Annotated in this window: 53 protein-coding genes and 3 pseudogenes (2 of these 56 only partly in view); 21 read left to right on the forward strand and 35 right to left on the reverse strand. The window is 63.8% G+C overall.

Annotation, left to right across the window (positions count from 1 at the left end):
* From gatB to ABIE52_RS10145, 4 genes are all read right to left on the reverse strand, one after another.
* A protein-coding gene (gene gatB, locus ABIE52_RS10130; protein ID WP_007729370.1) for an Asp-tRNA(Asn)/Glu-tRNA(Gln) amidotransferase subunit GatB crosses the window boundary here: on the reverse strand, positions 1-1,193 show its 5' portion. It extends 319 nt beyond the left edge of the window; 1,193 of the gene's 1,512 nt are visible here — the first part of the coding sequence; its start codon is at positions 1,191-1,193; its stop codon lies beyond the left edge, outside the window.
* Between the two features lie 25 nt (positions 1,194-1,218).
* Positions 1,219-2,250 (reverse strand): ATP-dependent 6-phosphofructokinase, encoded by a 1,032-nt coding sequence (locus tag ABIE52_RS10135; RefSeq protein ID WP_019747919.1) that lies wholly within the window; start codon positions 2,248-2,250, stop codon positions 1,219-1,221.
* A gap of 115 nt (positions 2,251-2,365) precedes the next feature.
* Positions 2,366-3,028 (reverse strand): response regulator, encoded by a 663-nt coding sequence (locus ABIE52_RS10140; RefSeq protein ID WP_007729374.1) that lies wholly within the window; start codon positions 3,026-3,028, stop codon positions 2,366-2,368.
* A 9-nt stretch (positions 3,029-3,037) separates the two neighbouring features.
* Positions 3,038-4,312, reverse strand: coding sequence for a sensor histidine kinase (locus tag ABIE52_RS10145; RefSeq protein ID WP_070162231.1), 1,275 nt, complete (start codon positions 4,310-4,312; stop codon positions 3,038-3,040).
* Positions 4,313-4,476: 164 nt separating this feature from the next.
* Here ABIE52_RS10145 and ABIE52_RS10150 point away from each other — a divergent pair, with 164 nt between their 5' ends.
* Together ABIE52_RS10150 and ABIE52_RS10155 are read left to right on the forward strand one after the other, a co-directional pair.
* Positions 4,477-5,151 carry a hypothetical protein gene (locus ABIE52_RS10150; protein ID WP_070162265.1) on the forward strand — a complete coding sequence of 225 codons (675 nt, stop codon included), beginning with the start codon at positions 4,477-4,479 and terminating at the stop codon, positions 5,149-5,151.
* Positions 5,148-6,548, forward strand: a complete 1,401-nt coding sequence (locus tag ABIE52_RS10155; RefSeq protein ID WP_050655134.1) for an alpha/beta-hydrolase family protein — start codon at positions 5,148-5,150, stop codon at positions 6,546-6,548. Before ABIE52_RS10150 ends, ABIE52_RS10155 begins: the two co-directional genes overlap by 4 nt.
* Before the next feature lie 57 nt (positions 6,549-6,605).
* On the opposite strand, the gene gatA is transcribed toward ABIE52_RS10155, so the two are convergent.
* Positions 6,606-8,084 (reverse strand): Asp-tRNA(Asn)/Glu-tRNA(Gln) amidotransferase subunit GatA, encoded by a 1,479-nt coding sequence (gene gatA, locus ABIE52_RS10160; RefSeq protein ID WP_030535403.1) that lies wholly within the window; start codon positions 8,082-8,084, stop codon positions 6,606-6,608.
* Positions 8,081-8,380, reverse strand: a complete 300-nt coding sequence (gene gatC / locus ABIE52_RS10165) for an Asp-tRNA(Asn)/Glu-tRNA(Gln) amidotransferase subunit GatC (protein WP_003944747.1) — start codon at positions 8,378-8,380, stop codon at positions 8,081-8,083. The genes gatA and gatC overlap by 4 nt, the downstream gene beginning before the upstream one ends.
* Before the next feature lie 280 nt (positions 8,381-8,660).
* Between gatC and ABIE52_RS10170 the strand changes: the two genes are divergently transcribed.
* Positions 8,661-9,311, forward strand: coding sequence for an ACT domain-containing protein (locus ABIE52_RS10170; protein ID WP_003944719.1), 651 nt, complete (start codon positions 8,661-8,663; stop codon positions 9,309-9,311).
* Positions 9,312-9,324: 13 nt separating this feature from the next.
* Here ABIE52_RS10170 and ABIE52_RS10175 read toward each other — a convergent pair whose 3' ends face one another.
* From ABIE52_RS10175 to ABIE52_RS10215, 9 genes are all read right to left on the reverse strand, one after another.
* A complete protein-coding gene (locus tag ABIE52_RS10175; protein ID WP_003944764.1) occupies positions 9,325-9,813 on the reverse strand; it encodes a GNAT family N-acetyltransferase in 489 nt (162 codons plus the stop codon).
* Between the two features lie 47 nt (positions 9,814-9,860).
* Complete coding sequence (gene ligA, locus ABIE52_RS10180; RefSeq protein ID WP_007729389.1) at positions 9,861-11,942, reverse strand: NAD-dependent DNA ligase LigA; 2,082 nt, start codon at positions 11,940-11,942, stop codon at positions 9,861-9,863.
* Positions 11,943-12,023: 81 nt separating this feature from the next.
* Positions 12,024-13,046: a uroporphyrinogen decarboxylase/cobalamine-independent methonine synthase family protein gene (locus tag ABIE52_RS10185; protein ID WP_118602671.1), complete on the reverse strand. Its 1,023-nt coding sequence runs from the start codon at positions 13,044-13,046 to the stop codon at positions 12,024-12,026.
* Positions 13,043-14,155, reverse strand: coding sequence for a tRNA 2-thiouridine(34) synthase MnmA (gene mnmA / locus ABIE52_RS10190; protein ID WP_042447455.1), 1,113 nt, complete (start codon positions 14,153-14,155; stop codon positions 13,043-13,045). Before mnmA ends, ABIE52_RS10185 begins: the two co-directional genes overlap by 4 nt.
* Positions 14,155-15,384 carry a cysteine desulfurase family protein gene (locus ABIE52_RS10195; protein ID WP_058038603.1) on the reverse strand — a complete coding sequence of 410 codons (1,230 nt, stop codon included), beginning with the start codon at positions 15,382-15,384 and terminating at the stop codon, positions 14,155-14,157. The genes mnmA and ABIE52_RS10195 overlap by 1 nt, the downstream gene beginning before the upstream one ends.
* 52 nt (positions 15,385-15,436) lie before the next feature.
* Positions 15,437-16,336 (reverse strand): lysophospholipid acyltransferase family protein, encoded by a 900-nt coding sequence (locus ABIE52_RS10200; protein WP_192712522.1) that lies wholly within the window; start codon positions 16,334-16,336, stop codon positions 15,437-15,439.
* Entirely contained in the window at positions 16,336-17,172 is an 837-nt protein-coding gene (locus ABIE52_RS10205) for a GNAT family N-acetyltransferase (protein WP_064075199.1), read from the reverse strand. Before ABIE52_RS10205 ends, ABIE52_RS10200 begins: the two co-directional genes overlap by 1 nt.
* Positions 17,173-17,307: 135 nt before the next feature.
* Positions 17,308-18,264, reverse strand: a complete 957-nt coding sequence (locus tag ABIE52_RS10210; protein WP_003944698.1) for an electron transfer flavoprotein subunit alpha/FixB family protein — start codon at positions 18,262-18,264, stop codon at positions 17,308-17,310.
* Positions 18,265-18,312: 48 nt separating this feature from the next.
* A complete protein-coding gene (locus tag ABIE52_RS10215) occupies positions 18,313-19,113 on the reverse strand; it encodes an electron transfer flavoprotein subunit beta/FixA family protein (RefSeq protein ID WP_003944754.1) in 801 nt (266 codons plus the stop codon).
* Positions 19,114-19,384: 271 nt separating this feature from the next.
* Here ABIE52_RS10215 and ABIE52_RS10220 point away from each other — a divergent pair, with 271 nt between their 5' ends.
* Genes ABIE52_RS10220 through ABIE52_RS10230 form a run of 3 tightly spaced genes read left to right on the forward strand, consistent with a single transcriptional unit; the run spans position 19,385 to position 22,961 of the window.
* A complete protein-coding gene (locus ABIE52_RS10220) occupies positions 19,385-20,164 on the forward strand; it encodes a class I SAM-dependent methyltransferase (RefSeq protein WP_042451468.1) in 780 nt (259 codons plus the stop codon).
* 29 nt (positions 20,165-20,193) lie between these two features.
* Positions 20,194-21,720, forward strand: a complete 1,527-nt coding sequence (locus ABIE52_RS10225) for a 1,4-alpha-glucan branching protein domain-containing protein (protein WP_065455790.1) — start codon at positions 20,194-20,196, stop codon at positions 21,718-21,720.
* On the forward strand, positions 21,717-22,961 hold the full coding sequence (locus ABIE52_RS10230) for a glycosyltransferase family 4 protein (RefSeq protein WP_003944732.1): 1,245 nt from the start codon (positions 21,717-21,719) through the stop codon (positions 22,959-22,961). The genes ABIE52_RS10225 and ABIE52_RS10230 overlap by 4 nt, the downstream gene beginning before the upstream one ends.
* Positions 22,962-22,971: 10 nt before the next feature.
* Here ABIE52_RS10230 and ABIE52_RS10235 read toward each other — a convergent pair whose 3' ends face one another.
* Both ABIE52_RS10235 and ABIE52_RS10240 read right to left on the reverse strand, forming a co-directional pair.
* Positions 22,972-23,607 (reverse strand): maleylpyruvate isomerase family mycothiol-dependent enzyme, encoded by a 636-nt coding sequence (locus ABIE52_RS10235; protein ID WP_065455553.1) that lies wholly within the window; start codon positions 23,605-23,607, stop codon positions 22,972-22,974.
* Positions 23,608-23,704: 97 nt separating this feature from the next.
* Positions 23,705-24,470, reverse strand: a pseudogene (locus tag ABIE52_RS10240) (acyltransferase).
* 137 nt (positions 24,471-24,607) lie between these two features.
* Here ABIE52_RS10240 and ABIE52_RS10245 point away from each other — a divergent pair.
* Entirely contained in the window at positions 24,608-25,915 is a 1,308-nt protein-coding gene (locus tag ABIE52_RS10245; protein ID WP_192712523.1) for an outer membrane protein assembly factor BamB family protein, read from the forward strand.
* 1 nt (position 25,916) lies between these two features.
* On the opposite strand, the gene ABIE52_RS10250 is transcribed toward ABIE52_RS10245, so the two are convergent.
* Genes ABIE52_RS10250 through ABIE52_RS10270 form a run of 5 tightly spaced genes read right to left on the reverse strand, consistent with a single transcriptional unit; the run spans position 25,917 to position 30,632 of the window.
* Positions 25,917-27,074 carry a THUMP-like domain-containing protein gene (locus tag ABIE52_RS10250; protein ID WP_007729420.1) on the reverse strand — a complete coding sequence of 386 codons (1,158 nt, stop codon included), beginning with the start codon at positions 27,072-27,074 and terminating at the stop codon, positions 25,917-25,919.
* 1 nt (position 27,075) lies between these two features.
* Entirely contained in the window at positions 27,076-28,092 is a 1,017-nt protein-coding gene (locus ABIE52_RS10255) for a class I SAM-dependent methyltransferase (RefSeq protein ID WP_003944733.1), read from the reverse strand.
* 53 nt (positions 28,093-28,145) lie between these two features.
* On the reverse strand, positions 28,146-28,925 hold the full coding sequence (locus ABIE52_RS10260; protein WP_003944701.1) for an enoyl-CoA hydratase/isomerase family protein: 780 nt from the start codon (positions 28,923-28,925) through the stop codon (positions 28,146-28,148).
* A 10-nt stretch (positions 28,926-28,935) separates the two neighbouring features.
* Entirely contained in the window at positions 28,936-29,754 is an 819-nt protein-coding gene (locus tag ABIE52_RS10265; RefSeq protein ID WP_065352360.1) for an NUDIX hydrolase, read from the reverse strand.
* Between the two features lie 56 nt (positions 29,755-29,810).
* Entirely contained in the window at positions 29,811-30,632 is an 822-nt protein-coding gene (locus ABIE52_RS10270) for an ABC transporter ATP-binding protein (RefSeq protein ID WP_003944728.1), read from the reverse strand.
* 51 nt (positions 30,633-30,683) lie between these two features.
* Here ABIE52_RS10270 and glgX point away from each other — a divergent pair.
* Positions 30,684-32,726, forward strand: a pseudogene (gene glgX / locus ABIE52_RS10275) (glycogen debranching protein GlgX); the annotation flags it as partial.
* On the opposite strand, the gene yczE reads toward glgX, so the two are convergent.
* The 4 genes from yczE to ctaD form a co-directional block, all read right to left on the reverse strand.
* Positions 32,639-33,433 (reverse strand): membrane protein YczE, encoded by a 795-nt coding sequence (gene yczE / locus ABIE52_RS10280; protein WP_354541482.1) that lies wholly within the window; start codon positions 33,431-33,433, stop codon positions 32,639-32,641. The pseudogene glgX and the gene yczE overlap by 88 nt on opposite strands.
* Before the next feature lie 37 nt (positions 33,434-33,470).
* Positions 33,471-34,256: a peptidyl-tRNA hydrolase gene (locus tag ABIE52_RS10285; RefSeq protein ID WP_063836273.1), complete on the reverse strand. Its 786-nt coding sequence runs from the start codon at positions 34,254-34,256 to the stop codon at positions 33,471-33,473.
* Entirely contained in the window at positions 34,253-35,473 is a 1,221-nt protein-coding gene (gene serB / locus ABIE52_RS10290) for a phosphoserine phosphatase SerB (RefSeq protein WP_003944761.1), read from the reverse strand. Before serB ends, ABIE52_RS10285 begins: the two co-directional genes overlap by 4 nt.
* A gap of 116 nt (positions 35,474-35,589) precedes the next feature.
* On the reverse strand, positions 35,590-37,380 hold the full coding sequence (gene ctaD / locus ABIE52_RS10295) for an aa3-type cytochrome oxidase subunit I (RefSeq protein WP_020907234.1): 1,791 nt from the start codon (positions 37,378-37,380) through the stop codon (positions 35,590-35,592).
* A 350-nt stretch (positions 37,381-37,730) separates the two neighbouring features.
* On the opposite strand from ctaD, the gene ABIE52_RS10300 reads away from it, so the two are divergent.
* The 3 genes from ABIE52_RS10300 (at position 37,731) to ABIE52_RS10310 (ending at position 40,410) form a co-directional block, all read left to right on the forward strand.
* Positions 37,731-38,726: an ABC transporter substrate-binding protein gene (locus ABIE52_RS10300; RefSeq protein ID WP_019747891.1), complete on the forward strand. Its 996-nt coding sequence runs from the start codon at positions 37,731-37,733 to the stop codon at positions 38,724-38,726.
* Between the two features lie 49 nt (positions 38,727-38,775).
* Entirely contained in the window at positions 38,776-39,870 is a 1,095-nt protein-coding gene (locus tag ABIE52_RS10305; protein WP_063316598.1) for an iron-siderophore ABC transporter substrate-binding protein, read from the forward strand.
* Between the two features lie 66 nt (positions 39,871-39,936).
* Positions 39,937-40,410: an NUDIX hydrolase gene (locus tag ABIE52_RS10310; protein WP_063316599.1), complete on the forward strand. Its 474-nt coding sequence runs from the start codon at positions 39,937-39,939 to the stop codon at positions 40,408-40,410.
* Between the two features lie 73 nt (positions 40,411-40,483).
* On the opposite strand, the gene nrdF is transcribed toward ABIE52_RS10310, so the two are convergent.
* Positions 40,484-41,449, reverse strand: coding sequence for a class 1b ribonucleoside-diphosphate reductase subunit beta (nrdF, locus tag ABIE52_RS10315; RefSeq protein ID WP_003944744.1), 966 nt, complete (start codon positions 41,447-41,449; stop codon positions 40,484-40,486).
* Positions 41,450-41,619: 170 nt separating this feature from the next.
* On the opposite strand from nrdF, the gene ABIE52_RS10320 reads away from it, so the two are divergent.
* Positions 41,620-42,537: an SPFH domain-containing protein gene (locus tag ABIE52_RS10320; protein ID WP_003944699.1), complete on the forward strand. Its 918-nt coding sequence runs from the start codon at positions 41,620-41,622 to the stop codon at positions 42,535-42,537.
* 12 nt (positions 42,538-42,549) lie between these two features.
* Positions 42,550-42,762, forward strand: a complete 213-nt coding sequence (locus ABIE52_RS10325) for a type II toxin-antitoxin system antitoxin (protein WP_003944723.1) — start codon at positions 42,550-42,552, stop codon at positions 42,760-42,762.
* A gap of 61 nt (positions 42,763-42,823) precedes the next feature.
* On the opposite strand, the gene nrdE is transcribed toward ABIE52_RS10325, so the two are convergent.
* From nrdE to nrdH, 3 genes are all read right to left on the reverse strand, one after another.
* Positions 42,824-45,007 carry a class 1b ribonucleoside-diphosphate reductase subunit alpha gene (gene nrdE, locus ABIE52_RS10330; protein ID WP_003944756.1) on the reverse strand — a complete coding sequence of 728 codons (2,184 nt, stop codon included), beginning with the start codon at positions 45,005-45,007 and terminating at the stop codon, positions 42,824-42,826.
* The gene (gene nrdI, locus ABIE52_RS10335; protein ID WP_003944767.1) at positions 44,965-45,444 is read right to left on the reverse strand and encodes a class Ib ribonucleoside-diphosphate reductase assembly flavoprotein NrdI; all 480 of its coding nucleotides are present in this window, start codon (positions 45,442-45,444) and stop codon (positions 44,965-44,967) included. The genes nrdE and nrdI overlap by 43 nt, the downstream gene beginning before the upstream one ends.
* Positions 45,445-45,526: 82 nt before the next feature.
* Positions 45,527-45,757, reverse strand: a complete 231-nt coding sequence (gene nrdH / locus ABIE52_RS10340; RefSeq protein WP_003944717.1) for a glutaredoxin-like protein NrdH — start codon at positions 45,755-45,757, stop codon at positions 45,527-45,529.
* A gap of 291 nt (positions 45,758-46,048) precedes the next feature.
* On the opposite strand from nrdH, the gene ABIE52_RS10345 reads away from it, so the two are divergent.
* Positions 46,049-46,876, forward strand: a complete 828-nt coding sequence (locus ABIE52_RS10345; protein ID WP_030534956.1) for a siderophore-interacting protein — start codon at positions 46,049-46,051, stop codon at positions 46,874-46,876.
* 55 nt (positions 46,877-46,931) lie between these two features.
* On the opposite strand, the gene ABIE52_RS10350 is transcribed toward ABIE52_RS10345, so the two are convergent.
* The gene (locus tag ABIE52_RS10350; RefSeq protein WP_192712525.1) at positions 46,932-47,498 is read right to left on the reverse strand and encodes an NAD(P)H-dependent oxidoreductase; all 567 of its coding nucleotides are present in this window, start codon (positions 47,496-47,498) and stop codon (positions 46,932-46,934) included.
* A gap of 106 nt (positions 47,499-47,604) precedes the next feature.
* Between ABIE52_RS10350 and ABIE52_RS10355 the strand changes: the two genes are divergently transcribed.
* Together ABIE52_RS10355 and ABIE52_RS10360 are read left to right on the forward strand one after the other, a co-directional pair.
* A complete protein-coding gene (locus ABIE52_RS10355; protein WP_192712526.1) occupies positions 47,605-48,204 on the forward strand; it encodes a TetR/AcrR family transcriptional regulator in 600 nt (199 codons plus the stop codon).
* A gap of 35 nt (positions 48,205-48,239) precedes the next feature.
* Positions 48,240-49,020: pseudogene (locus ABIE52_RS10360) on the forward strand (META domain-containing protein).
* A gap of 19 nt (positions 49,021-49,039) precedes the next feature.
* Here ABIE52_RS10360 and ABIE52_RS10365 read toward each other — a convergent pair.
* Positions 49,040-49,594 (reverse strand): nucleosidase, encoded by a 555-nt coding sequence (locus ABIE52_RS10365; protein ID WP_192712528.1) that lies wholly within the window; start codon positions 49,592-49,594, stop codon positions 49,040-49,042.
* Between the two features lie 68 nt (positions 49,595-49,662).
* Here ABIE52_RS10365 and nadE point away from each other — a divergent pair, with 68 nt between their 5' ends.
* Entirely contained in the window at positions 49,663-50,487 is an 825-nt protein-coding gene (gene nadE, locus ABIE52_RS10370; protein WP_064075192.1) for an NAD(+) synthase, read from the forward strand.
* Positions 50,488-50,512: 25 nt separating this feature from the next.
* Here the strand turns inward: nadE and ABIE52_RS10375 are convergent, their stop codons facing one another.
* The 3 genes from ABIE52_RS10375 to moaA all read right to left on the reverse strand — a co-directional run bounded on the left by ABIE52_RS10375 (position 50,513) and on the right by moaA (position 52,891).
* Complete coding sequence (locus tag ABIE52_RS10375) at positions 50,513-51,268, reverse strand: hypothetical protein (RefSeq protein ID WP_007731317.1); 756 nt, start codon at positions 51,266-51,268, stop codon at positions 50,513-50,515.
* A gap of 314 nt (positions 51,269-51,582) precedes the next feature.
* Positions 51,583-51,840 carry a MoaD/ThiS family protein gene (locus tag ABIE52_RS10380; RefSeq protein WP_003944706.1) on the reverse strand — a complete coding sequence of 86 codons (258 nt, stop codon included), beginning with the start codon at positions 51,838-51,840 and terminating at the stop codon, positions 51,583-51,585.
* Positions 51,833-52,891, reverse strand: a complete 1,059-nt coding sequence (moaA, locus tag ABIE52_RS10385) for a GTP 3',8-cyclase MoaA (RefSeq protein ID WP_047271625.1) — start codon at positions 52,889-52,891, stop codon at positions 51,833-51,835. The genes ABIE52_RS10380 and moaA overlap by 8 nt, the downstream gene beginning before the upstream one ends.
* Positions 52,892-53,002: 111 nt before the next feature.
* Between moaA and ABIE52_RS10390 the strand changes: the two genes are divergently transcribed.
* From ABIE52_RS10390 to ABIE52_RS10405, 4 genes are all read left to right on the forward strand, one after another.
* Positions 53,003-54,205 carry a molybdopterin molybdotransferase MoeA gene (locus tag ABIE52_RS10390; protein ID WP_003944714.1) on the forward strand — a complete coding sequence of 401 codons (1,203 nt, stop codon included), beginning with the start codon at positions 53,003-53,005 and terminating at the stop codon, positions 54,203-54,205.
* Positions 54,206-54,233: 28 nt separating this feature from the next.
* Positions 54,234-55,220, forward strand: coding sequence for a bifunctional molybdenum cofactor biosynthesis protein MoaC/MoaB (gene moaCB, locus ABIE52_RS10395; protein WP_065455546.1), 987 nt, complete (start codon positions 54,234-54,236; stop codon positions 55,218-55,220).
* Positions 55,213-55,626, forward strand: coding sequence for a molybdenum cofactor biosynthesis protein MoaE (locus ABIE52_RS10400; protein WP_003944730.1), 414 nt, complete (start codon positions 55,213-55,215; stop codon positions 55,624-55,626). Before moaCB ends, ABIE52_RS10400 begins: the two co-directional genes overlap by 8 nt.
* A 228-nt stretch (positions 55,627-55,854) precedes the next feature.
* Positions 55,855-56,900: the 5' portion of a DEAD/DEAH box helicase gene (locus ABIE52_RS10405; RefSeq protein ID WP_042450056.1), read on the forward strand. It continues 394 nt past the right edge of the window; only the first 1,046 of its 1,440 coding nucleotides appear in the window; its start codon is at positions 55,855-55,857; its stop codon lies off the right edge, out of view.

A 56,900-nucleotide genomic window follows, 5' to 3' on the forward strand; every position in this document is an offset into this window, starting at 1 on the left:
ACCTGCGCCGGGGTGATCGGCAGAGCGCCGAGTTCGACGCCACGGGTGTTCGCCTGCTGTGACAGGTAGGACAGCCACCAGGAGCGCGCTGCCTCGGGCGAAGCACCGGCCTCGGTGGTCGCGATCACCAGATCGATGGCACCGGCGTTGACGAGGTCGCGCATGACCTCGTCGGAGATTCCCCAGTCCTTCTGGATCCGCGCACGGCGAATCCAGGGAAGCTCCGGCAAGGTACCGCGCAGTTCTTCGACCCACTCGGCGCTCGGAGCGACGGGCTCGAGATCCGGTTCCGGGAAGTAGCGGTAGTCCTCGGCCGTTTCCTTCCGGCGTCCCGCTGCGGTGGTGCCGTCGCCTTCCTGGAAATGGCGGGTCTCCTGGATGACCTCACCGCCGGCGTCGAGAACTGCTGCCTGACGGCGCATTTCGTAGCGAACTGCGACCTCGACGCTCTTGAGGGAGTTGACGTTCTTGGTCTCGGTGCGGGTCCCCAGTTCGGTGGAACCGATCGGCATGAGGGAGATGTTGGCGTCGCAGCGCATCGATCCCTGATCCATGCGGACGTCGGAGACGTCGAGGGACTTCAGCAGATCACGAAGCGCCGTGACGTACGCGCGAGCAACCTCGGGGGCGCGCTCACCGGCACCGTGGATGGTCTTGGTGACGATCTCCACCAAGGGAACGCCCGCACGGTTGTAGTCGAGCAGCGAATGGCTGGCACCGTGGATACGACCGGTAGCGCCACCCACGTGGAGGGACTTACCGGTGTCCTCCTCCATGTGGGCGCGCTCGATCTCGACGCGCCACGTCGTGCCGTCGTCGAGGATCACGTCGAGGTAACCCTCGGTTGCGATCGGCTCGTCGTACTGGGAGATCTGGTAGTTCTTCGGCTGATCCGGGTAGAAGTAGTTCTTGCGTGCGAATCGGCCCCACGGCGTGATGGAGCAGTTGAGCGCAAGGCCGATCCGGATCGCGGACTCGACAGCGGCTGCGTTCACCACCGGCAACGAACCGGGCATGCCCAGACAGACCGGGCACACCTGGGTATTTGGTTCGGCACCGAACTCGGTGGGGCACGGGCAGAACATCTTGGTCGCGGTGCCGAGTTCTACGTGCACCTCCATACCCATCACAGGCTCATACTTGGTCAGTACTTCGTCGTAATCGAGGATGTCGGGCGCATCGACAGCAGTCATGGTGATCAGTTTATGCGTCTGCGGCTCAGCCGAAGAATGCGGCTGCCTCCTCGTAGCGCTCCTTGGGCACCGTCTTGAGTTTGCGGGTCGCCTCGGCGAGCGGAACGAGGTCGATGGACGTTCCGTGCAACGCGACCATCTGACCGAAATCTCCGCGGTGAGCTGCGTCGGTGGCATGAACGCCGAAGCGAGTGGCGAGGATGCGGTCGTGCGGCGTCGGGGTGCCACCGCGCTGAATGTGCCCGAGGACGGTGGTGCGAACTTCCTTGCCGATCCGGCGCTCGATCTCGTTTCCGAGCTGCTGCGCGACACCGGTGAAGATCTTGTGGCCGAACTCGTCTATGCCACCTTCGCGCAGGGTCATCGACGCGGGATCGGGCATCGCACCTTCAGCCACGACGCAGATGAAGTGGGAGTCGCCACGCTGGAAGCGCTTCTTGACCATCGCGCACACCTCGTCGACGTCGAACGGCTGTTCCGGAACCAGAGTCAGGTGTGCCCCCGACGCCAGTCCGGCCTGCAGCGCGATCCAGCCCGCATGCCGGCCCATGACCTCGACGAGCATGACGCGCTGGTGCGATTCGGCCGTGGTGTGGAGCCTGTCGATGGCGTCGGTGGCGACAGCCAAGGCGGTGTCGAAACCGAAAGTCACGTCAGTGCAGTCGATGTCGTTGTCGATCGTCTTGGGCACACCGATCACGGGTACGCCACTCTCGGAAAGCCAACTGGCCGCGGTGAGAGTGCCTTCGCCGCCGATCGGGATCAGGACGTCGATCCCGTTGTCGTCGAGAGTCTGCTTGATCTGATCGAGGCCCGCACGGAGTTTGTCGGGGTTCACGCGAGCGGTGCCGAGGATCGTGCCGCCGCGGGTGAGGATGCGGTTGATGCGGTCATCGGAGTCGAGCGGGACCTTGCGGTCCTCGAGCAATCCTCGCCAGCCGTCCCGGAATCCGACCACGGTACTGCCGTAACGACCGGCCGACGTACGTACGACGGCGCGGATGACCGCGTTCAAGCCCGGGCAGTCGCCGCCGCCCGTGAGGATTCCGATTCGCATAGTGCAGCACCTCTCGTGACCGGATTGTGGATCTTGGTGTCCATCTTCCCCCAGTCACGGCATTGCCGCAGGATAGCGGCGTTGCCGAGCCGCAACGCCGCGCCGCACGGGACCCCTAACCCGGCGTGACGAGCCCGCTTTCGTACGCCAACACGACTGCCTGGGCGCGATCGCGCAGATCGAGCTTCGACAGCACCTTTCCGACATGGGTCTTGACGGTCTGCTCGGCGACGAACAGCCGCTCGGCGATCTCGACGTTGGACAATCCGCGGGCGATCAGTTCGAGGACCTCGCGCTCACGCGGGGTCAGGGCGTCCAGCGCTGCGGGCCGTGCGCGCGGGGCCGCCCGCCGGCTGGTCACATCGGCAATCAGACGCCGAGTCACCGTCGGCGCCAGCAAGGCCTGCCCTTCGGCAACGACGCGTACCGCCCGAATCAGCTCCTCAGCCGGTGCGTCCTTGAGCATGAAACCGCTCGCCCCGACGCTCAGTGCCTCGTAGACGTAGTCGTCGATGTCGAAAGTGGTGAGCATGAGGACTCGCACCGGCGGTTCCCATCCGGCGGACAGAATCTGGCGGGCAGCGTCGAGTCCGTTCATCTCGGGCATGCGAACATCCATCAAGACCACATCCGGACGCAATCGCGCGACCTCGGCGACGGCGATCTTGCCGTCCGGCGCATCGCCGATCACGCTGATGTCGGGCTGGGCGGAGAGTAGGGCTCCGAACCCTTGTCGAACCATCGCCTGGTCGTCTGCGATGAATACTGTGATGGGCACTCGGACAGCCTAGGCGGGCATCGACGGCAACTCGGCCCGGACCTCGAACCCTCCGTCCTGTCGCCGGTTTGCCAGCAGCATGCCGCCCACCGCCGAAGCCCGCTCTCGCATTCCGCGGATTCCGTTGCCACCAGTGGTTTCCGACGCCGAGTGCTGATTGCCACCCAATGGCGAAGGTCCGTTGTTCACGAGCGCGCTCACCGATTGCGGACCGAATGCCACGGCGACCTCGATGGGTCCGCCTGGCGAATGCCTGGCCGCGTTGGTGATCGACTCCTGAATGATCCGGTAGAGCGCAAGGCCCGTGGATTCCGAGACCGACGCTCGATCACCGTCGACTCGCCACGACACCGGCAAACCGGCACGAGTACTGCCGAGCAACAGTTCGTCCAACTGGTCGACGCCCGGTTGCGGAGCTGTCACCATGGGGTCCCCGTCGCTGCGCAGCACTCCGAGGAGACCACGAATCTCGTTGAGCGCTGCTCGCCCTGTCTCACTTATCGATTCGAATTCGGTTCGGATCTCCGGAGTGACTGCATCGAGTCTGTACGGCGCACTCTGAGCTTGCACGACCACCATCGACATGTGGTGGGCCACGATGTCGTGCAAGTCGCGGGCGATCCGCGCCTTCTCCTCGAGGATCGTGCGTCGAGTGCGTTCGAGTTCGCTGACTTCCTCCTGCTTGGCCAACTGGCGGCGTGAGAGAACCAACCAGCGGATCAACAGGCAGAAGACGACCAGGGCACTCAGTCCGACAGCCCAACCGGCGCCGTCGCTTCCAGGGGCGTTGCCGAGAAAGAGCAGCACCGTGGCGATCCAGGCGACACCGACAACCTGCATGGGCGCCCGCAGACTCACTGCGGCCAGCAACGACATCAGCACGATGATGTGGACGACCTGCCACGGGTAGTCGTAACCGGGAGTGTTGTCGAACACCAACGGGATGATCAGCGCCGAGACCGCCGACACCGCCCACCCCAACGGTGCGTTGATCCGGATCAGGACGAACGGAAATGCAGCCAACGCGGCGACGAAGGGCATGATCGGCGGCGAAACATGATGCGTCAGTTGCAGTGTCGGCCAGGCAATCGAATAGAGGATCAGAGTGATCGCTACGATGACTATGTTCCAGAACTGACCGCGGGCCACGAAACTGGTTGCCCGGCGCACTTTCTCCGAATGAACGACCACCCCGTCGAGGCCGGACAGCATCGACCCGGCGGTGGCGTATGTCGGCGCGGGCACATCCGGTGCACCCTTGTTCTTCCTACGGACCTTGATCACTCGTCAAGCCTATGAAGGCGAACCCCGAAAGTCCTCATACTGCAGAGTGAGATCCCCCTACCTCCGAGGTATCACAGGGGAGGGAATTCTCACCCGAATGCGCGTCGGAGAACCCCTCCACAGAGCGATGACCGCCAGGATTGTCCGTTCATAGCGTGAACGGCATGCGGATCACACGGGTGAAAGACATCTCTCGAAGCGCCGGCACCTTGGCTGCCCTGGCGCTGGCTGCAACGGCAGCGATCACGGCCACTGCCGGAGCGAGCGGAGCCCAGTCGCCGCGCACCGAGAATTCGAACGCATCCAGGGCGATCGCCACCGTGACTACTGCGGATGCCGCTGACGCTGCGACCACCATCCCGGCGGACTTTGCGGCATTCGCCGGTTACACCCCCGCCGTCGTCGACGGATACCTCGCCAATCCCCACGGCGACTGCTCGTCGCCGGTCCCACTTCCCGACGAATTCGACTCGGCCTGCAAAGCGCACGATCTCGGCTACGACCTACTCCGCTACGCGCATTCGCACGGAACGGAACTGGGGCCGTGGGCACGTCAGGTCCTCGACGGTCAGCTCGACCAGCGAATGCATGCCGCGTGTGAAGACCGCACGTCCTTTCTCTCACGAGGGTATTGCTTCGCGATGGCCGATGTAGCCGTCACGGCTGTGAACGGAAACTCCTGGCGCCAAAGCTATCTGACGCCGGTCGCGGAATCGGGATTCGGTTACGGCACGGCCGGTGTTCTGGCAGTCTCCGCCTTCGGCTTCACCCTGATGCGATCGCGGCGCCTCGACCCGTCGAACGAGTTCTCCTACTCCCCGAAAGCGATTGCAGCATGAGCGTTCTGAATGCGTCACGGACCCCCGTCCTCGCCCGAGTCGGGGCGCTCGCACTCCCCCGCGTGTCCACGAGCGTCGCCGTGGCAGCGATGTCCGCCATCTCGCTGGCTCCCGGACTCCTGCCGCGATCAGCCGTACTACAAGGGGTGTTCAGCGGTCTGCTCGTCGCGGCCGGACTACTGGCGATGTGGGCGTTCTCCGCGGTAGCCCGTCGGCTCGTCCCCGACCGGGTCAAGGCCCGATTCGACGAACGCCATTGGCGCATCACCGCGTTCGGGTTGTCGACTGCCGGCACCGCAGTTGCGATGTTCGCCGCCGCCGGTTGGCAGAACTCGTTGCGAGCGGCGATGGGCGCACCGTCTGCCGGACTTCTCCACTGGGCGGAGGCGGGTTGCATTGCAGCACTGACCGCACTTGGTCTCTGGGGCATCGGGATCGGAATTTCGAAGGCGCTGCGGTGGATGGGTTTCGCGCGGAGCGTCGGCGCACTGGTCATGGGTGTTCTCGGGGTGCAGTTGGTAGTCGGTCCCGTCGTGTGGAACGGCCTCGCCGATTCGTTCGACAAGTCCAACGCGTACATCGACACTGCTCTGACACAGCCACTTTCGGCCTCTGTGTCAGGCAGCCCCGAATCTCTCATCTCGTGGACGTCGATGGGGGCGGAAGGACGCAAATTCGTCGCAGCAGGCGAAGACTCGGTGCGTGTCTACGCCGGTTTGGATTCGGCACCCGACACTGCATCACGTGCCGCTCTCGCGGTGAGCGAACTCGATCGCGTCGGCGGCTTTGCCCGCAACAGCGTCGTAGTGGCCGTTCCGACCGGATCGGGGTGGATCGACACGCATGCAGTCGACGGTATCGAGCAACGGTTCGGCGGCGACGTCGCAATAGTCGGGCAGCAATACTCCGACGCACCCAGTTGGGCGACATTCCTGTTCAGTCGCGACGACGCCGAAGAATCGGCAACCGCTCTGTTCACCGCCGTCGGCAGCCACATTGCCGCTATGCCCGCCGAGGATCGACCGGACCTGTTCCTCTACGGACAGAGCCTCGGCGCCGTCGGCGGCAGCGCCGCACTGACCGAGGCTTTGTCCGAGGGCAGTCCCACCACCGCGTGCGACGTGTTGTGGGCAGGTCCCCCGGCCGGCGCGACACGAACGGACGGCGCAACCGTCCTAGCGAACACTTCCGACCCGGTGGTGTGGTGGTCGCCTGCCCTCGCGACACAGAAACCGGATCTGAGCCGTGCCGTGCAAGATGCACCGATCCCGCAGTGGATCCCGGGTGTCACGTTCTTGCAGACCACCGTCGACATGCTCGGTTCGCTCGGTGTCCCCGCCGGTCACGGCCATCGCTACGGAACCGATCAGGGGACGGCCCTGAGGACTTGCTCCTGAAACTGCTGTGCGCCTTTATTAACCGCGGGGGGTTAATAAAGGCGCACAGCAAACAGGTCAGACTGCAGTCGCGATCGGGCCGCGTGCAGCTTCGTAGGCCGCACCGACACGGTAGAGGCGCTCGTCAGCCATGGCGGGCGCCATGATCTGCAAGCCCACCGGCAGGTTGTCGTCCGCGGACAGACCCGATGGGACCGACATCGCGCAGTGTCCGGCCAGGTTGGTCGGCAGCGTGCACAGGTCGGAGAGGTACATGGCCAACGGATCGCCGACCTTCTCCCCCAACTTCCACGGCGTGAACGGGCTGGTCGGCGAGACCAGTACGTCCACCTTCTCGTAGGCCTTGTCGAAATCGCGCGCGATGAGCGTACGGACCTTGAGCGCCGAACCGTAGTAGGCGTCGTAGTATCCCGAGGACAGTGCGTAGGTACCGATCATGATGCGGCGCTTGACCTCCGGACCGAAACCAGCGGCGCGGGTTGCCGCCATGACCTGGTCGGCACTCATGTTGCCGTCGTCGACACGCAGTCCGTAGCGCATGGCGTCGAAGCGGGCCAGGTTGGACGAGACCTCACTGGGCAGCACCAGGTAGTACGACGCGAGCGCGTGCTCGAAGCTCGGGCACGAGACCTCGACAACCTCGGCACCGAGTGCCTTGAGCTGCTCGACGGCAGCATCGAAGGAAGCGATGACGCCGGGCTGGTAGCTGTCGGAGTGAAGTTCCTTGACCACACCGACTTTGACGCCGCGCAGGTCGCCGTTTGCACCTTCGCGTGCGGCGGCGACGACCGGACGCACGGGGGCGTCGATGGACGTGGAGTCACGCGGATCGTGTCCGGCGATGACCTCGTGCAGCAGAGCGGTGTCGAGCACGGTGCGACCACAGGGGCCGCCCTGATCGAGCGAGGACGCGCACGCGACGAGTCCGAAGCGCGAGACGGTTCCGTACGTCGGCTTGGTTCCGACCGTCGCGGTGACCGCAGCGGGCTGACGGATCGAACCGCCGGTGTCAGTGCCGATGGCCAGCGGGGCCTGACGGGACGCGAGCGCAGCCGCACTGCCGCCGCCCGAGCCACCGGGGATGCGGGTGACGTCCCACGGGTTACGCGTCGGGCCGAAGGCCGAGTTCTCGGTCGAAGAGCCCATCGCGAACTCGTCGAGGTTCGTCTTGCCGAGGATCGGGATGCCGGCAGCGCGCAGCTTGGACGTCAGAGTCGCGTCGTACGGCGCGACCCAGCCTTCGAGAATCTTCGACGCACAGGTGGTCGGCATGTCCGTCGTGGTGAAGATGTCCTTCAACGCGATCGGAACGCCGGCGAGTGCCGAAGCGGGTTCGTTTCCGCCTGCGAGCGAGTTGTCCACTGCTGCGGCGGCTTCGAGAGCCTGTTCGCCTGCAACGTGCAGGAAGGCGTGGTACTCGGTGTCGACGGCCGCGATGCGGTCGAGATGCGCCTGCGTGACCTCTACGGAGGACACCTCACGCGAGTGGATCTTGCCGGCCAGCTCAGCGGCGTCCAGCGTGGTCAGATCGGTCATTCGCCCTCTCCAAGGATCTGCGGAACCGCAAAGCGATCCTGTTCGACTGCGGGTGCTCCGGACAATGCCTGCTCGGGGGTCAACCCGGGCACGATCACGTCGGGGCGCGTCACGTTGGTGACGGCATTGGGATTCGCCATGGGCGGGACGTCGTCGGCCGCAACCTCGGTGACCACCTTGACGTGGTTGAGAATCGAATCCAACTGACCGGCGAACTCGTCGAGTTCGGCATCGGACAGGGCGAGTCTGGACAGCCGCGCGAGGTGCGCGACCTCGTCACGGGAGATGGCAGGCACCGCGGGGCCCCTTTCGGAAGAGGACGTGAACATTGCCGGTCCAGCCTAGTTGCTCGCCGCGACAGACCTGTAAGCACGCCTGCTGTATCGAACGACGAGCACGCTCACTGTGTCGATCGCCACGCCGGATGCCCGCGGTGTGTTTCGCTCGTGTGACAAGCATGTGCATCCGGCGTGACGCCGCCGCGGCGCCCACCATCGCAGGTTGGGCAAGTGCAAAGATGAGTCAGGCCCGGGTCGACGTGATCCGGGCGAGAACCGATCAGCGAAAGGCACGCACGTGTCGTACCTGCTTCGCGTCCAACTGCCCGATCGACCAGGCAGCCTCGGCGCGCTCGCCGTAGCTCTCGGATCCGTGGGCGCAGACATCCTCTCCCTCGACGTCGTGGAACGAGGTGACGGTTTTGCCATCGACGACCTCGTGGTCGACGTCGAACCGGGCGCGCTGCCCGACACCTTGATCACCGCTGCCGAGCATCTACCGGACGTGCTGGTCGATTCGATCCGCCCCTACGCCGGGATTCTCGACACTCACCGTGAGCTCGAACTCATAGATTCCGTTGCGACGGCCCGAAACGATCGACTACAGGTCCTCGTCGACGGCGCGCCGCGTGTACTGCGAGTCGGCTGGTGCGTCGTCGCGGACATCGGCAAGCACGGTGCGTACCGCGTCGTCGGTAGCGCCGGCGCGCCGGAAACCCACGCCACCGACATTCCGTGGATGCCACTGGACAAGCCCACCGCCCTCGACGGCGAGGCCGACTGGGTTCCGGACGTATGGCGCGACATGAACACCAGCCTCGCTGCCGCACCTCTCGGCTCGGGCAATCGAGTCCTCATGCTCGGTCGTCCCGGTGGGCCCGAATTCCGCCCTTCGGAGATAGCCCGCCTCGGCTACCTCGCAGGAATCGTGGCGACGGTACTGGGTTGACCAGGCTGGCTGATCAGGCCAGGCCGCGCACCATGACGGTCAGTTCCATACCGCGAATCGGCTCCCACGCCCGCTCGGGATCGGGGACGAAACCGTTGCGGTCGTAGATACGACGGGCATCGACCATCTCGGGCTGCGTCGAGATGACCACCGAGTGATCGCCGCGGTCGTAGGCTTCGGCGATCACTGCGCGAACCAATGCGGTTCCGGCGCCCGATCCCCGAGCTTGCGGCGAGACTGCGAGCATGCGGAACTCGAGTTCGCCCTTCTGCGCAACATCCGCGAAGGGCGTGCCGGGTTCTGCGATCGTCAACGAGCCCACGACTTCGTCACCGAGAACCGCAACCAGCACCCGGCCCTGCTCCACCCGAGTTGCGGTGTCTCGCAGGCGCTCCGCGTACGGCGATCCGCCGGCGACAAATCCGCCACCCACGTACGACTGCACAGTCAGCTCCCCGACGGTCTCGAACTCAGCCGGTAGAACTTCACGAATCTCGATCATGGCGTCACTATCGCACCCAGCACACCAATCTCAGAAATCGGACAAAGTCACTCTGGTTCGTCCAAATCGGTGGGAGCGACCGCATCCGGGCCATCTTCGAGCAACCGCCGGAAGCCGTCTTCGTCGAGCACCGGCACACCCAATTCGACCGCCTTGTCGTGCTTGGAACCGGGCGCTTCACCGACGACGACAAACGCAGTCTTCTTCGAGACCGACCCTGCCGCCTTACCGCCGCGCACCAGAATCGCTTCCTTCGCCTGATCACGCGAGTAGGTCTCGAGCGAACCGGTGACGACGATCGAGAGGCCCTCGAGATTGCGCGGAATCGAATCGTCGCGTTCGTCCTCCATGCGTACTCCGGCCGACGCCCACTTGTCGACGATCTGCTGATGCCAGTCGACGGAGAACCACTCCACGACGGCGGCGGCGATAGTCGATCCGACGCCGTCCACTGCAGCCAACTCGTCGACCGAGGCTTCCCGAATGCGTTGCAGCGAGCCGAATTCGCCGGCCAACGCCCTCGCGGCAGTGGGGCCGACGTGCCGAATCGACAGTGCCACAAGCACTCTCCACAGCGGCTTGTCCTTGGCCGAATCCAGGTTGGCCAGCAAGCGTTTTCCGTTGGCGGACAGGGATCCCGCATTGGTGCGGAAGATCGGAACTTCGATCAGTTTCTCGGCGTCGAGTGAGAAGAGATCGCCCTCGTCGCCGATGACCTTCGCCTCCAACAGCCCGGTCGCGGCCTCGTAACCGAGCACCTCGATGTCGAATGCACCGCGCCCCGAGACGTGGAACACGCGCTCGCGCAACTGCGCCGGGCAGTACTGCTGATTGGGGCATCGCACGTCGACGTCGCCCTCTTTCGCGGGTGCCAACAACGTGCCGCACTCGGGACAATGCGTCGGCATGACGAACTCGCGCTCGGTACCGTCACGAACGTCTGCCACGGGCCCGAGGACCTCGGGGATAACGTCTCCGGCCTTACGCAACACCACGGTGTCGCCGATCAGCACACCCTTGCGCTTGACCTCGGATCCGTTGTGCAGCGTGGCCAAGGACACAGTGGAACCCGCCACCGTGACGGGTTCCATGTACGCGAACGGCGTCACACGACCCGTACGTCCGACACTGACCCGGATGTCGAGGAGCTTGGTCGTGACCTCTTCCGGCGGGTACTTGTACGCGATAGCCCACCGTGGTGCGCGCGACGTGGTGCCCAGACGTCGATGTAACGACATCTCGTCTACCTTGACCACCAATCCGTCGATCTCGTGCTCGACGTCGTGGCGGTGTTCTCCCCAGTACTTCATCTTCTCGACCACGGCGTCGGCGCCGACCACCCGTGAGGTGTGCGTGGACACCGGCAGACCCCAGGCGGCGAGGGCCACGTAGGCGTCGTACTGCGAGGCCGGCTCGAAACCTTCCATGCGCCCGAACCCGTGGCAGATCATTCCGAGGCGGCGACGCGCGGTGACGGCAGGATTCTTCTGACGCAGGGAGCCCGCCGCGGAGTTGCGCGGATTGGCGAACGGCGCCTTCCCCTCCTCCACCAGGGAGGCATTGAGTGCTGCGAAGTCCTCGAGGCGGAAGAACACCTCGCCACGCACCTCGAGCAGGCTCGGAATCGGGTACTCGTCCGTGGCGGTAAGGCGCTCCGGGATGTCGTTGATCGTCAGAGCGTTGAGCGTGACCAGCTCGCCCGTACGACCGTCACCGCGGGTTGCGGCACGAACGAGTTTGCCGTTCTCGTAGACGAGATTGAGGGCGACACCATCGATTTTCACTTCACAGAGATAGTGCAGTTCCGGCCCGGTTTCCTGCTCGACCTTGGCGATCCATGCTCGGAGCTCCGACTCGTCGAAGACGTTGTCGAGGCTGAGCATCCGCTCGAGGTGGTCGACGGACGTGAAGTCCGTCGCGAATCCGCCACCGACGAGTTGCGTCGGAGAGTCGGGAGTTCGCAGATCCGGGTACTGCTCTTCGAGAGCATTGAGCTGCCCGAGCAATGTGTCGAATGCACCGTCCGAAATGACGGGCGCATCACGAACGTAGTAGCGGAACTGATGCTGGCGTACCTCTTCGGCCAGCTCCGTCCACTGCTCGCGCGCCTCGTTGGGCGCTGGCTGCATTGCATCCGCGGTTTCAGTCACAGCTAGAAGATTATCGGTTCACACCGACACACCACACGACTCCACATCGGAACGCACACACTAGAACGCCGACGGATCGTCCACCAATGCCTTGCCGACGTCTGTACACAGCCGAAGGGCGGCACGAGCCCAGTCGAGGTTCGCACCCGAAAGACCGCAACGCGGAGTGATCGCGACCTGGGTCTGCAGGAGTTCACGAGAGAAGCCGAGACGATCTACCAGTGTGACGGCGGGCATCGCACACTCTTTCCACGTCACCGGCTTTTCCGGCGGGGCGGACGGAACCAGACCGAGCGCCAATTCCTTGCCGGCGTCGAACAACTGGCCGATACCGTCGAGATCGCGTGAGCCGATGAGCGACATGTCGAAGCTCACGCCGAACGCCTGGCTTCGCCTCAGTAGATCCCACGGCATGTCTGTGCCGCAACTGTGGACGATTGTGGGCAGTCCGCAACCGCTGATCGTCGAGTCGAGTACGGCGAGTGCCTCGGGTTCCGGCAGTGCCGGAACGCTCTCCATCTTGGTGCGCCCAGGCAGCGAACCGGCCAGAACTGCCGCGATCTGCGGCTCGTCCAACTGGATCACCACTGCGGCGCCGGTGCGGCGAGTGACCTCTGCCGCATGACGCGCGAGACCCTCACCGAGTGATTCTGCGATGTCGCGGAGCGCACCGCGGTCGACGAGAACTCGCGAACCGTTTGCGACTTCGATCTCGGCGCCGAGTGTCAGCGGGCCGGCGACTTGAAGCTTGACGACGTGGTCTCCGCCGACCAAGCGCGCCGACTCCCAGGCTTCCTCGAGCGCATCGAGATCCTGATTCAGAAAGTCCTCGGCTCGCTTCGCGACATTGCCCCGCCGAGGCACGACTCGATAGGCACGGGTCGAGGCGTCGAGGTTGATGTCGACCAGAATTGCCCCCGCCCGGCCGACCATGTCAGCGCCGAGACCGCGGCTCGGCAACTCCACCAGATGCGGGAAACCACCCAGCTCACCGAGGATGGTTGCGGCACTTTCGCGGGCATCCGTGCCCGGCCAGGATCCGATTCCGGTGACGAGACCACCGATGGAAACCTGCTGCGTCACAGTGTGTTCGGCTCGGATTCGGTGCCCGAGATGGTGCCACTGCCGAGAACCTGGTCGCCCAGTTCTCGGTCGGGGCGATACAACACGACGGCCTGTCCCTTTGCGACGCCGGTCAGTGGTTCGCGCAACGAGATCGAGATACCGCCGCTCGAAGTACCGTCGTCGACGGCCTCCGCAACGGCCTGCGCCAGTCCACCGTGCGCACGAACCTGCACCATGCATTCGACGGGGCCCTCCGGCGCCTGGCCCGAGGTCCAGATCGCACGCTGCGCCGAGATGGCCCAGACGTCGAGATTCTTGGCCGAACCCACTCGGACCGTTCCGGTTTCGGGCTCGATCGCGGTCACGTACCGCGGACGGCCGTCACCCGCCGGACCTTCGACGCCGAGACCCTTGCGCTGTCCGATCGTGAAGCCGTGTACGCCGTCGTGTGCAGCGAGGACTTCACCCGAATCGGCGTCGACGACGCTTCCCGGACGAACGCCGATGCGCGCACCCAGGAATGCTCGTGTGTCGCCGGTCGGGATGAAGCAGATGTCGTGACTGTCAGGCTTGTTCGCCACAGCCAGACCGCGCTCGGCGGCTTCCTCGCGGATCTGTTCTTTCGGTGTGTCACCGATCGGGAACATCGCTCGCGAAAGCTGCTCAGCCGTCAGCACACCGAGGACATACGACTGGTCCTTGTCAGCGTCGACCGCCCGGCGCAGGACGCCGTCTTCGAGGCGCGCGTAGTGACCGGTCGCCACGGCGTCGAAGCCGAGAGCGACTGCACGGTCGGCGAGTGCGGTGAACTTGATCTTCTCGTTGCAGCGCAGGCACGGATTGGGGGTCTCACCCGCTGCGTACGACGCCACGAAGTCGTCGATCACGTCTTCCTTGAAGCGATCGGCGAAATCCCAGACGTAGAAGGGTATTCCGAGAACGTCGGCGGCGCGCCTGGCGTCGCCGGCATCTTCCTTCGAGCAGCATCCACGCGAACCCGTCCGCAATGCGCCCGGCGCCGTGGACAAAGCAAGATGAACGCCGACGACGTCGTGTCCGGCGGCGACAGCGCGGGCGGCGGCGACAGCGGAGTCGACACCTCCGCTCATGGCTGCGAGTACTCGCATCAGCGATCCCCTCCACGCGAACCGGCACCGGCAAGACCGGCGGCCCGAGCGCGCTCTACTACTTGTGGAAGCGCAGCGATGAGCGCGTCCACATCGGTGACACTCGACGTATGTCCGAGCGAAAATCTCAGTGAGCCACGCGCGACGGGCGATTCGACGCCCATCGCAATCAAGACGTGGCTGGCCCTGGCCACACCGGCGGTGCAGGCCGAACCGGTGGAACATTCAATACCGGCAGCGTCGAGCAGCATCAACAACGAATCGCCCTCGCAACCGGGGAAGGTGAAGTGCGCGTTACCGGGAAGCCGATCGGAACCGGTCGGGCCGTTGAGCACCGACTCGGGAAGGATCTCCAGGACCCCGCCGATCAAACGGTCACGCAGCTTCGCCAATTCCCTTGTGCTCGAATCGAAGTTCGCGACATTCGCGCGCAGCGCCGCAGCCATCCCGACAACTCCCGCGGTGTCCGGCGTCCCCGAACGCAGATCACGTTCGTGTCCGCCGCCGTGAAGGAGCGGCACACAGGGAACCTGGCGTCCGAGCAGAAGCGCGCCGACGCCGTGCGGACCACCGAACTTGTGCGCCGCGATGCTCAGCGCGGCCAATTTGCTCGCCGCGAAATCGACCGGCAATTGTGCAACTGCCTGAACCGCGTCGCTGTGCATCGGAATCTCGAACTCAGCCGAAATCTCCGCCAACTCCACGATCGGCATGATCGAGCCGACCTCGTTGTTGGCCCACATCACCGTCACGAGTGCTACCTCGTCGGCGTGGACGGAAAGCTCGTCACGCAAGGTCTGCGGGTCGACGACACCGTTCTCGTCGACCGGCAACCACGTCACGCGCGCGCCCTCGTGCTGCTCGAGCCACTCGACGGCGTCGAGCACAGCATGATGCTCGACGGAGCTGGCCAGGATGCGAGTGCGTCGCGGGTCTGCGTCACGGCGAGCCCAGTAGATGCCCTTGACCGCGAGATTATCGCTCTCGGTGCCTCCGGAGGTGAAGATGACCTCCGACGGCCGCGCACCCAGGCTGGCGGCGATCGATTCGCGCGATTCCTCGACGCGGCGCCGGGCCGCACGGCCGGAGCCGTGCAGCGAGGACGCGTTGCCCACGGTTTTGAAGGTATCGGTCATCGCCTCGATAGCGGCTGCCGACATCGGAGTCGTGGCGGCATGATCGAGGTACACCGGAAATCCGGCGTGGGCACTGTGTGCAGGCAGAGTCATGGCTTGACAAGGATAGCCCAGCACGAGAGTTCGACCAGCCTCGCTCAGCAGGCTAAGCGCTCATCGCCGGGGAAGGATCGATTTGTCCCATGGCTTGTGTCACGAGTTCCGGTGCGGGGTCGAAGATGTCGTGAGCTGCCAGATCGACGATGTCGACGCCGCGTACGGCGCTCTCGCATCGCTGCGCGAGATCGGCTCGACACTCCCCTGCCTCCTCGAGCGGAGCCAGCCTGACCTTCACCTCGACGTTCTTCTGACGCAGGATCCGACGGATGGACTGACCGATCGTTTCGGTGCCGACAAAGCAGGGTCCGGTGCACAGGGAACCGTCGGCGTTCTCGTAGCGGATCGCCATCGGCTGAACCGGGCATTCGGCGTCGACGGCTGCTTGGAACATCGCCGGACGAAAACCGCCGTACGCCCGCCCGCACCAGGTCGTCCCCTCGGGAAACACCATCACCCGGACACCTCGCTGCAGGCGTTCGCGAACGACGTCGACGGTTCCGGGGAGTTCACGCAGGCGAGCGCGGTCGATGGGGACGACGCGCATCCGGCGCGCGAGACCGCCGAGCACTGCCCAGTCGAGCAGGTCGGCGCGGGCGACGAAGTTGGCCGGAGCAACGGCGCTCGCGACGAGGACGTCGGTCCAGGACACGTGACCGGCGACAACCATGACCCCGTCAGGTTCCGCGCGCCCCAACCGCTGATCGTCGACCGTCAGCTTCATCCCCAGACAACGAAGCAACGCGCGCGAGTATCCGCGTTGCATCTCAGTACGCCAGGTGCGCGGGAGCAGCCAGCCGGCCGAAAGCACAGGCGCAGTCAACAGTGCGGCACCGACCATGACCCCGCGGGCCATCACGGTGATACTCGACACACCGGGTGCGTCCGCGGGTAGGCACCCGTCGCCGCAGGGGCTCGTCGGCACCCAGTACGGCACCGCCGCGGTCATCAGCCGATCCCCGACTCGTGTGCGGCGGCCGCCGATCGCAGCCGTTCGAGGTACCGCTTGTTGGCGGAGTGAAGGCCTTGCAGCGCAACAAAATCGGCCACACCGAACTCGGGATCGTGGGCGGGCTCCCCGCAGATCATCGCGCCCATCCGCAAGTAACCACGGAGCAACGGCGGCATCGTCACGCGTTCCGGTGCGGCGATCTCGTCGAGCGTCAGACCCCCGAGGACCACCGGGTTTCGTGGGATCACCCGCCGCGACCCCGGACTGGCGTGCTTGTTCATCACGAAGTCACGGACGCCGCGGACATCGGCGCCGGCGATTGAATCGGGGCTTGGCAAGACGGGCACGGAGACGCAGCCCATCACCCACTCGTATCCGGTCAATTCGAGATAGTGCAGGATGCCCGACCACATCAGGCTCAGGACGGATCCGGTGCGGTGCGCGGGATCGACGCACGCGCGACCCATTTCGACGATCCTGTTCGACACCGGATCGAGCGCGGAGATGTCGAATTCGGTTGCGGTGTAATACCCACCCGCCGCCGCGGCGGAATCCGGCGGCAGCATTCGGTAGCAGCCGACGTACTCCTCGGTGATGTTGTCACGAACGAGTAGATGATCACAGAATTCGTCGAAGGCGTCGGCGTCGAGTTCGAACACCCCGGCCGAAGCGGGGAGGGAGAAGCCTGGCTCGGAGGCGAACACTCGGTATCGAAGGCGCTGCGCAGCGACACGATGCTCGCGGTCGGAGGAGACGATCAGGGAATATCTCGGCTGGGCGACCTCACGGCCGAGATTGTCACTCGCGGAGCGAAGGACTGACGTAATTGTCATGCGCAAGGTTTATCGAGCGCGAACGGCGTCTCGGTATCGACGAAGTGACATGCCGATGCAGGCCGGGTGAATAAAGCACTGTGCGCCTTTATCAACCGCGGGGGGTTGATAAAGGCGCACAGCAGTTTGTGCTTTTCAGCCCTTGTGGGACTTCACAGCTTCGGTGAGCTGCGGTGCGACGTTGAACAGGTCGCCCACGATGCCGAAGTCGGCGATCTCGAAGATGGGTGCCTCTTCGTCCTTGTTGACCGCGACGATGGTCTTGGACGTCTGCATGCCGGCACGGTGCTGGATGGCACCGGAAATTCCGAGCGCGATGTACAGCTGCGGCGAGACCGTCTTACCGGTCTGACCGACCTGGAACTGTCCGGGGTAGTAACCCGAGTCCACAGCGGCACGCGAAGCACCGACTGCAGCGCCGAGGGAGTCGGCCAGCTCTTCTACGACGGAGAACTTGTCCGCGCTGCCGACACCACGTCCACCGGAGACGACAACCGACGCCTCGGTGAGCTCGGGGCGGTCGCCGCCGACGATGGGCTCACGCGAGGTGACCTTGACGGCACTCTCGTCCTGGGCCGGAACCTCGACGGTGATCTGCTCGCCTGCGCCGGCCTGCGGAGCAGCCTCGACTGCGCCCGGACGAACCGAGTAGACGGGAACGTCGCCGTTGGCCTTGGCCTCGACGGTGAACGCGCCACCGAAGATGGAGTGGACGCCGGTGCCGTCAGCCTTGATCTCGATGACGTCGGTCAGCAATCCGGAGCCCAGACGTGCAGCCAGACGACCGGCAACCTCTTTGCCCTCGGTGCCGGCTGCGGTGATGACTGCTGCCGGGCTGGTGGACTCGACCAGAGCGGCGAGAACGTCGACCTTGGGGGTGACGAGGTAGCCGTCGATGTCGTCGGACTCGGCGACGTAGATCTTCTCGGCGCCGGCTGCTGCCAGAGCGTCGGCGAGCTTTGCTGCGGTGCCCGCGGGGCCGGCGACAACTGCCGACGGCTCACCGAGTGCGCGTGCAGCGGTGATGAGTTCGGTGCTGACCTTCTTCAGCGCACCCTCTGCGTGCTCTACGAGCACAAGTACTTCTGCCATGACTTAACTCTCCCTGAGTTCTTCTGCTGGATGTCTAGAAGGGCGCGATCAGATGACCTTGTTGCTGACGAGGTACGCGGCAATCTTGGTGCCACCGTCTCCCTCGTCGACGATGCGCTCACCAGCGGTACGGGGGGGCTTGGGGGTGGAGGACGTCACGGTGGTGCCGGCGTTGGCAACTCCGACGGTCTCCGGGTCGACTCCGAGGTCGGCCAGCGTGTAGACGAGAACTTCCTTCTTCTTCGCGGCCATGATGCCCTTGAAGGACGGGAAGCGCGGCTCGTTGATCTTCTCGGTGACCGAGACGATCGCGGGCAGCGAAGCCTCGAGGCCGAAGACGCCCTCGTCGGTCTCGCGCTCACCGGTGATCTTGCCGTCGGCGACGACGACCTTGCGCAGCTGCGTGAGCTGCGGGATGCCCAGATACTCGGCGATGATGGCCGGAACAGCGCCGACGCGGCCGTCGGTGGCCTCGTTGCCGGCGATGATCAGGTCGGCAGGCTCGTCGTTCTCGAAGGTGATCTGTCCGAGAGCAGCAGCGAGCGTCCATGCGGTCTGGATCGCGTCGGAGCCGTGCAGTGCCGGGTCGTTGATGTGGACGGCCTTGTCGGCGCCCATCGAGAGAGCCTTGCGGATCGCGTCGGTGGCGCGGTCGGGACCTGCGGACAGCACCGTTACCTCACCGCCCTGAGCTTCCTTGATAAGGAGTGCTTCTTCGACGGAGCGCTCGTTGATCTCGTCGAGGACTGCGTCGGCGGCTTCACGGTCAAGCGTGTAGTCGCCGTCGGTCAGCTTGCGCTCGGACCATGTGTCGGGGACCTGCTTGATCAAAACAACGATATTCGTCATGGGTCTTCGTCGACCTCCTGTGTGTAATTCACCTGATAAATCGTCTGTGGTGCTCGCGCAGTCCGAGCGTCCGATAAGAGAGTCCGACAGGTCTCCCTACGGGCGAATTTCTCGGTTCACGTCGGCTGTGCGTTAGATTACCCCACGTTAAGTTACCGGTGGGTAACTTAACGTGGAACCTCGTCCACCATAACGGCACGAACAGGAATTGACAGCAGTGATCTGGACCACGGCGAACACGTTCTACTCGGATGGCACTAATCTCGCACGGGTGAGTGAAACGAGTGTCAGCAACCACGAGGACGCACCCCTGCCCTTGACGGGCGAACGAACCGTGCCAGGAATCCCCGAGGAGAACTACTGGTTCCGACGCCACGAAGTGGTGTACCGCGCACTTCTGGAGCGCTGCACGGACCGCCGAGTCCTCGAGGCCGGTTCCGGAGAAGGCTACGGCGCCAACATGATTGCGGACGTCGCAACAAAGGTTACCGGCCTCGACTACGACATCTCCGCGGTCGAGCACGTCCGTGCCCGCTACCCCCGCGTCGAGATGCTCCACGGCAACCTCGCCGAGCTTCCACTGGCGGACAACTCGGTTGACGTCGTCGTCAATTTCCAGGTGATCGAGCACCTGTGGGATCAGGGTCAGTTCCTGCGCGAATGCTTCCGAGTTCTCGCTCCCGGCGGTGAACTTCTCATCAGCACCCCCAACCGGATCACCTTCTCCCCCGGCCGCGACACGCCGCTCAACCCTTTCCACACTCGTGAGCTCAACGCCTCCGAAATGACCGAATTGCTCGAAGACGCCGGATTCCGCGTTCAGTTGATGACCGGCGTCCACCACGGTTCGCGCCTGAAGGAACTCGACGCCAAGCACGGCGGATCGTTCATCAATGCGCAGATCGACCGCGCGTTGGCCGGCGAGCCCTGGCCGGAAGATCTCACCCGCGACGTCGAGGGCATCACCGTCGACGACTTCAGCATCAGCGAACCCGACATCGACGACAGCCTCGACCTCGTCGCTATTGCCGTGAAGGAAACCGGCGAGTGAGTAACGCAACACCCGTCACCGAACCGGGGATGTTCGCCCTGGTTCTGCACTCCCATCTGCCGTGGCTCGCCAACCACGGCAGATGGCCAGTCGGCGAGGAATGGATCTACCAGTCCTGGGCTGCGTCGTACATTCCGCTCGCCGCCGCGCTACGACGCCTGGCCGACGAGGGCCGATCGCACCTGCTGACGCTGGGAATCACGCCCGTACTCGCGGCCCAGTTGGACGATCCCCACTGCCTCGCCGGGATGCATCACTGGCTCGGCAACTGGCAGATCCGCGCCCACGAGGCTGCCGGCATGCCGGACGCGGCGCACCGCGAACTCGGCGCGCGCGAACACCGGGCGTCAGCTGCCGCTCTCGCAGATTTCGAGACTCACTGGCAGCACGGCGCCTCACCGGTGTTCCGCGACCTCATCGATCGCGAGGCCTTCGAGCTTCTCGGCGGGCCGCTGGCCCACCCGTTCCAACCGCTGCTCGATCCTCGCTTGCGGGCGTTCTCCCTCCGCGAAGGTCTCGCCGATGCGCATGCCCGGTGGAATCACACTCCGACCGGGATCTGGGGACCCGAGTGCGGGTACACCCCGGGCATGGAGCGCGGGTACGCCGAAGCGGGCGTCACCCACTTCATGGTCGACGGCCCCGCCTTGCGCGGCGACACGTCCCTCGGCCGCCCGGTTCGAGAATCCGACGTAGTTGCATTCGGCCGCGACCTGCAGGTCAGCTACCGCGTCTGGTCCCCCAAGTCCGGATATCCGGGTCACGCCGCCTACCGCGACTTCCACACCTACGACCACGAGACGGGTCTCAAGCCGTCGCGAGTCACCGGACGGACCGTCGACTCCGCCGACAAGTTGCCGTACGACCCCGAACTCGCTGCGGCCGCCGTCGACAAGCATGTTGCCGACTTCGTCGAAACCGTTCGCGCGCGTCTGCGCAGTGAATCCACCCGCATCGGCCGCGACGCCCTCGTGGTCGCAGCTTTCGACACCGAACTGTTCGGGCACTGGTGGCACGAAGGTCCGCAGTGGCTCGAAAAACTCCTGCGCGCGCTTCCCGAGGCCGGAATTCGCGTCGGCACCCTCGCCGACGCCAAGGCATCGGGATACGTCGGCGAACCCGTTCAACTCGAGGATTCGTCCTGGGGATCGGGTAAGGACTGGCGTGTCTGGGCTGGCGATCAGGTGTCCGACCTGGTGCAACTGAACTCCGAAGTGGTGGAGACCGCGCTCGGCACCGTGGACAAGTCTCGCGGACGCAACAACGCACCCGGACGACCGGAACTGCGAAACCGGGTCAACGATCAGGTACTTCGCGAGACACTGATGACAGTTTCGAGCGATTGGGCATTCATGGTGAGCAAGGATTCGGCCGCGGGGTACGCCCGCGAACGCGCACACAAGCACGCCCACGCGACCAGGGAAATCTCCGAAGCGCTCGTTTCCGGCCGCGATGCCGTCGCCGAGCGACTCGCCGAAGGCTGGAATCGCGCCGACGGGTTGTTCCCGGGACTGGATGCTCGCCGTCTACCTGACACAGAACTGAGTCCGTCGTGAAAATTCTCATCGTCTCGTGGGAGTACCCACCGGTCGTCGTCGGCGGCCTCGGCCGACACGTCCACCATCTCGCCACCGAGTTGGCGGCTGCAGGCCACGAGGTCGTTGTTCTCTCGCGTCGCCCCTCCGGCACGGATGCGTCGACGCACCCGACGATCACGCACATTTCCGAGGGCGTCCTTGTCGTCGCAGTGGCCGAGGACCCCGCGCACTTCGTCTTCGGCGAGGACATGCTCGCGTGGACCCTCGCGATGGGTCACGCGATGGTCCGTGCCGGGATGGCGCTGCACAAGCCAGGAGTGGGCGAGGGCTGGCAGCCCGACGTCGTGCACGCGCACGACTGGCTGGTCGCACATCCGGCGATCGCCCTGGCCGAATTCTATGACGTCCCACTGGTTTCCACACTTCACGCCACCGAGGCGGGTCGCCACAGCGGCTGGATCTCCGGACGCATCAACCGCCAGGTCCACTCCGTCGAGTGGTGGCTGGCAAACGAATCCGACTCTCTCATAACTTGTTCGGCGTCCATGCAGGAAGAAGTGACCGAGCTCTACGGCCCGACGCTGCCGCCGATCACCGTCATCCGCAACGGAATCGACGTGACCACGTGGAACTTTCGCGAACGTGGACCGCGATCCGGACCGCCGAAACTCCTCTTTGTCGGCCGCCTGGAATACGAGAAGGGCGTGCAGGACGCCATCGCAGCACTCCCCCGAATCCGTCGTAGCCACCCCGGCACGACCCTCGCGATCGCGGGCGAAGGCACCCAGTTCACCTGGCTCTACCAACAGGCACGCACGCATCGCGTCGCGCGGGCGGTGGACTTTCTCGGCAACCTCGATCACACGGAACTGCTCAGCTGGCTGCACGGAGCGGACGCCATCGTCCTGCCGTCGCGCTACGAGCCGTTCGGAATCATCGCCCTCGAAGCGGCGGCGGCCGGCACTCCGCTGATCACGTCCACCGCAGGCGGACTGGGCGAAGCCGTCGTCGACGGGGTGACGGGGATGTCCTTCCAACCGGGCGACATCGCCGGGCTCACCTCGGCTGTCCGCGAGGTACTCGACGATCCCGCCGGGGCGCAGGAACGGGCAGTGGCCGCCCGCGCACGCCTGACATCGGACTTCGACTGGCATCAGGTCGCCGAGGAGACTGCTCACGTCTACGCGGGCGCGAAGCGTCGGGTGCGGCAGCCGTTGGCACGGCCACAGATTCCCGAGCGGCCGCTCCCTGGTCGCTGACGCGCTGACCTCAGCGGGTCGGGAGGGGCGCGGTGAAACGAGAACTCGCATCCCCGAGCAGATGGCCTGGTGGCATCATCCGGCCGCACAGCACGAGCAGGAGATCCTGCGCCGCCCCGTGAACCTCGGCGCCGGCACCGTACGTCCAGTCTCGGTCGTCGGCGCGCAGCCGAGCGCCGTCGAGGTCCGTCCCGAAATACTTCAGGGTTTTGGGCGAGAGTCCGCTGAGCACGCGAGTGAGCCGGTCTTCGGGCACCACGTAGTCGTCGCCGAGTGCCACGCGAATGTCCTGACCGTGGATCACGTCGTGCGAGAGCGCACCCTCGAAGCCGCCGCCTGGAGGCTTCCACGGGTGTGCAACGTTGTCGCGAAGCGAGGCAAGCAGTTGTCGCTCACCGACTTCGGACGCATCGGCGAGCGCTCGCCGGTTCGACATCTTGTTGAAGTTTCCGCGTGACTTGACCATTTCCACGACGAATCGCGGCGCCGAGTATCGGTAGGGCATGGTGATGTGCGCGATCACTTCGCGGACCCGCCACCCCTCGCACAGGGTCGGCGCGTTCCACTGCTCCGTGCTCAGGCCTTCGAGAAATCCCACCAGTTCGCGGCGCTGCGCCACGACCCATTCGGGTGTCTGTTCGCTCATGTCGGCACTCCTTTCACCGGCGCAGACTTTCGGCGCCGATACCGATACAGACCGGTTGCGGCGCCGAAAGTAATCGCTGGTTCTGCCAAAAAGTGAGCTACGACGTCGACGACGCGTCGGCAGCGTCCGCAGCAGCCTTCTTGCGTGCGATGTCCTCGAGCGCCGCGATGTACTTTGCACGATCGGCAGCGCCGGCTTCCCAATCGGACTTGCGGTTCTTGACCGCCTTCGCGGGCGAGCCGACCGCGATGCTGTAGTCCGGGATGTCTCCCTTGACGACGGCGTGCGCCCCGAGGACACAAACCGCGTCCGACGCGGGTATTTCGCAGCACGGTGACCTTCGCTGCCACCCACGTGTCCGGGCCGATACGGACGGGGCCCTTGACGATGCCCTGGTCCTTGATCGGTGTGTTGATGTCGTCCATGCGGTGGTCGAAGTCGCAGATGTAGCACCAGTCGGCTACGAGCGTCGACGCACCGATTTCGATGTCGAGGTACGTGTTGACGACGTTGTCCTTGCCGAAGACGACCTTGTCGCCGATGCGCAGCGAGCCTTCGTGGCAGCGGATCGCGTTGCCGTCACCGATGTGCACCCAGCGCCCGATCTCGAGGCGGGACAGGTCGGGGGTGGAATGGATTTCGACGTTCTTGCCGAGGAACACCATGCCGCGCAGGATCACGTGCGGGTTGGCCATCTTGAACTTGGCGAGACGGTAGTACCGCACCAGATACCAGGGTGTGTACGCCTTGTTCGCCAGAACCCATTTGAGGGAATCGACCGTCAAGAACTTGGCCTGATCGCTGTCGCCTCGGCGTGATCCCCGCCATCGAGTGCGCAACGGTGCGCCCCACATGCTCGTCATGAGTGTTCAGCCTACGTGGGGCCGACTCACCGACCCTCGGGGTGTGCCCCGTCACGTTGCCCCGGTCGGGATAGTCTCTGGTCCGGGCTTGTGCAGTTACCGAGGGCTCTTGATCAAGTGAAGGCAGGGAGATTGTGATGCGGCGGGTCCTACGGTCGTCCGTGATGGTGTCGACGGCGATCGCTGCGGCCCTGATCGCCGGTTGCGGCAGCGACGACGGACGGGTGGACCGGTACGCGTCGGCGGGTTGGCCGGCCATACATGCCGACGCCCGCAACAGCGACACGAGCCCGGTCACCGGATCACGCGATGTCGAGTTCGCATGGTCACGCCCTCTCGGCGGTCCGGTTGCCGCGTACGCCTCGGTGGCCGCGAACGGCCAGAGCTTCGTCACCGCCCGCACCGAGAACGGCTGCAATCTCTTCTCGTTCCAGATGGATACGGGTCGCAAGAAGTGGTGCGCTCGACTCAACGACGGAGTAGTCGCCTCGACGCCCATCGTCGACACTGCCACCAATGTCTACGTCGGCGAGAGCGGCGCGATGATGTCCTTCACCGAGACTGGTCAATTGCGTTGGCGCACGCTCGTTGTGGGCACTCCTCTCTCGTCACAGTTCACCGGCGACGGAAACCTGTTGTTCATCACCCAATTGGGTCAGATCAACGTGCTCAACCCGCAGACCGGCGCAAAAGTGGTTCCGTCGTTCGACCTGATCCCGCCGCCGTCGATCGACCAGGGCGCGAATGCAGAACTCATTCCCGACAACAAGGGTTTGAACGAGTGCTTCCTCGGCACGTCCGGCTGCCCGGTGGCCAATACCCCGGCAGTGGACCTGGGCACCGGCAAGTTCTACTTCACCTTCTACGGACCCAGTTCTCAGGCAGCCGATCTGGTCGCCATGAAGTACACGGGCGGCGACAATCCGTCCATCACCCGCGAGTGGTCCACCGACGCGCTTCCCGGTGGAACGGCGTCGAGCCCGGACCTGTCGAAGGACGGCAAGACCGTCTACGCCACCGACAACAACGGATCTCTCTGGGCAGTGAACGCCGAAACCGGTGACACCAGGTGGAGTTACGACATCGGCTTCAACTCGGCCGGTAGTGCCTCGACGTCCGACGACGGTTTGATCATTCCCGCCGGCGGCGACAAGGGCCACCTCCTTGCCGTGCGCGACGAGGGAGATCACGCCGAACTGGCCTGGGAACGTAAAGACCTTCTGCAACTGGGCGTTCCGGCGCAGACCGCCGGCAACACCGGATACACCGTCGTCCGCGAGGGTGAGAACGGACTGAGCCTGATCACCTTCGACACCGAAACCGGTGAGACGGTGGATCAGGACACGTTGCCGGGAGCAGTCGGCTTCACCGTCGGCACCTCGATCGGCCCCAAGGGCGAAGTGTTGACGCCCAGCGCAATCGGTGAGCTGTTCGTCTTCAAGTGAGCTAGCGGGATGCCTCACAGATGAAGGCCGACGCCGATCGCCCGATCCGTACGATCACGACGCTCAGCGCAAGCGAGCCCTTGAGCTTGAGCCGTGGACGCAGCACTGCCGGGTCCACGTCGACTCCTCGCACCAGGATTTCGGCCACACCGCAGTCCCGCTTGGACAGTGTCTGTTTGAGCAGTTTCTCGGAGTACTTGATCTGCTCGAGGATCCGGAATCCGCGAACTCCCTCAGGGACGCTGTCACCGGTCAGATAAGCGATGCGTGGATCGAGCTGCCAGAGGCCGTGTCTGGCCGCGTAGTGGCGCACGAGGCCCGCGCGCACTACCGCTCCGTCCGGGTCGATGATCCACTCCCCCGGCGCTTGCTCCGGAATCACGTCGTCCTCGGCGTCGGTGATCGCCCACCCGCTCCCGTCGGAGCGAAGCACCGAAGCTCGGCGCGTGACGCCGGACTCGGCCAGTCCCGTCGACCACAGGCAGGCTTCCTTTACGCCGCCGTCGAGCGAGACGACCTCGACTTCCCCGTCCCAGCCCAGATTGTCGAAATCGAGTCCGGGAGCACACTTCACCGCGAGATCACGGCCGGAGTACGCCTCTATGAGGTCCGGTAGAGGTGGCATCAACGCTGCCGGATCGTGAGTGCGGCGACCGCCCGATCGCCGTGCGGGGTCTGCCAGTACGACGGTGTCGCGTGTCGTCGGGCGGAGCGCGTCGGCCCGCAGCAACGCTGCGCTCGGCACATTGCGCTGCGCCATCGCCAGGCGAACGGAATCGATGTCGCTGCCGATCACGCGATGCGCAACTCCGGTCAAGGCATGCAGTTCGGCGCCGATGGAGCACGTCACGTCGTGGACGTCGCGCCCGATCAGACGCTGCGCGCGGTGCGCCGCCACAACACCGGGAGTGGCCTGCTGCATCGCGTCGTCCGTGAACAACCACTGATCACTGCCGGGCAGTTTCGTAACGGCCTTGCGTCGAAGCAGGACGGTGTCCACGAGCGCAGGCATGTGATCACCGAAACGAGTACGCGTCCGGCCGATGTCGGCCAGACGCGTACGCGTGGACAGTTCGAGCTGATCCACCTCGGCCAAGGCAGCTACGCCGGAATCACTTCCGAGATAGTCGACGTCGCCGAGGGTGAAGTCATAACCCAATTCAGTTGCCGGGCTTCACGCCGGTGATCATGACGTTGTAGAAGAATCCGCGAGGAACGACGTGGCGGAGCACCTTCTCGTCGACCCAGCTGAGCGTCTTCCAACCACCGAAAGCGAAACGCCCCCAGCCCCAACCGAGCTTCTCCGGCGGAACAGCCGCTTCGAAGGTACGGACAGGCCAGCCGAGAAGCGCCGCGGCGAATTCCTCGGTGGCAGCGTGGACCTGATCGGCGCCCGCAGACTTCGCCATGTTCTCGAGGTCGGTGGGGTCGAACGTGTGGATGTCGACGACAGCTTCGAGAGCTGCTGCACGAGAAGACTCGTCGAGTTCCTCTTGCGGACGACGCCAGTCTGCGAGGAACGGCAGCTTGGTCACGCGTGTGGTTGCTTCCCACGTCGCGCGGCCGAGCCAGCGGGCGTAGAAGTTGCCGACAGTGGTGGGCTCACCGGCGAAGACGAAACGTCCGCCGGGCTTGAGGACACGAAGGACCTCACGGAGCGACTTCTCGACGTCCGGAATGTGGTGCAGCACGGCGTGGCCGACCACCAGGTCGAAGGTGTTGTCCTCGTACGGAATGGTCTCGGCATCGGCAACACGGCCGTCGACCGGAAGGCCGAGGCTTTCGGCATTGCGCAGTGCGACCTTGACCATACCGGGCGAGAGGTCGGTGACCGAACCGGTCTTGGCGACTCCACCCTGCATCAGGTTCAGGAGGAAGAATCCGGTGCCGCAACCGAGTTCGAGCGCGCGCTCGTACGGGAGCGGCTGATCGCCCGCGACGGCGTCGAAACGACCACGTGCGTAGTCGATGCAGCGCTCGTCGTACGAGATGGACCACTTGTCGTCGTAGGTTTCGGCTTCCCAGTCGTGGTAGAGCACCTGGGCGAGCTTGGTGTCCTTACGAGCGGCCTCGACCTCTTCGGCCGTGGCGTGCGGCCGCGGCGCGGGGTCGACTACCGAGGTGTCGGTAGCGGCGGGCGGCGTGACGGTTGCGTCGTCATTCGGGCTGGCTGTCATGGCGGCTATCCTACTCGCTGGTAAGAGATGAACAAGTTCTAGTTTAGGGGAGCCTACTCGCCCGTGAACTCGGCCTTGCCCGGACCGTTCGCGATGAACGACTCCATGCCGATCGCCTGATCCTTGGTCGCGAACAATCCGGCGAACAGATGCTGCTCGATCTTGAGCCCGGATTCCAGGTCGGTGTTCAGACCCTCGTCGATGGCTGCCTTGGCAGCAGCCAACGCACGTGACGCTCCCCCGACGAACTGCGAGGCCCATGTCCGGGCCGCGGTGTACACGTCGTCGGGAGCGACGACCTCGTCGACCAAACCGATGGCCAACGCCTCGTCAGCCCCGACGAAACGGCCGGTGAAGACCAGATCCTTGGCCTTGGCCGGACCGATCAGACGAGCCAGACGCTGCGTTCCGCCGCCACCGGGAATGATTCCGAGCAGAATCTCCGGAACTCCGAGCTTGGCGTTGTCTCCGACGATCCGGCGATCGGCCGAGAGTGCAACTTCGAGTCCACCACCGAGTGCGTATCCGGTGATCGCGGCAACGGTCGGCTTCGGGATGGACGCCACGGCGCCGAGCCCGGCCTGCATGCCACCGATCGCGTCACGGATCTGGCCGTAATCCATCTCGGCCATTTCCTTGACGTCGGCACCGGCTGCGAAGACTTTCTCGCCGCCGTAGACGATGACGGCCTTGACTGCCTTGTCGACGGTCGCAGCGTGTGCGGCAGCAGCCAACTCGTCCTGAACCTGACGGTTCAGAGCGTTCATGGGCGGACGCGCCAGACGGATGGTGCCGATGCCTTCGGAAACCTCGAGAGTCACAAATTCAGCCATGGTCGAGAGGTTACTTTGCCGCCTTGACCGACCACGGATGCGGCCCGGCGACGTAGTAACCGTCCTGGTTCGGGAACTCGACGCGCAGCGTTTCCTCGTCGGTGATCAACGTAGGCAGGATGACGGGAATCACCGGCTCGGCTGCGAGTATCTCCGCCACCGAACTGAACTTGGCCAATTCGGTCAGCTGACTCCACGTCGGCGGCAACAGGATGCTGCCACCCTCCCGCCAGTGCGCCAGCGCGTCCTGCGGGCTCTGCCAACGAACCTCGGCGGCCTCGGAGGTGACGCCGTCCGCGATCTGTCCGGTCGGTGACGCTGCGACGAAGAAGCGCGTGTCGTAGCGGCGGGTCTCGCCCACCGGCGTGATCCAGTTCGCCCACGGCCGCAGCAGATCCGTTCGCAGGACCAGGTTCTCCTTCTTCAGGAAATCGCTGAACGACAGCTCGTGCTTTTCGAGAGCTACTCGGTCCTGTGCATAGCCGGCCGTGTCCGCGACGACCGTGTCAGCCGTGGGGCCGGCCAGCAGGACACCGCACTCCTCGAAAGTTTCCCGCACCGCAGCCAAGACGAGAGCCTTCGCCCGAGCAACATCCGTGCTGAACCGCTCGGCCCACCACTCGACCGACGGCCCGGCCCACTCGACCTCGGCCGTCGCATCGGACTTGTCGACGCCGCCTCCGGGGAAGACCGTCATGCCCCCGGCAAACGCCATCCCCTGTACTCGTTGAAGCAGGAAGATCTCGATACCGGATTCGGCATCGCGCACCAAGATGACGGTCGACGCATCCTTGGGCTCGGGGACAGCGTTTGCATTCTCGTTAGCCATGCTTCGCGAACCTACGCGATCTGTGATCTGGGCCGCATTTCAGGTCCCACTGAAGCTCACGCGCGATGAGCTCCGGACGGTCTCGCGCGGCGCGCGAAGTATCGGCCGTCCGCCTTGTCGAGGCTGATGGACTGGCTGAATGCCGCGCTCAGATTTTCGGCGGTGATGACGTCGTCCAGAAGCCCCTGGGAGACGACCTCCCCTTCCTTGAGAAGGAGTGCGTGGGTGAATCCCGGCGGGATTTCCTCGACGTGATGGGTGATCAGAACGGTAGCCGGGGCGTCCGGATCGGCAGCCAGTTCGGCGAGTCTAGCCACAAGTTCCTCACGTCCACCGAGATCGAGCCCGGCGGCGGGCTCGTCCAGGAGAAGAAGTTCGGGATCGGTCATCAAGGCTCGCGCGATGAGGACGCGCTTGCGCTCGCCTTCGGAAAGCGTCCCGTACGTCCGATCCGCCAGGTGCTCGGCGCCGAGGCTTTCGAGCATCTCCACAGCGCGCGAGGTGTCCATGGATTCGTACTCCTCGCGCCACCGACCGAGAACGGCATAGCCCGCCGACACGACGAGGTCGCTGACCTTCTCGTCGCCGGGCACGCGGTTCGCCAACGACGACGAGGACAAACCGATTCGCGGGCGCAACTCGTTGACGTCGACCTTGCCGAGAACTTCGCCAAGGAGGTGGGCAGAACCACTGGTCGGGAAAGTCTCACCGGCCGCGATACGCAGCAGCGAGGTCTTGCCGGCACCATTGGGTCCGAGCACCACCCATCGCTCGTCCAGCTCCACTTTCCAGGTGACGGGCCCCACGAGAGTGGACCCTCCCCGACGGATGAGTACGTTGTCGAAATCGATGAGCAGATCTGGATCAGGTAGCGGCACCCGAACATCTTCCCGCACATTCTCCGGCCGTTCACGGCAGGATCATCTTGCGTGTCGCCTCTCATCGAAACTCACACCCCGACGCCCGGGTCTCCGTTCCCACTCGGCGCCCACATCGTGGACTCCGGAACCCAGTTCGCGGTCCACGCCCCAGCTGCGTCGAGCGTCCACATCTGCCTGATCGACCAGGACGGAAACGAAGATCGCGTCGAACTTCGGCAACACACGTACGGAATCTGGCACGGAATCATCTCCGGGATCGGTGCGGGGCAGCGTTACGGAATTCGGGCGTCCGGCCCGTGGAATCCGCGCGCCGGGCTGAGACTTAATCCACACAAGCTGCTCGTCGATCCGTGGGCGCGCCGCATCGAGGGGGATCTCGGTGATCACCGTGCCCTCCTGTCGTACGCCGACGATCCCTTCGGCGACCCGTCGACGGTCGACTCGCTCGGCCACGTGCCGCTGTCCGTGGTGACTCCCGGCCTCGCGCCCGCCGGAGCCCGCCTCGAGACGCCGTGGGAGGAAAGCGTCATCTACGAACTGCATGTGGGCGCGTACACCGCCAGTCATCCAGGAGTACCCGCCGCCCACCGTGGAACGTACCTCGGCCTGACGGCACCGGCCGTGATCGATCACCTCGTCTCACTCGGCGTCACCGCCGTGGAACTGCTTCCCGTACAGGCATTTCTGACCGAACACAGCGTCCGCGAGCGAGGGATGCGCAACCACTGGGGATACTCGACGGCGTCGTACTTCGCCCCGCATCCCGGATACGCGGCAACTCCGGGCGGCGAAGTCACCGAGTTCCGGATCATGGTCGACGCACTACACGCGGCAGGCATCGAGGTCATCCTCGACGTCGTCTACAACCACACCTGCGAGCAGAGTGTCGACGGAATCAGTGTCAGCTGGCGAGGTTTGGACGGCCCCGGCTATTACCTTCTCGACGGCGACGGCCGCGACATCGACCTGACCGGGTGCGGCAACACGGTCGACGCCTGCTCCCCCATCGCCGTCCGCATGATCACCGACAGCCTCCGTTACTGGGCCACCGAAATGGGTGTCGACGGCTTCCGATTCGATCTTGCGAGCGCGTTGGGTAGGCCGCGCGGCGGAGGCTTCGACCAGCGGGCGTCCATCCTGTCCGCCATCTCCTCCGATCCGGTACTGACTCGGTGCAAGCTCATCGCCGAACCGTGGGATGCCACTGCAGACGGTTACCAGGTCGGAAACTTCGGACTCCAATGGTCGGAATGGAACGACAAGTACCGCAGCACCATTCGCCAGTTCTGGAACGGCGGCTCCAGCGTCCGGAAGGTCGCGTCGCGCCTCGCCGGTTCCGAGGACATCTTTGCCGGCAGCGGCCGTCGCCCCTGGGCGTCGATCAACTTCGTCACAGCGCACGACGGGTTCACCGCCGCCGATCTGGTCGCGTACAACCACAAGCACAACGAAGCCAACGGTGAAGACAATCGTGACGGCGCCGATCACAACGATTCGTTCAACCACGGAATCGAAGGCCCGAGCACCGATCCCGAGATTCAGGACGCCAGGGCACGTCATGTACGGGCGCTACTGGCCACGCTCGTGCTGTCGACAGGCACACCGATGCTCACCGCCGGAGACGAGTTCGGCCACAGTCTCGGCGGAAACAACAACGCGTATTGTGTTCCCACACTTGCCTCCCCAGCCGATTCGTGGGCCCTGGACTGGACGGCGGCCGATCAGTCGTTGGTGCAGTTCGTCTCCCGAGCGTTCGGATTACGCCGAGCAGCACCAGCGTTGCGTCAGCCCGAATTCTTCGAAGGCAGAAGAAGACTGGAGCACCCGGACCTCGTCTGGTTCGACGCTGCCGGCGTCGAGTTCGACGACACCGCATGGTACGACGAGAGTCACCGAACGCTGCAGGCCTGGATCGACGGAGCCGACGTTCGGTCTCACACTCGGACCGGGCGCCCGCTCGGTGACGACAGTTGGCTCCTGATCCTGCATTCCGGTGGACCGGTTCAGGTCACCGTCGGCACTCCGGAATGGTTCGACGACACATTGACTGCATCGTTCGATTCGACGTCACCGACCGGCGAACCCGCTTCCACGGCCGAAGTTCCCGTCGGCACGGAGATCTCATTGACCGGCCCCACGGTCTTGGCCTTACGTTCCGTGACACGTCCTCCGGTCACCGCTGCTGTCATGGAATCCGGCAGCACCTTGATCAGGAATTGAATGGTCGGTCCGATCCCGAAGGCGTACAACACGGTTCCGATGCCAACCGTTCCACCGAGGAGCCATCCGGTAGCGAGGACCGCGATTTCGATGCTGGTACGCACGAGCCTGACCGACAAGCCGGTGCGCGCCACCAGTCCTGTCATCAACCCGTCGCGGGGGCCCGGCCCCACGCCCGCGCCGATGTAGAGAACGCTGGCCAGTCCGTTGAGGAGGATTCCCGCGACCATGATTATGGCTCGAACTGGCATGGAATCAAAGACCGGCAAGAAGGCCAGTGAGGTATCCACCGAGATGGCAATTACAACGACATTGGCGACCGTTCCGAATCCCGGCCGCTGACGGATCGGAATCCAGAGCAGCAATACCACCGCACCGGTAATCGCAGTGATCACGCCGAAACTGAGCGAAACATGCTCGGCCACGCCCTGATGGAACACATCCCAGGGATCCAGACCAAGACCGGCTGTGATCATCATGGCCATCGAGAAGCCGTACAACCACAGACCAACGAACAGCGAGGCGAATCTCCGTATCAACACCCGACCATCTTGATGGCCACTGGACTGTTCATCCATAGCCAAGTTGCCGATACTGGACTGGTCGGTTGCGTCTCTACGGAACCGCGATGACTGTCATGGAGCCTGGTGCCACTTCCGTGAAACCAGCGTCACGAACCGCGACGGCCTCCGACTTCTTCAGCCGAACTACTGCTTCGGCCCACTGTTCCGGGCTCGCGTCGCGCACCGAGCAGCGAAAGTCGTTCTGCGCCCAGGCCCAGCACTGTTTCTCGGACATGGCCGCCGCCAACAACATCGAGGCATGCCCGACCTGTGCCGACGCCTTGCCAACCGTCATCTCGAGCGCCGAGTCGATCCACAGCACCGGAAGACCAGGCTCCGGCGGGCCAGGCTCGTCGTGCTCGAGATCGGTCCCACCGATCTGCAACTTCTTGATTCGCGGGTCCAGTTCTCCGACCGGCCCGGGAACCAGAGCCCGCGCCTGCGCGCCATCCACATCGACGGTGATTCCCGGTACCTCCTGCGCGGCGAGCCACTGCGCTCCTCGCGCTCGACGAGACACCTTCCTAATCCGGGCACCCACCCACGCCGAATAGTCCTCGTGCCAGGGGCCGGGTTCCCCGTCTTCGGTAAACCCGACGCGTTCGTCCAGACACAGAGCCACAGCCGCCGTTGCCGCAGCCTCGAGCAGTGCGGTGCGCTTGGGCGGGTCTGCCTTCGGAATGTGCAGAACGATCGGCATCGCCAACACCAGTGCCGGATCCGCGGGATCGTCTCGCCCTCCGTACCCAGCAGCCAGCACCGCGTGGCGCTCGCGCCAGCGCGAATCGGGGCCGGACATCACAGCTGGATCGGAACTGAATGCTGGATCGGAACTCATGGAATCGGTACGCGTCGCACGCCACCGTCGACGGCGTCCGCAGCCTCGACCTCGTCGCGGGTCACACCGAGAATGAACAGCACAGCATCGAGGAAGGGATGCGACAAAGCAGCGTCCGCGACCTCCCGCAACGCAGGCTTGGCGTTGAACGCCACGCCCAGGCCCGCGGCGTTGAGCATGTCGATGTCGTTGGCACCGTCACCGACGGCGACGGTCTGTTCCATCGGCACACCGACCTGATCGGCGAACTTGCGCAGCGCAACGGCCTTCGCGGCGCGGTCGACGATTTCACCGATCACACGTCCGGTCAGCTTGCCGTCGACGATTTCGAGGGTGTTGGCGTGCACGAAGTCCAGTTCGAGTTCGTGTGCGAGGCCTTCGATGACCTGCCGGAAGCCACCCGACACCACGCCGCAGTGGAATCCGAGACGGCGCAGGGTGCGAATCGTGGTTCGCGCACCCGGCGTCAGTTCGATGCTCTCTGCCACCTCGTCGATGACGGAGGCGTCGAGACCGGCGAGTGTCGCCACACGCTGGTGCAGTGATTCGGTGAAGTCGATCTCGCCGCGCATCGCAGCTTCAGTGACGGCGCGGACCTCGTCCTCGACGCCGGCCTTCGCGGCGAGCATCTCGATGACCTCGCCCTGGACGAGCGTCGAGTCCACGTCGAACACGATCAGACGCTTGGCCCGGCGAGCGAGACCTGCGCGCTCGACCGCGATGTCGACGTTTTCGAGAGCGGCGACCTCGGCGAGTCCGGTGCGCAGCTTCGCGTCGCCGTCCGCCGTATCGGCCGCGCTGACGCTGAGTTCGAGGCCGGTGACCGGATAGTCGGCGACACCACGGATGGAATCGATGTTTGCGCCCTGCTTCGCGAGTTCGCGTGCCACCGATCGCATTGCGCGAGCATTGACCGGGCTACCGAGAACAACGACCGCGTGGGTGGACACCGCGGGCCGTCCGGGATCGGCACCGATTTCGATGTCGACGTTCATTCCGACCGTCGCCATCGCCTGTTCGAGTTCTTCCTGAAGCGCTTCGGGATCGTTCGGGCAGGCAACCATGACACCGAGTGTCAGTCGACCTCGAATCACCACCTGCTCCACGTCGAGTAGACGCACATCGTGCCGCGACAGCGCCGCAAACAGTACCGAGGTGACGCCAGGGCGGTCCGGCCCGGTCACAGTCACCAGAACAGTGGTGTCAGAGGCACCCACCGAAAACTCCGATCGTTTCTTCGTTCGCGTCTTGATCGTCACTATTGTGCCAAGCGAAAGGCCCCACCCGTTACTCGGGCGGGGCCTTCGCTGATTACTTCAGTGTGTTACTTCGCTCAGGAGCGGCTGTCGGTTCCGGGGTCGCCTTCGTCCCCGACCGTGAGCGGCTCGTGACGAGCATCTTCGAGCACGGTGCTGGCGTTCTTCCCGCCGTGGCCGGGGCCGACGTGCGCTTCCGCGCGCATCCGCTCCACCATGTGCGGGTAGTGCAGCTCGAACGCCGGACGCTCGCTGCGGATGCGCGGCAACTCGGTGAAGTTGTGACGCGGCGGCGGGCAGGTGGTTGCCCACTCCAGCGAGTTTCCGTAACCCCACGGATCGTCGACGGTGACCACCTCGCCGTAGCGGTAGCTCTTGAAGACGTTCCAGATGAACGGAAGCGTCGAGGCACCGAGTACGAAGGCAAAGATCGTGGACACCGAGTTCAGAACCGTGAACCCGTCCGAGGGCAGGTAGTCGGCGTAACGACGCGGCATACCTTCGGCACCGAGCCAGTGCTGAACGAGGAACGTGCCGTGGAAACCGACGAACGTGGTCCAGAAGTGCCACTTGCCGAGACGCTCGTCCATCATGCGACCGGTCATCTTCGGGAACCAGAAGTAGATACCGGCGTACGTGGCGAACACGACCGTGCCGAAGACCACGTAGTGGAAGTGGGCGACGACGAAGTAGCTGTCGGTGACGTGGAAGTCGAGCGGCGGGCTCGCGAGGATGACACCCGACAGACCACCGAAAAGGAAGGTGATCAGGAAGCCGATCGAGAACAACATCGGCGATTCGAAGGTCAACTGCCCCTTCCACATCGTGCCGATCCAGTTGAAGATCTTCACACCTGTCGGCACAGCGATCAGGAACGTCATGAACGAGAAGTACGGCAGGAGAACAGCGCCGGTTGCGTACATGTGGTGGGCCCACACTGCGATCGACAGAGCGGCGATGGCCAACGTTGCGTACACCAGGCCGCTGTAGCCGAAGATCGGCTTACGGCTGAAGACCGGGAAGATCTCCGAGACGATGCCGAAGAACGGCAGCGCGATGATGTACACCTCGGGGTGACCGAAGAACCAGAACAGGTGCTGCCACAGGAGCACACCGCCCGTTGCCGGGTCGAAGATGTGCCCACCGAGATGGCGGTCGACGAACAAGCCCATGAATGCAGCGGTCAGCAGCGGGAACGCCAGCAGGATCAGGATGCTGGTGATGAAGATGTTCCAGGTGAAGATCGGCATGCGGAACATGGTCATACCGGGTGCGCGCAGGCAGATCACGGTGGTGACCATGTTGACGCCACCGAGGATGGTGCCGAGGCCGGCGACGGCCAGACCCAAGACCCACAGGTCGGCGCCGACGCCGGGGCTGTGCAGCGCGCTGGTCAGCGGCGTGTATGCCGTCCAACCGAAGTCTGCTGCGCCACCGGGCGTGACGAATCCGGCCGTCGTGATGATCGCACCGAACAGGTACAGCCAGTAGCTGAACGCGTTCAGGCGCGGGAACGCGACGTCGGGTGCACCGATCTGGAGCGGAAGAATGTAGTTCGCGAAGCCGAAGACGATCGGGGTCGCGTACAGCAGCAGCATGATCGTGCCGTGCATGGTGAACAGCTGGTTGAACTGTTCGTTGGAAAGGAACTGCATGCCGGGTACAGCAAGTTCGGCACGCATCATCAGTGCCATGAGGCCACCGATGAGGAAGAAGGCGATGGAAGTCGCCAAGTACATGATTCCGAGCACCTTGGGATCGGTGGTCGTGATCATCTTGAAAATGAATGAGCCCTTGGGTCCCTGCCGCGGCGGGTAAGGCCTGGCCGGCGCTATCGTGGGGACTGGCTGGGGCGCTACGGCAGTCACTGATCCTCCTGAATGTGCCTTTGGTCGCTCCGCAGACTCCGTCAAAGAGCCCTTGGTTGCGCCCGCAGGGTCCGTCGCCCGGGCTGCGGACAACGGCTTCTGGCTTGCGCTCATCGAATCGTAGACCGTGACTCCGAGGCACCGCGACCCGGTCCTACTCTGCGTCGTACTCGAGCATCCGTTTTTCACGGCACCGAACGAACGACCTGCGGTTTATGTTCCCCCGGGAGTCCGAACCCACTTCCGAATCGGCGTGTCGTGCGCGTCGAAGAATTCGGTCGGTGTCCGTTTTCGGCCAACCCCTCCACTGATAAGGTCACCCTCGCCTAACTCATCTCAGGAGCCAATCAGTGAAATTCTTTCCCCGCCGCGCCGCGCTGGTAGCCGTCGCAGCCTCGATCGCCTTGGTCGTTCCAGCCTGCTCGAGTAACGACGAGCCCGCTGCAACCACCACCTCGACCGAGTCGGGCGCATTCCCCCGCACGATCGAACACTTCCGTGGAAGCACCGAAATCCCGGCAGCACCCCAGCGGATCGTCGCGCTCGACAACAGCTTCACCGACGCCGTCCTTCTCCTCGAATCCCCGCTCGTCGGCTACGTCGACTACCGCGAGCCCGGTCTTCCCGACTACCTCGGATCCTCGCGGGAGGAATTCGCCGCGGACGCCGTCTCGGTCGGCACGGTCAGCAGTGCAAGCCTCGAGAAGATCGCCGCACTGCAGCCAGACCTCATCATCTCCGCCGAGGTCCGCGACGGGAAGAACTACGAGCAGCTCTCCGCAATCGCACCCACCGTCTTCACTCAGACGACCGGCCCGACGTGGAAGGACAACATCCGCCTGGTCGGTCAAGCGCTGGGCAAGGAGTCACTGGCCGAGGCGAAGATCACCGAGTACGAAACCCGCGCAGCCACCGTCGGCAAGGAAATCAACGAGAAGGCGAACAACCCGGTCATCTCGGTAGTCCGATTCGCCGGTGAACCGACGGCACGCCTCTACCGCACCACCTCGTTCAGCGGCATCGTCCTTCAGGACGCCGGATTGAAGCGCCCGGACAACCAGGGACCTGACCCCGCCGATGCCGGAAACATCATGATGAAGATCAGCCCCGAGCTGATCAACGAAGCCGACGCGGACGTCATCTTCATCAGCACCTGGCAAGACGCCGAGGGCAAGAGCGCCGAAGCTGCGAAGCCGTTCCTCGAGAGCCCGCTGTGGCAGACCCTTCGAGGACGCAAGGTCGACGTGGACGATTCACGTTGGATGTCGCCGGTCAGCATCCAGGGCGCCCACATGATCCTCGACGACCTCTCGGACACGTTCGAGGTGGACAAGCAGAACAGCTGAGTCGAACAGCTAACCTGAACGGCGCCCGCTCACACAGGAAGCCGTCGACTTGTCTGTTCTCTCACGCACGTCTGTTCTCTCACGCACGACCGCCCGCACGTCCGTTCGTCGTGTCTCGATCCTGGGGATCGCCGCCACGATGCTCGTCCTCGGTGGTTGCTCGTCCGACTCGTCGGACGATCCCGCGAGCACCATCGTCCGGACCACTACGTCGATCGCCGGTGCCGGCGTGATGGGTATCGAACGCGACACCGCCACCGCGTGCCCGACGCCGACGCAAGCCGACCCGGGAGCGGGCCCCGGGGTGAAGCGTCGAGTCGTACACACTGCGGGTGAAACCGAGGTTCCTTCCGATCCCCAACGGATCGTGGTCCTCGACAGCGTCTCGATGGACGCCGTGTGCGCCCTCGGCCTGTGGGAGCGGGTAGTGGGCGCCGCGACCGGTGTCGACTCACCTCAACCGTCGTACCTGGGTTTCGGCATCTCGGAGATTCCGAGTGTCGGCCCCGTGAGCACACCTGACGTCAACGCCGTGAAGGCCGCCGCGCCGGACTTGATCCTCGGGTCCAGTCCGGCGTCCGACGGCTTGTACGGGCAACTCGACGCCATCGCCCCCACCGTGTTCGCGGGCTCGGATCCTGTGTACTGGAAAGCGCAGTTCGCCCTCGCCGGCCAGGCACTGGGCCGTTCGTCCGCGGCTGCGACGGAGCTCGACCGCTACCAGCAGGACGTCGTGCAGCTCGGCGACGCATTGAATGCATCGCAGACGCAGGCATCAGTGGTTCGGTTCGGTTCGAAGGACCTGCAGATCGAGGGCCCCGCATCCTTCGCCGGACAGATCCTCAGCGACGTCGGCGTCCGGCGCCCACCGGCGCAGCGATTGACCGATGCGACCACGGCACCGATTCCGGCCGACGATCTCAGCGCCGCCGAAGGGGACTTGATCTACGTCCTCTTCGACGGGCCGAACGGTCGTAGCTACGGCACCGAGGTCATGAAGAGCGACCAGTGGCAGGACCTCGCCGCTGCCACCGACCGACGTGTGTTCGTAGCGGAAGACGACATCTGGAACGGAAACGGGATGACTGCCGCCCGTGCCGTATTGGCGGACTTGAAGGGAACCTTGAACGGATATGCGAGCTGACTGGAACGAACCACAACTCCGACATTCGAAGCGGTTCGCCCCAGCTGTGAAGTTCGGGTTCTGATCATGCCGATCCCCGAATTCATTGTTGCACTGCGCGAGAAGGTCGGTCATGCGCCGCTCTGGCTGTCCGGAGTGAGCGTCGTGATCCGCGACGACGACGGTCGGGTCCTGCTCACCCGCCGCGCCGACAACGGTCAGTGGGCCGTCGTGTCCGGCGTTCTCGAGCCTGGGGAGGAACCGTCGGCGGCGGCGGTGCGCGAGGCGAAGGAAGAAACCGGCGTCGACGCCGAATTGGTTCGGATCACGAGTGTCGATGTCACAGAGCCCATTACGTACCCCAACGGCGACGTGACTCAGTACCTCGACGTGTGTTTCCTGGCCAGGTGGACCGGCGGAGCTGCACACGTGGCGGACGACGAAAACCTCGAGGTCGCGTGGTTCGCGCCGAGCGAACTGCCTTCGGACATGACGGAAACCTCGCGCCTGCGCCTCGCAAAAGCGTTGCTGGACAAGCCGGAAGCGTGGTTTCAGCGCTAGCCCGCTCTCAATACACGGCCGAAGCCCGATTCCCGCGTGTGCAGGAGTCGGGCTTCGGTGTGTAGGTCGCTCTCTAGAAATCCCAGTCGTCGTCTTCGGTGTTGACGGCTTTGCCGATGACGTAGGAGCTACCCGAGCCGGAGAAGAAGTCGTGATTCTCGTCCGCATTCGGTGAAAGTGCCGACAGGATAGCCGGATTGACGTCCGTCTCGTCCTTCGGAAAAAGGCCTTCGTAGCCGAGATTGTTGAGCGCCTTGTTGGCGTTGTAGCGCAGGAACTTCTTGACATCCTCGGTCAGACCGACGCCGTCGTAGAGGTCCTGGGTGTAGTCGACCTCGTTCTCGTAGAGCTCGAAGAGCAACTCGAACGTGTAGTTCTTGAGCTCTTCACGCTCGGCCTCGGTGAGCTGTTCGAGGCCCTTCTGGTACTTGTAGCCGATGTAGTACCCGTGCACGGCCTCGTCGCGGATGATGAGGCGGATGAGGTCTGCGGTGTTGGTGAGCTTGGCTCGCGAGGACCAGTACATCGGCAGGTAGAAGCCGGAGTAGAAGAGGAAGCTCTCGAGGAGCGTCGATGCGACCTTGCGCTTGAGCGGCGACTCGCCGTTGTAGTAGTCGAGAACGATCTGCGCCTTGCGTTGCAGGTTGGGGTTCTCCTCCGACCAGCGGAACGCGTCGTCGATGTCGGGGGTGGAGCACAGCGTCGAGAAGATCGAGCTGTAGCTCTTCGCGTGCACCGATTCCATGAAGGCGATGTTGGTGTACACCGCTTCTTCGTGGGGAGTGATCGCGTCCGGGATGAGGCTGACGGCGCCGACCGTTCCCTGGATGGTGTCGAGCAGCGTCAGGCCCGTGAAGACGCGCATGGTGAGCTGCTGCTCCTGCGCGGTCAGCGTTCCCCAGGACGGGATGTCGTTGGAGACCGGCACCTTTTCGGGCAGCCAGAAGTTGCTGACGAGGCGATCCCATACCTCGGCGTCCTTCTCGTCCTGGACGCGATTCCAGTTGATGGCGGAAACGCGACTGACCAGCTTGACCATAATTCCTACCTAGCGAGAGAGATACTGCCGAATGTTGGCTTGCCTGAACACTACCCGTTGTGTCGGGTCCGCGATGCCAACACAACAACATGTGTCGCACGCGCCCCTCCACGAGTACAAAAAATGTGATATCAATTAAATATCACTTACCGATGGAAAGCGAGTCTCGCATGACCAGCACACCCACCGTGGCCGAGAAACCGACCGGTGTCGCCACCACAACGATCGCCGAACGCCCAGGCTGGGACCTGTCCGGCAGCTGGATGCTCCTCGGCGGCGTCCTTCTCTTCCTGGCCGGAATCGCGCTGTCCGTCGTTGGCGGAGTTCTGGGACTCTTCGCCCTGATTCCGGTCGGAGTGGTGCTGTTCATCGCGTCACTCCCCCTCCTGATGGGCCTGACCTTGGTGCAACCTAATCAAGCCCGAGTTCTGCAACTTCTCGGAAGCTCGTACAGCGGCACCTTGCGCACGCCGGGACTGCGATGGACAAACCCGCTGACGGTCCGTCGATCGATCTCGACGCGCATCCGAAACCATGAGACCGGTCAGGCGAAAGTGAACGACGCCGACGGCAATCCCATCGAGATCTCGGCGGTGGTCGTCTGGCAGGTGGCCGACACAGCGCTCGCCTCGTTCCAGGTGGACGATTACGAGGAGTTCGTCTCCGTACAGACCGAGGCGGCCGTCCGCCATATCGCCGGTAGCTACCCGTACGACGCCGAAGGCCGAGTCTCGTTGCGCGAGAACGCCGATATCATCACCACCACCTTGTCGGAGGAGGTTCACGCCCGCGTGCGTGCGGCGGGTGTCGAAGTTATCGAGACACGCATCAACAGGCTCTCGTATGCACCGGAGATCGCCAGCGCGATGCTTCGGCGCCAGCAAGCGGGTGCAGTGATCGCCGCCCGCAAGCAAATCGTCGAAGGTGCGGTGTCCATGGTCGACATGGCTCTCAAGCAGCTCGAGGAAAAGCACGTCGTCGAACTCGACGAGGAACGCAAGGCGACGATGATCAGCAACCTTCTGGTCGTGCTGTGCGGCGACCGCGACGCACAACCGGTGCTCAACACCGGTTCGCTCTACCAGTAAAGGAAAGGCCACATGGCCACGGATCCAGCTCCGCGATCCGAGCGTAAGAAGATCCTGCTTCGGTTGGACCCAGCGGTACACGACGCGCTTGCCCGCTGGGCCGCCGACGATCTCCGAAGTACCAACGCCCAGATCGAGTTTCTCCTTCGGCGCGCACTCACCGAACACGGTCGTATGCCGAAGAATGCCGGCAAGATGCACGGTCCCGGCCGTCCGCCGGCCTGATACCCCTGTGCGCCTTTTCGGTAGTAACCACTACCGAAAAGGCGCACGGGGGCGGAGCCCTCTACAGCATGCAGGAAACGCAGCCCTCGACCTCGGTGCCTTCGAGTGCCATCTGACGCAGACGGATGTAGTACAGCGTCTTGATGCCCTTACGCCACGCGTAGATCTGCGCCTTGTTGATGTCGCGAGTGGTTGCGGTGTCCTTGAAGAACAGCGTCAGCGACAGGCCCTGGTCGACGTGTTGCGTTGCGGCAGCATAGGTGTCGACGATCTTCTCGTACCCGATTTCGTAGGCATCCTGGTAGTACTCCAGGTTGTCGTTGGTCAGGTAGGGCGCCGGGTAGTAGACGCGGCCGATCTTGCCTTCCTTGCGGATCTCGATCTTCGACGCCACCGGGTGGATGGAGCTGGTGGAGTAGTTGATGTACGAGATCGAGCCGGTCGGCGGGACGGCCTGAAGGTTCTGGTTGTAGATACCGTGCTTCTGAACCGAAGCCTTCAGCTCACGCCAGTCGTCCTGAGTGGGGATGTGCAGCTTCGCATCGGCGAAGAGTCCGCGAACCTTGTCGGTTGCCGGCTCCCAAGCCTGATCGGTGTACTTGTCGAAGAATTCACCCGAGGCGTACTTCGACTCCGGGAAACCCTTGAAGTACGAGCCGCGCTCGATGGCGATCTTGTTCGACGCACGCAGTGCGTGGAACAGCACGGTGTAGAAGTAGATGTTCGTGAAGTCGATGCCTTCTTCGCTGCCGTAGAAGATCCGCTCACGAGCGAGGTATCCGTGCAGGTTCATCTGACCGAGGCCGATGGCGTGAGAGTCGTTGTTGCCCTGCTCGATCGACGGCACCGAGTAGATGTGCGTCTGGTCGGACACTGCCGTCAATCCGCGGATCGACACTTCGATGGTCTTGGCGAAGTCGGGCGAGTCCATGGTCTTCGCGATGTTCAGCGAACCCAGGTTGCAGGAGATGTCCTTGCCGACCTTCGAGTAGGACAGGTCGTCGTTGAACAGTGAAGGCGTCGAAACCTGCAGAATCTCCGAGCACAGGTTCGAGTGCGTGATCTTGCCCTCGATCGGGTTTGCCCGGTTCACCGTGTCCTCGAACATGATGTAGGGGTAGCCCGATTCGAACTGCAATTCGGCGACGGTCTGGAAGAACTCGCGAGCTTTGATCTTGGACTTGCGAATTCGCTTGTCGTCGACCATCTCGTAGTACTTCTCGGAGACGTTGATGTCGGAGAACGGAACTCCGTAGATGCGCTCGACGTCGTACGGCGAGAACAGGTACATGTCCTCGTTCTTCTTCGCCAGTTCGAACGTGATGTCCGGGATCACGACGCCGAGTGAGAGCGTCTTGATACGGATTTTCTCGTCGGCGTTCTCACGCTTGGTGTCGAGGAACCGGTAGATGTCGGGGTGGTGCGCATGCAGGTACACAGCACCGGCGCCCTGACGCGCACCCAACTGGTTGGCGTAGGAGAACGAGTCCTCGAGAAGCTTCATGATCGGGATGACACCCGAACTCTGGTTCTCGATCTTCTTGATCGGGGCGCCGTGCTCACGAACGTTGGTGAGCAGCAAGGCAACTCCGCCACCGCGCTTGGACAACTGCAGTGCCGAGTTGATGGAGCGACCGATGGACTCCATGTTGTCTTCGATACGAAGCAGGAAGCAGGACACGGGCTCACCGCGCTGCTTCTTGCCCGAGTTCAGGAACGTCGGGGTGGCGGGCTGGAAGCGTCCGGCGATGATCTCGTCGACGAGTTCGACGGCCAGGTCTTCGTTGCCTGCGGCCAGGGTGAGCGCAACCATGCAGACACGATCTTCGAAACGCTCGAGGTAGCGCTTACCGTCGAAGGTCTTGAGCGTGTAGGAGGTGTAGTACTTGAATGCACCCAGGAACGTCGGGAAGCGGAACTTCTTGGCGTACGCGTGATCGATCAGGAACTTCACGAAAGTACGTGAGTACTGATCGAGAACCTCGGGCTCGTAATAGTTTTCCTCGACGAGGTAGTCCAGCTTCTCGTCGAGGTTGTGGAAGAACACGGTGTTCTGGTTGACGTGCTGCAAGAAGTACTGACGGGCTGCAGCGACATCCATCTCGAACTGGATCTCACCGTTGGCGCCGTACAGGTTGAGCATGGCGTTGAGTGCGTGGTAGTCGAGACCGTTGGTGGAATCGCCGCCGCGCGCATCACGCTCTACGCTTCCTGCCGCGATCGTGTCAGTGATGGTTGGCGCCACTGCCCGTGCTCCTTCTCTGTTTCGAGATGATTCCAGAACTCCCCCAAGCCTTCTCGTACCCGGTCGACGTCCTCGGCAGTGCCCATGAGTTCGAACCGGTACAGAAAAGGAACGTGGCATTTCTGGGAAATGATGTTTCCTGCATAGCAAAAGGACTCACCGAAATTGGTGTTTCCCGCCGCGATCACTGCTCTGATCAACGACCTGTTGTGTGGATTGTTCAAAAAACGAATGACCGGCTTCGGTACATAACTGGTGTCGCGCCCTGTCACGGTGACCCCGCCACCATAGGTGGGCAGAATCAGCACATAGGGCTCGTCTACACGAAATGAGCCGTCACGGTCATGGATAGGTATACGTGTCGCAGGCAGGCCGAGACGTTGAACGAATCGGTGGGTGTTCTCCGACACGCTGGAAAAATAGACCAGCGAAGTCATCGGTTGTCACCATTTTCTTGTACGGTGCCCGGAACTACTCAGATGTGTCGGCGGAGGTGTCCACCGCCGACACTGCGGCGCTTCAAGCAGCGACGGTCAGGGTCTTGATGCGATCAGGACGGAAGCCCGACCAGTGATCTTCACCGGCAACCACGATGGGTGCCTGGAGGTACCCGAGAGCCATGACGTAGTCGCGGGCTTCGGCATCCTCGGTGATGTCGATGACGTTGTATTCGAGACCGGCCTTGTCCAGGGCGCGGTAGGTGGCATTGCACTGAACGCAAGCGGGCTTGGTGTAGACGGTGATGCTCATGAGAGTCCCTCTTTCGCTTAGCCAACAAAGGCCGATGTAGTGATGTTCAGCACCGATACGACCGATTGCCGGAGTCTCGCTCGAGGCGTTCCGCGTTGTGGTCTCTCAGTGCTCAAGACACTACACCTAGTGGCCGACAGAAACACATAACGCGAGATGTTGTGAGTCACATCGTTGGAATTCCCAGGTCGCCCCAGTTCAGCGCCTTCATTTCCCGGCGCGTCGGCGTGTCGCGCGTCACAGTTCCTTTTTGTGCTCGCCAGCCTCTGGGAGCCGCGCCACGGACCTACCATGAGCGTCGTGGAAACACCCCCGAAGGACGAGGCTCCACGCCACCAGGCAACCGTGACGAGAACACAGCAGGTGACACCGTTGATGCGCAGAATCACCTTCGGTGGGGAGGGCCTGAGCGACTTCGAGACGAGCGGGAGCCCCGACGAACGGGTGCTCGTCAGATTCCCCCTCGATCCCCCTCACGCCCGTAGTTACACGGTCCGGCGCTGGCAGCCGTCGAAGAACGAACTGGAGATCGACTTCGTTCTCCACGGCCACGGCGGCGCGGCACTCTGGGCCGCGACTGCGCAACCGGGCGAGACCGTTCACCTCTCGACGGCGAGCGGGTGGTTCACGCCGCCGGCAGGTTGCGACTGGCTGCTGATGGTCGCCGATCACGCCGCTCTGCCCGCGATCGGGCGAATTCTCGAAGAAGCACCCGACGGTCTACCGATCCACGTCATCGCGCAGGTACCCGCGCCGAGCGAACAGCAGACGTTCACGACGCGCGCCGACGCTCACTACCGATGGATCGAGGAATCGGACTCGCTGCTCGCCGAATTGGCCGACGCTGCCCTGCCCCCCGGCGAGGGCTACATCTGGTGTGCAGTCGAGGCCGCGGCCGCCAGACGCATCCGCACTCACCTGCGTCGAACATGGGAAATCCCGGCAACCCGCATGCACGTGATGGGTTACTGGCGGGAGGACAAGGAGAACTGGGAGCGTCGGTACGCCGCCGTCGCCGACCGTATCGATGCTGCGATGGGCGAAGCGATGATGGCCGGCAAGGATTTCGAGTCGGTTCGCGACGCGGTCGACGACGCGATGGAACGCGAAGGGCTCTAGCGCGCATACGAGTGAGGACCACACCTTCCGGCATGGCCCTCATTCGTGAAACGAATTACGCGTTGACGAGCTGCTTGCCGGCGCCGACGAGGTCGGAGACGACCTTGGAGACCTGAGCGAGCACCTCTGCGTTCTCACGCGGGTGCAGCTCACCGAACAGTGCGCCGGTTCCACCGATGCTCAGTGCAGTGTCCTCGACGACCTTGCCGCCGGCGATACGGACTGCCTTGGTGGTGTCTTCGTGTGCCCACTTGGCGCCGTTGCCGCTGGGCGAAGCGCTGATGACTGCGACAGCCTTGTCCTTGACTGCACCGACACCGTACGGACGCGAGATCCAGTCGATGGCGTTCTTCAGAACTGCGGGAATGGTGCCGTTGTACTCGGGGGTGACGAGCAGGAACGCGTCAGCGTCGCTCGCAGCGGCGCGCAGTGCGTCGACAGCGGGAATGGAAGCACCCTCGACGTCGATGTCTTCGTTGTAGAAGGGGACGTCGGCGAGGCCTTCGAAGACCGTCAGCGTTGCACCCTCGGGCGCGGCGGACACAGCCGTCTCGGCAAGCTGGCGGTTGACGGATCCGGCGCGCAGGCTGCCGACGAGAACGAGAACATTGGTCTGTGACATAGCGAGTTTCCTTCGAGAGTGGTGCGGTTGGTGGCTCCGGTTGAAAGTTATATCAACTAAACGGACCGCGGTCCACTTACATTCCCCGGCCCTGTAACCTGATCCCGTGAGCGCAATCCCCCTCCCCCAGATCGGCGCCGCGCCGGTCGAGCGCGGTGACGCAGCACGTAACCGCGTACTTCTGCTCGACGCCGCAGCCCTCCTCGTTGCCGAGCGAGGTGTCGACGCGGTGACGATGGATGCTGTCGCGTGCCGGGCCGGTGTGGGCAAGGGCACAGTTTTTCGGCGCTTCGGCAATCGATCGGGACTGATGCAGGCTTTGCTCGATCACACCGAGCGAGAACTGCAGCAGGCATTCATGTTCGGCCCCCCACCGTTGGGTCCGGGCGCGCCGCCGATCGAGCGCCTCATCGCGTTCGGACGAGCCCGGATTGCCATGGTGGAAGTACAGGGCGAAGTCCTCCGAGCAGCGGAAAACGCTCCTGAATACCGCTTCGGCGGTCCGGCCCGGGCTCTCGGCATCGCTCACGTCATCGGGCTTCTTCGAGGAGCCGACGTCGAGGGCGACCTCGAGCTGCTCGCTTCAGCACTGTTGGCACCGCTCGAAGCGTCGCTCGTCCTTCATCAGGTGCGCGATCTCGGGATGACCACCGAGCGTCTGGCCGCCGGCTGGGAAGACCTTGCCCGGCGCGTTACTCGATGTTGACTCCCCCGATTCGTCCCACCGCTTAATGTGAGCCCATGCGCATCGCTGCTGCCGTCATCGGCTTCCTGACCATCGCCGCGGTAAGCGGTTGCTCCGCTTCGTCCGACTCCCCCGAGGACAAGACGGATCCCTCCGGTCGTGTGTTCATCTCGACCTCCGTGGATGGAACACCAATTCCCGGCGGCGGCCCGCTGACTCTCGACTTCAGCCAGGCCGGTCGAGTGTCCGCGAGCGCCGGATGCAACACGGCAAACGGTTCGGTCGAGTTCACCGACGGCAAGCTGACCACCGGCACCATGGCGTCGACCATGATGGGCTGCCCTCCCGGCATCGCCGAGTCCGACTCCTGGACAACAACATTGCTGACCGCTGCGCCGGCGTGGAGCCTCGACGGCGACACCCTCGTCCTGACATCGAAGGACGCCACAGTCACCCTGCAGGACAAGAAAATTGTCACGCCGGATCGACCGCTGCCGGGCACGACGTGGACTGTCACGTCCCTCATCAGTCCCGATGCGATCAGTACGAGCCTGGCTCTGGAGACGTCAGCTCCCGAACTGACGATTGCCGCAGACGGTTCGGTCAGCGGGAGCACCGGATGCAATCGCATGACCGGAAGCGCCCAGACGTCCGACACCACAGTCACGTTCACGCCGATGGCAACCACGCGTATGGCTTGCCCCGAGGAGAACATGGACATCGAGCCGCCAGATCCTGGCGGTGCTCGACGGCGAAGTGAGTTACACCGTCGACGCCGACACGCTGACCCTGCGCAAGCCCGACGACACCGGATTGATACTGACTGCGCAGGCTTGACCAGACGCTGCAGGCTCGATCAGACGTTGTCGAGCAGCCAGCGCCCCAACTCGCGGGCGCTGGCATCGATCATCGCGGGCCAGTCCAAGGCCGAGTCGTCCGCGTGATCGCTGACGTGTTTGACGAGTCGGCAGGTAGCACCCGCAGCCTGCGCGGCGAATGCGATGGCAAATCCCTCCATGTCGACCAGATCGGCTCGCTGCGCAAGGGCGTCCCGGGTTGCAGCGTCGGCGATGAATGCGTCGCCGGTCGCCAACACCGAGTCGTCACCGCCGGCGAGCACCAAACGGTCCGCGACGTCGTGCCCCAGCGCTCGGATCGCGGTGCTGCTGATGTCGTGATTGATGACGACGCCGGGAACATAGAGGCCGCCGTGGTGCGCGTGCAGCGCACCGGCTGTCCCGATGTTGACGACCAGCGGCAGATCATCCCGCTCGTACCGCGCGAGAGCAGAGGCGACTGCTGTTGCAGCACTGACCTTTCCAATCCCCGTGACCAGCAGTTCGTATCCTTGCGGCACGTATGCCGCTTCCGACTTCGTCGCACTGACCACCAGAACGTTGTTCGCACTCATGTGCGCGACCGTACCGCCCCGGATACGGTGGCACTGCACGCACCTGCTCACATCGCTAGAGTCCATTCATGGCCACACTGCGTGAAAGCATCATCGAAGAACTCGGCACAAAGCCGACAATCGACGCCGCAGCGGAGGTTCGCGCGCGAGTCCAGTTCCTGAAGGACTACGTGCGCTCGACCCCCGCCAAAGGGTTCGTTCTGGGAATCAGCGGCGGTCAGGACAGCACGCTCGCCGGAGCCCTCGCCCAACGCGCGGTCACGGAACTTCGCGAAGAGGGCCTCGAGGCCGAGTTCGTCGCCGTTCGACTCCCCTACGGCGCGCAGGCCGACGAATCCGACGCTCAGATCGCGCTCGGCTTCATCAAGCCGGACCGCTCTCTCACGGTCAACGTCAAGCCTGGCGCCGACGCGACAGCCCGTGAGGCCTCCGAGGCGCTGGGAAACGGCGAACTGCGCGACTTCGTCCGCGGCAACATCAAGGCGCGCGAACGAATGGTCATCCAGTATGCGATTGCCGGTCAGCTCGGCTACCTCGTGATCGGTACCGACCACGCCGCAGAAGCGATTACCGGCTTCTTCACGAAATTCGGTGACGGCGGTGTCGACATCACGCCGCTCACCGGCTTGAGCAAACGCCAGGGCGCCGCATTGCTGCAGGAATTGGGCGCACCCGAGAGCACGTGGCGCAAGGTGCCGACCGCCGACCTCGAGGACGACCGACCCGCGCTACCCGACGAAGTTGCCCTCGGCGTCACGTACTCACAGATAGACGACTACCTCGAAGGAAAGGACGTTTCCTCCGAGGTAGCCGAGAAGCTCGAGAAGATGTTCACCAACACTCGTCACAAGCGCACGGTGCCGGTCACACCCCTCGATGACTGGTGGAAGTAACTCCTACCAGAGCTCTTACCAGCGACTAGCTACCGAACAGGCTGCCGAAGACGTCGCCCAGCGAACCCGTTCCCGAAGCCGGATCCTTCTTCGCGAAGTTGGTGGTGCATCCGTTGAACTGCACTGCATCGACCAGCGTCGACGTGGCGGCGGAACCGGTGCCCACACTGACGCCGTAGTGGTCGACTACCGCGTTCGGGTTCGCGGCGACGATGTCAGCCAAAGGCACTGACACGCGGTCCTTGGCGCCGTCGATGTTCTGAGTGCTCCACCACACGCCCTTCTGGAGATCCGCGTGAACGCCGCCGTCAGCCGTCGGCGTGGCGTCGGGTCCCGGGACCCACACCAGGGTGGTGAATCCGTTCTCGAACTTTCCGCCGGTCGTTCCGGTGAGGCGGAGCTGGAACGCCGCAGTCGGCGTGGCGGCGCGCTCGGCAAAGCCGATCGCCTTGTCGACTGCGTCGGACAACTTGATACCGCCGGCCGAATGGTAGGAAACCGAACGATCGCCGGTACCGTCGACGGCCAGCTTCAGTGAACCGTCCTTGTCGAGAACGTTGTCGGCCGAGTACGACGCGGTCTGATCCTTCTCGTCGGTGAACGGGATGCCCCACCCGTTCGGCGTCGCTTCGGTGGACAGGGTCGAGCACGAGGCTTCCGGCGCAGACGAGCCGAGAGAACCGGTGGACGGAAGCGCAGTAGCAATTGCCGGAGCGGTGAGTGCAGCTGCCCCGAGGAGCGCTACGACGACTCCGACACGGCGCGTGGAATTAATCGACATTGAAATACCTTTCACATATCCCGAGTGGAATTGCGCCAAATTAACACATGTCGACAATTACCAACAGCGAAGGTATTTCTTTTGTCATCCAAACAGATGACAATTCACCTTGGCAATTCGAAGTGCATTCGCTCCCCCAAAAGTAGGAGAAACTAAACAAAAACGACCAATGCTGGGCAATTGACCAACAATGGAGAAAACGGAGATAGATGCCACTTGAGCTGGAGTGATCAAGATATGAATATTTGGACCGGCAAACCGAAAAAGGATAATACGTCGGCAGCCCACAAATAGCTACGCCGGCAATTCTCGGACTAGCCTCCAGCGAAAGGCGGAAGAATATCGACAGCGCTACCGGAGGCTCGAGAGACGTCGCGGGTCAACTCGTCACCGACGAGGAAAGCCGAGACCGACAGCACTCGCTCCATCTCCGGTCCGTATCGCCCGACCAGCACCGCCACCAACTCGGCAAGTGTGTTGTCAGGCGAGATGGCGACTACCTCGCTACGGCAACCGGATACATCCGCTGCAGCAGCAAAGTAACGAACCGAGATCGAATGCGGATCAGCCACCAATCGCTCCCATACTTCTTTCCGGCGGAACGAAGTCCGCGGCGTCGATGCCGTGCCCAGCCCACTTGTTCCACATCGCACCGCGCCACAAATCCGCTAGTTCGTCGTCACTTGCTCCGGCCCTGAGCGCGGCACGCAGATCAACTTCACGGTCACTGAACAGACATGACCGAATTGTTCCCTCTGCGGTCATTCGCGTCCGATCGCATTCACTGCAGAACGAGCGGGTCACGGAAGCGATGATCCCTACCGTCATCGTGGTCCCGTCGACACGCCATTCTTCGGCAGGAGCCGACGGATCTTCACGGCCGATTGCTTCCAATTCGAAACGGCTTCCCAAAACGGACAATAATTCAGCCGCGGTCACCATGTTCTCGCGTGCCCATGCATGGTCTGCGTCCAGAGGCATTTGCTCGATAAAGCGCAATTCGACGCCGGCTTCGAGGCACCACTGCAAAAGATCCGCCGCGCCGTGGAGCGTTTCACGCATCAGCACCGCATTGATCTTCAGTGGCGCGAGCCCGGCCGCAGCTGCCGCTCGAATTCCCGCGAGAACGGACGGCAACCTGTCTCGACGCGTCAATTCAGCGAAATGGGCGCGATCAACCGAATCCAGGGAAACATTCACGCGAGTCAAACCAGCTGCAGCCAGCTTTGCGGCACGATGTTCGAGCCCAACGGCGTTGGTAGTCATGGAAAGTGGAATTCCTGGCACGCGCGCGGCGCACCCCCCGATGATCTTTTCGAGGTCACTACGCATCAGCGGTTCGCCGCCGGTGAATCTCACCTCGCGAATACCGACTCGTTCGACGCCGATTCCGACTACTCGAATGATCTCGTCGGCACTCAGAAGATCTTCCGCAGCGATGGCCGGCAAGCCTTCCTCCGGCATGCAATACGTGCAACGAAGTGAACACTTCTCGGTGATCGAGACTCGCAGATCTCTGGCAACACGCCCGAACCTGTCGACCAGGAGATCCGTCTCGGGACGACCGGCGAGGGAGGCAGCGTCGAACCGCACGGTGGGAATTCCCATCGAGACCACTGTCATCACTTCACCAACTTCCGTATTGCTCCAGTATGACCGAAAGCCGTACTCCGTGTGTCGGACGGACCACACCGCCTAGGATCAAAACATGTCGAGGTTGTCGAGGTTACTGTCATGAGCGCGCGTTCGGTCGAGGAACACGCGTCGCACATCTCCGGATTGCTCACCGGCCTGCACACCCTCTCTCCGACGGCAGTTCCGACGGCAGAAGCGTTGGGGCGCATAACTTGCTCGGATATCGCATCGCCGGTAGACCTGCCACTCTTCCGCAACTCGCAGATGGACGGGTATGCCGTCGATGCTGCTTCTGTGGCCTCGGTTCCGACCACACTGACGGTTCGAGGCGTGATCGCCGCTGGAAGCGGAAAACCACCGAAACACCTTCCAGGATCGGCATTTCGCATCATGACCGGTGCTCCGCTCCCCGAGGGTGCCGACGCCGTTGTTCCGGTCGAGGACACAACGGGTGTCACCGAGCACGTCGTCACGATCGAACGGGGCAGGTCGGTAGGCGAATTCGTACGCGAACGTGGCAGCGACATCACCGCCGGAATGCTACTGGTCACGGCCGGAACGCACTTGGAACCTCGCCATATCGCCGCGCTGAGTGCTGTGGGCTTGGCCTCGCTCGACACCTACACGAAGCCACGGGTCGCGATAATTACGACGGGCGCCGAACTGAAAAGTGCCGGAACAACTCTCGAACCCGGTGAGATATACGATTCCAACGGTCCAGCTTTGGCAACATTGGCCGAAGCCAACGGCGCCGATGTCGTATCCGTCGCCCGAAGCAGCGACGACCCCGCCGAGTTCCGCGAATTGCTCTCGTACGCAACCTCGGTCGCTGATCTGGTGTTCACCTCCGGCGGAGTGTCCATGGGCGACTTCGAGGTGGTGAAGGAAACTCTCACGCCTCTGGGAGCACACTTCGGCCACGTCGCAATGCAGCCGGGCGGTCCGCAAGGCACTGCAGTGGTGAACGAAGTGCCGGTACTGAGCTTCCCGGGCAACCCGGTGAGCACGATGGTCTCCTTCGAGGTCTTCGCACGGGGCGAACTGCGCCGGGCCGCGGGCCTGCCCGAGATCCCGCGCGAGCGACTCCCGTTGACTGCACCGCTGCGTTCGGTGGACGGCAAGCGGCAGTTCCTGCGGGCACGCAGAACTGCGGACGGAATCGAACTCGTTGCCGGACCCGGATCGCACCTTGTTGCAGCCATGGCGTGGGCCGACGTCCTGATCGACATCCCCGCCGCCGTGACCGAGCTCGGCGCGGGCGATCTCGTCGACGTCGTCCCGCTCTCGACTTCCTCGATCTGATTCACTCGATCTGATTCAAAGGACACTGATGACCGAATTGACACACGTCGACAGCGAGGGCCGAGCGCGCATGGTCGACGTCAGCGCCAAGGCCGAGACGACGCGTATCGCCGTCGCCGCCGGCGAACTCGTCACGACCGCCGAGGTAGTTCGCCTCGTCCGCGCCGACGGCATGCCCAAGGCTGATGTCCTCACCACCGCGCGCATCGCCGGAATCGCCGGTGCGAAGAAGACCTCCGAACTGATCCCGCTGTGTCATCAACTCGCGCTCTCGTCGGTCAAGGTGGAATTCGGGTTCACCGAAACATCGATCACCGTCGAGGCGACGGCGAAGACTCGCGGACAGACCGGCGTCGAGATGGAAGCACTCACCGCCGTCGCGGTAGCCGGCCTGACCTTGCACGACATGGTCAAAGCGGTGGACCCCGGAGCTACCATGAACGGTGTTCGTCTGCTCACCAAAGACGGTGGTAAGCGCGGACATTGGACCCGCGACACTCAGAACGCACAGACAGCTCCGGCGCACACCTTCACCTCGGCACGGTCCGCGACCGTCCTCGTGGCTTCCACCGGCGGTGCGAACGGCACCAGACCCGACACCACCGGACCCACGATCGCGACCTGGCTACGTGAACGGGACTTCGAGGTACGTGGACCGCTTGTGTACGCCGACGCAGACATCGCGGCGGGCATCACTGACGCCAAGGAGGGCTTCCCGTCACTCGTCATCAGTACCGGCGGCACGGGGGCTTCCCCCACGGATGCCACCCCGGAAGCTACCCGGGCAGTCTTGACCCGTGAGTTGCCCGGCGTCGCAGAAGCGATCCGGACCAAGGGCCTCGAGAAGACACCGCACGCGTCGCTGAGCCGTGGTGTGGCAGGTCTCACAGGTACGACGGTCATCGTCAATCTTCCGGGTTCTCCCGGTGGAGTGAAGGACGGTCTCGCCGTCCTCGGACCCATCATCGATCACCTGCTCGCGCAGGTCGCAGGCGGAGGAGCGCACGATGAGTGAGCTATTGGCTCGGATCTCCGAGCAACCGATTCACGCAGACACCGTCGACGCCGCCGTGGCCGGTCCGAAGAACGGCGCTGTTGTGGTGTTCACGGGAACGGTGCGCAATCACGATGGAGGTCAAGCGGTTTCGGCGTTGGAGTACCAAGCGCATCCGGATGCCGAACGCTTCCTCGAGACGTGCTGCCAAGAGGTTGCGGCCTCGACCGGCCTGCCGGTTGCCGCGATCCATCGCGTCGGTCACCTCGAGATCGGCGACCTCGCACTGGTCGCCGCCGTCGCCGCGCCGCATCGAGCGGAGGCGTTTGCCGCGTGCGCCGAACTGGTGGAGCGCATCAAGCACGAGGTACCGATCTGGAAGCGGCAACACTTCGCGAACGGCGTCTCCGAATGGGTCGGGTTGTAGGTCGAACGCTCCGGGAAGGTAGAGTTGCGATCACTAGGTGCCTGAAATCGGGCATCCAGCGTCGTAGAACGCAAATTTTCTTGCTGAGTGCTCAATGCACCCGCTCTTCTTACGGCGAAGAAGCCTGCCGACCGGCAGCGCCGCCACCACTGTGCTTGATTGTTCGACCGGTTAATTCCCGTGTCGGCATCCGGGCACGAACACGTGCCCGAAAGGCTCTGAACACACTTGTCTGACATCTCTACGCCCGCTACCACCTTCGCAGCCCTCGGTGTGCGCGCACCGCTGGTGAAAGCTCTCGAAGACGGCGGAATCACTTCTCCGTTCCCGATCCAGATCGACACCCTCCCCGACACTCTCTCGGGGCGCGACGTACTGGGCCGCGGAAAGACCGGAAGCGGCAAGACCCTCGCGTTCTCCATCCCCATGGTCTCCCGCCTCGCCGGCGAACTGTCCGGAGGAAAGCGTCGTCCGGGTCGACCGCTCGGCCTGGTGCTCGCACCGACGCGTGAGCTCGCCACCCAGATCACCGCAACCCTCGAACCGTTGGCCGCCGCATACGACTTGCGCGTGACCACGATCTTCGGTGGTGTCTCGCAGCACCGCCAGGTTCAGGCTCTCAAGGCCGGAGTCGACATCGTCGTCGCCTGCCCCGGTCGCCTCGAAGACCTCATGAAGCAGAAGTTCGTCAGTCTCGACGCCGTCGAGATCACCGTGCTCGACGAGGCCGACCACATGGCCGACCTCGGCTTCCTGCCCGTCGTCACCCGCATCCTCTCGTCCACGCCGCAGGACGGGCAGCGTCTACTGTTCTCGGCAACGCTGGACAACGGCGTCGACAAGCTCGTCAAGCGTTTCCTCAAGAACGAGGTCATGCATTCGGTCGACGAGGCCAACTCCCCCGTCGCCGCAATGACGCACCACGTGTTCGACGTCGACGGCGTCGAAGCCAAGAAGGCTCTGGTCGAGAAGCTCGCTTCCGGTACCGGTCGTCGCATCCTGTTCATGCGCACCAAGCACCAGGCTCGCAAGTTGGCTCGCCAGCTCACCGAGTCGGGCATCCCGTCCGTTGACCTTCACGGCAACCTCTCGCAGGCTGCTCGCGACCGTAACCTGGCGGCATTCTCCGCCGGTGAAGCGCGCGTCCTCGTCGCCACCGACGTCGCAGCGCGTGGCGTCCACGTCGACGACGTCGAGTTGGTCGTCCACGTCGATCCGCCGGCCGAGCACAAGGCTTACCTGCACCGCAGTGGTCGCACCGCTCGCGCAGGCAG

This window comes from Rhodococcus sp. OAS809 (assembly GCF_040546695.1).
In the GTDB taxonomy this organism is placed as follows: Bacteria; Actinomycetota; Actinomycetes; order Mycobacteriales; family Mycobacteriaceae; genus Rhodococcus_F; species Rhodococcus_F qingshengii.

What these genes read in the sequence shown, in the direction of transcription:
- ABIE52_RS10285 (WP_063836273.1), bottom strand. Translation starts at nt 34,256, where the DNA reads ATGAGTTCCGATCCAGCATTCAGTTCCGATCCAGCTGTGATGTCCGGC.
- ABIE52_RS10245 (WP_192712523.1), top strand. Translation starts at nt 24,608, where the DNA reads ATGCGGCGGGTCCTACGGTCGTCCGTGATGGTGTCGACGGCGATCGCT.
- ABIE52_RS10325 (WP_003944723.1), top strand. Translation starts at nt 42,550, where the DNA reads ATGGCCACGGATCCAGCTCCGCGATCCGAGCGTAAGAAGATCCTGCTT.
- nrdF (WP_003944744.1), bottom strand. Translation starts at nt 41,449, where the DNA reads ATGGTCAAGCTGGTCAGTCGCGTTTCCGCCATCAACTGGAATCGCGTC.
- ABIE52_RS10255 (WP_003944733.1), bottom strand. Translation starts at nt 28,092, where the DNA reads ATGACAGCCAGCCCGAATGACGACGCAACCGTCACGCCGCCCGCCGCT.
- ABIE52_RS10310 (WP_063316599.1), top strand. Translation starts at nt 39,937, where the DNA reads ATGCCGATCCCCGAATTCATTGTTGCACTGCGCGAGAAGGTCGGTCAT.
- ABIE52_RS10320 (WP_003944699.1), top strand. Translation starts at nt 41,620, where the DNA reads ATGACCAGCACACCCACCGTGGCCGAGAAACCGACCGGTGTCGCCACC.
- ABIE52_RS10365 (WP_192712528.1), bottom strand. Translation starts at nt 49,594, where the DNA reads ATGAGTGCGAACAACGTTCTGGTGGTCAGTGCGACGAAGTCGGAAGCG.
- ABIE52_RS10390 (WP_003944714.1), top strand. Translation starts at nt 53,003, where the DNA reads ATGAGCGCGCGTTCGGTCGAGGAACACGCGTCGCACATCTCCGGATTG.
- ABIE52_RS10135 (WP_019747919.1), bottom strand. Translation starts at nt 2,250, where the DNA reads ATGCGAATCGGAATCCTCACGGGCGGCGGCGACTGCCCGGGCTTGAAC.
- ligA (WP_007729389.1), bottom strand. Translation starts at nt 11,942, where the DNA reads ATGCAGCCAGCGCCCAACGAGGCGCGCGAGCAGTGGACGGAGCTGGCC.
- nrdI (WP_003944767.1), bottom strand. Translation starts at nt 45,444, where the DNA reads ATGACTTCGCTGGTCTATTTTTCCAGCGTGTCGGAGAACACCCACCGA.
- ABIE52_RS10210 (WP_003944698.1), bottom strand. Translation starts at nt 18,264, where the DNA reads ATGGCAGAAGTACTTGTGCTCGTAGAGCACGCAGAGGGTGCGCTGAAG.
- yczE (WP_354541482.1), bottom strand. Translation starts at nt 33,433, where the DNA reads ATGGATGAACAGTCCAGTGGCCATCAAGATGGTCGGGTGTTGATACGG.
- ABIE52_RS10205 (WP_064075199.1), bottom strand. Translation starts at nt 17,172, where the DNA reads ATGACAATTACGTCAGTCCTTCGCTCCGCGAGTGACAATCTCGGCCGT.
- ABIE52_RS10195 (WP_058038603.1), bottom strand. Translation starts at nt 15,384, where the DNA reads ATGACTCTGCCTGCACACAGTGCCCACGCCGGATTTCCGGTGTACCTC.
- ABIE52_RS10400 (WP_003944730.1), top strand. Translation starts at nt 55,213, where the DNA reads ATGAGTGAGCTATTGGCTCGGATCTCCGAGCAACCGATTCACGCAGAC.
- nadE (WP_064075192.1), top strand. Translation starts at nt 49,663, where the DNA reads ATGGCCACACTGCGTGAAAGCATCATCGAAGAACTCGGCACAAAGCCG.
- gatA (WP_030535403.1), bottom strand. Translation starts at nt 8,084, where the DNA reads ATGACCGATCTGACCACGCTGGACGCCGCTGAGCTGGCCGGCAAGATC.
- ABIE52_RS10260 (WP_003944701.1), bottom strand. Translation starts at nt 28,925, where the DNA reads ATGGCTGAATTTGTGACTCTCGAGGTTTCCGAAGGCATCGGCACCATC.
- moaA (WP_047271625.1), bottom strand. Translation starts at nt 52,891, where the DNA reads ATGACAGTGGTCTCGATGGGAATTCCCACCGTGCGGTTCGACGCTGCC.
- ABIE52_RS10175 (WP_003944764.1), bottom strand. Translation starts at nt 9,813, where the DNA reads ATGATCGAGATTCGTGAAGTTCTACCGGCTGAGTTCGAGACCGTCGGG.
- ABIE52_RS10225 (WP_065455790.1), top strand. Translation starts at nt 20,194, where the DNA reads ATGTTCGCCCTGGTTCTGCACTCCCATCTGCCGTGGCTCGCCAACCAC.
- nrdH (WP_003944717.1), bottom strand. Translation starts at nt 45,757, where the DNA reads ATGAGCATCACCGTCTACACCAAGCCCGCTTGCGTTCAGTGCAATGCC.
- mnmA (WP_042447455.1), bottom strand. Translation starts at nt 14,155, where the DNA reads ATGCGAGTACTCGCAGCCATGAGCGGAGGTGTCGACTCCGCTGTCGCC.
- ABIE52_RS10235 (WP_065455553.1), bottom strand. Translation starts at nt 23,607, where the DNA reads ATGAGCGAACAGACACCCGAATGGGTCGTGGCGCAGCGCCGCGAACTG.
- moaCB (WP_065455546.1), top strand. Translation starts at nt 54,234, where the DNA reads ATGACCGAATTGACACACGTCGACAGCGAGGGCCGAGCGCGCATGGTC.
- ABIE52_RS10265 (WP_065352360.1), bottom strand. Translation starts at nt 29,754, where the DNA reads ATGGCTAACGAGAATGCAAACGCTGTCCCCGAGCCCAAGGATGCGTCG.
- ABIE52_RS10345 (WP_030534956.1), top strand. Translation starts at nt 46,049, where the DNA reads ATGAGCGTCGTGGAAACACCCCCGAAGGACGAGGCTCCACGCCACCAG.
- ABIE52_RS10375 (WP_007731317.1), bottom strand. Translation starts at nt 51,268, where the DNA reads ATGTCGATTAATTCCACGCGCCGTGTCGGAGTCGTCGTAGCGCTCCTC.
- ABIE52_RS10150 (WP_070162265.1), top strand. Translation starts at nt 4,477, where the DNA reads ATGCGGATCACACGGGTGAAAGACATCTCTCGAAGCGCCGGCACCTTG.
- ABIE52_RS10200 (WP_192712522.1), bottom strand. Translation starts at nt 16,336, where the DNA reads ATGACCGCGGCGGTGCCGTACTGGGTGCCGACGAGCCCCTGCGGCGAC.
- ABIE52_RS10155 (WP_050655134.1), top strand. Translation starts at nt 5,148, where the DNA reads ATGAGCGTTCTGAATGCGTCACGGACCCCCGTCCTCGCCCGAGTCGGG.
- ABIE52_RS10350 (WP_192712525.1), bottom strand. Translation starts at nt 47,498, where the DNA reads ATGTCACAGACCAATGTTCTCGTTCTCGTCGGCAGCCTGCGCGCCGGA.
- ABIE52_RS10215 (WP_003944754.1), bottom strand. Translation starts at nt 19,113, where the DNA reads ATGACGAATATCGTTGTTTTGATCAAGCAGGTCCCCGACACATGGTCC.